Annotated in this window: 46 protein-coding genes, 1 pseudogene and 1 riboswitch (2 of these 48 running past the window's edge); of the genes and pseudogenes, 26 read left to right on the forward strand and 21 right to left on the reverse strand. The window is 61.0% G+C overall.

Going from position 1 to position 57,671, the window contains the following annotated elements; genetic code table 11:
* The 7 genes from KU884_RS03960 to KU884_RS03985 all read right to left on the reverse strand — a co-directional run.
* Positions 1-1,804 carry the 5' portion of a glycine betaine ABC transporter substrate-binding protein gene (locus KU884_RS03960; RefSeq protein ID WP_167781398.1) on the reverse strand. It extends 122 nt beyond the left edge of the window, so 1,804 of the gene's 1,926 nt are visible here — the first part of the coding sequence; it begins with the start codon at positions 1,802-1,804; the stop codon falls past the left edge of the window.
* 10 nt (positions 1,805-1,814) lie between these two features.
* Complete coding sequence (locus KU884_RS03965; RefSeq protein ID WP_167781399.1) at positions 1,815-3,365, reverse strand: BCCT family transporter; 1,551 nt, start codon at positions 3,363-3,365, stop codon at positions 1,815-1,817.
* Between the two features lie 99 nt (positions 3,366-3,464).
* On the reverse strand, positions 3,465-4,985 hold the full coding sequence (locus tag KU884_RS03970; protein WP_254432239.1) for a YbaY family lipoprotein: 1,521 nt from the start codon (positions 4,983-4,985) through the stop codon (positions 3,465-3,467).
* Positions 4,870-7,320 (reverse strand): mechanosensitive ion channel family protein, encoded by a 2,451-nt coding sequence (locus tag KU884_RS18865; protein WP_254432164.1) that lies wholly within the window; start codon positions 7,318-7,320, stop codon positions 4,870-4,872. The genes KU884_RS03970 and KU884_RS18865 overlap by 116 nt, the downstream gene beginning before the upstream one ends.
* A gap of 3 nt (positions 7,321-7,323) precedes the next feature.
* Positions 7,324-8,157: a transporter gene (locus KU884_RS03975; protein ID WP_167781401.1), complete on the reverse strand. Its 834-nt coding sequence runs from the start codon at positions 8,155-8,157 to the stop codon at positions 7,324-7,326.
* Between the two features lie 84 nt (positions 8,158-8,241).
* Positions 8,242-9,015, reverse strand: a complete 774-nt coding sequence (locus tag KU884_RS03980) for a hypothetical protein (RefSeq protein ID WP_167781402.1) — start codon at positions 9,013-9,015, stop codon at positions 8,242-8,244.
* 24 nt (positions 9,016-9,039) lie between these two features.
* Positions 9,040-10,224, reverse strand: coding sequence for a lipocalin family protein (locus KU884_RS03985; RefSeq protein ID WP_167781403.1), 1,185 nt, complete (start codon positions 10,222-10,224; stop codon positions 9,040-9,042).
* A 348-nt stretch (positions 10,225-10,572) separates the two neighbouring features.
* Between KU884_RS03985 and KU884_RS03990 the strand changes: the two genes are divergently transcribed.
* The 8 genes from KU884_RS03990 to KU884_RS04025 all read left to right on the forward strand — a co-directional run bounded on the left by KU884_RS03990 (position 10,573) and on the right by KU884_RS04025 (position 21,702).
* Positions 10,573-11,583, forward strand: coding sequence for a helix-turn-helix domain-containing protein (locus KU884_RS03990; RefSeq protein WP_167781404.1), 1,011 nt, complete (start codon positions 10,573-10,575; stop codon positions 11,581-11,583).
* Positions 11,584-11,617: 34 nt separating this feature from the next.
* On the forward strand, positions 11,618-12,766 hold the full coding sequence (locus KU884_RS03995; RefSeq protein ID WP_167781405.1) for an efflux RND transporter periplasmic adaptor subunit: 1,149 nt from the start codon (positions 11,618-11,620) through the stop codon (positions 12,764-12,766).
* Positions 12,763-15,918, forward strand: a complete 3,156-nt coding sequence (locus tag KU884_RS04000) for an efflux RND transporter permease subunit (protein ID WP_167781406.1) — start codon at positions 12,763-12,765, stop codon at positions 15,916-15,918. Before KU884_RS03995 ends, KU884_RS04000 begins: the two co-directional genes overlap by 4 nt.
* A complete protein-coding gene (locus KU884_RS04005) occupies positions 15,915-16,256 on the forward strand; it encodes a potassium channel family protein (protein WP_167781407.1) in 342 nt (113 codons plus the stop codon). Before KU884_RS04000 ends, KU884_RS04005 begins: the two co-directional genes overlap by 4 nt.
* 753 nt (positions 16,257-17,009) lie before the next feature.
* Positions 17,010-17,531 carry a DUF302 domain-containing protein gene (locus tag KU884_RS04010; protein ID WP_167781408.1) on the forward strand — a complete coding sequence of 174 codons (522 nt, stop codon included), beginning with the start codon at positions 17,010-17,012 and terminating at the stop codon, positions 17,529-17,531.
* A gap of 323 nt (positions 17,532-17,854) precedes the next feature.
* Positions 17,855-19,258, forward strand: a complete 1,404-nt coding sequence (locus tag KU884_RS04015; protein WP_174813712.1) for a hypothetical protein — start codon at positions 17,855-17,857, stop codon at positions 19,256-19,258.
* Between the two features lie 347 nt (positions 19,259-19,605).
* Positions 19,606-20,235, forward strand: a complete 630-nt coding sequence (locus KU884_RS04020) for a YceI family protein (protein WP_167781409.1) — start codon at positions 19,606-19,608, stop codon at positions 20,233-20,235.
* A gap of 93 nt (positions 20,236-20,328) precedes the next feature.
* A complete protein-coding gene (locus KU884_RS04025; RefSeq protein ID WP_167781410.1) occupies positions 20,329-21,702 on the forward strand; it encodes an MFS transporter in 1,374 nt (457 codons plus the stop codon).
* A 218-nt stretch (positions 21,703-21,920) separates the two neighbouring features.
* Here the strand turns inward: KU884_RS04025 and KU884_RS04030 are convergent, their stop codons facing one another.
* Positions 21,921-22,556: a tyrosine-type recombinase/integrase gene (locus tag KU884_RS04030; protein ID WP_167781411.1), complete on the reverse strand. Its 636-nt coding sequence runs from the start codon at positions 22,554-22,556 to the stop codon at positions 21,921-21,923.
* A 158-nt stretch (positions 22,557-22,714) separates the two neighbouring features.
* On the opposite strand from KU884_RS04030, the gene KU884_RS04035 reads away from it, so the two are divergent.
* The gene (locus tag KU884_RS04035; RefSeq protein WP_167781412.1) at positions 22,715-23,167 is read left to right on the forward strand and encodes a helix-turn-helix domain-containing protein; all 453 of its coding nucleotides are present in this window, start codon (positions 22,715-22,717) and stop codon (positions 23,165-23,167) included.
* Between the two features lie 49 nt (positions 23,168-23,216).
* The gene (locus KU884_RS04040; protein WP_167784109.1) at positions 23,217-23,732 is read left to right on the forward strand and encodes a PIN domain-containing protein; all 516 of its coding nucleotides are present in this window, start codon (positions 23,217-23,219) and stop codon (positions 23,730-23,732) included.
* Between the two features lie 201 nt (positions 23,733-23,933).
* Here KU884_RS04040 and KU884_RS04045 read toward each other — a convergent pair whose 3' ends face one another.
* From KU884_RS04045 to KU884_RS04080, 8 genes are all read right to left on the reverse strand, one after another.
* Positions 23,934-24,290: a hypothetical protein gene (locus KU884_RS04045; protein WP_167781413.1), complete on the reverse strand. Its 357-nt coding sequence runs from the start codon at positions 24,288-24,290 to the stop codon at positions 23,934-23,936.
* Between the two features lie 80 nt (positions 24,291-24,370).
* Positions 24,371-24,859, reverse strand: a complete 489-nt coding sequence (nuoI, locus tag KU884_RS04050; protein ID WP_167781414.1) for an NADH-quinone oxidoreductase subunit NuoI — start codon at positions 24,857-24,859, stop codon at positions 24,371-24,373.
* A 46-nt stretch (positions 24,860-24,905) separates the two neighbouring features.
* On the reverse strand, positions 24,906-25,382 hold the full coding sequence (locus KU884_RS04055; protein WP_167781220.1) for an NADH-quinone oxidoreductase subunit B family protein: 477 nt from the start codon (positions 25,380-25,382) through the stop codon (positions 24,906-24,908).
* A 45-nt stretch (positions 25,383-25,427) separates the two neighbouring features.
* The gene (acnA, locus tag KU884_RS04060; RefSeq protein WP_167781415.1) at positions 25,428-28,166 is read right to left on the reverse strand and encodes an aconitate hydratase AcnA; all 2,739 of its coding nucleotides are present in this window, start codon (positions 28,164-28,166) and stop codon (positions 25,428-25,430) included.
* A 56-nt stretch (positions 28,167-28,222) separates the two neighbouring features.
* Positions 28,223-28,561 carry a (2Fe-2S)-binding protein gene (locus KU884_RS04065; RefSeq protein ID WP_167781416.1) on the reverse strand — a complete coding sequence of 113 codons (339 nt, stop codon included), beginning with the start codon at positions 28,559-28,561 and terminating at the stop codon, positions 28,223-28,225.
* A 23-nt stretch (positions 28,562-28,584) separates the two neighbouring features.
* Positions 28,585-29,007 carry a hypothetical protein gene (locus KU884_RS04070; RefSeq protein ID WP_167781417.1) on the reverse strand — a complete coding sequence of 141 codons (423 nt, stop codon included), beginning with the start codon at positions 29,005-29,007 and terminating at the stop codon, positions 28,585-28,587.
* A gap of 95 nt (positions 29,008-29,102) precedes the next feature.
* The gene (gene dksA, locus KU884_RS04075) at positions 29,103-29,468 is read right to left on the reverse strand and encodes an RNA polymerase-binding protein DksA (RefSeq protein ID WP_254432166.1); all 366 of its coding nucleotides are present in this window, start codon (positions 29,466-29,468) and stop codon (positions 29,103-29,105) included.
* 98 nt (positions 29,469-29,566) lie between these two features.
* On the reverse strand, positions 29,567-31,078 hold the full coding sequence (locus KU884_RS04080; protein ID WP_167781419.1) for a YdiU family protein: 1,512 nt from the start codon (positions 31,076-31,078) through the stop codon (positions 29,567-29,569).
* A 90-nt stretch (positions 31,079-31,168) separates the two neighbouring features.
* Between KU884_RS04080 and KU884_RS04085 the strand changes: the two genes are divergently transcribed.
* From KU884_RS04085 to KU884_RS04110, 6 genes are all read left to right on the forward strand, one after another.
* Positions 31,169-31,750: a MarR family winged helix-turn-helix transcriptional regulator gene (locus tag KU884_RS04085; protein WP_217351410.1), complete on the forward strand. Its 582-nt coding sequence runs from the start codon at positions 31,169-31,171 to the stop codon at positions 31,748-31,750.
* A gap of 404 nt (positions 31,751-32,154) precedes the next feature.
* Positions 32,155-32,760: an FAD-dependent oxidoreductase gene (locus KU884_RS04090; RefSeq protein WP_167781421.1), complete on the forward strand. Its 606-nt coding sequence runs from the start codon at positions 32,155-32,157 to the stop codon at positions 32,758-32,760.
* Positions 32,761-33,020: 260 nt separating this feature from the next.
* Positions 33,021-34,436 (forward strand): cytochrome ubiquinol oxidase subunit I, encoded by a 1,416-nt coding sequence (locus tag KU884_RS04095; protein ID WP_167781422.1) that lies wholly within the window; start codon positions 33,021-33,023, stop codon positions 34,434-34,436.
* A gap of 5 nt (positions 34,437-34,441) precedes the next feature.
* Positions 34,442-35,446 (forward strand): cytochrome d ubiquinol oxidase subunit II, encoded by a 1,005-nt coding sequence (gene cydB, locus KU884_RS04100; RefSeq protein ID WP_167781423.1) that lies wholly within the window; start codon positions 34,442-34,444, stop codon positions 35,444-35,446.
* 945 nt (positions 35,447-36,391) lie between these two features.
* Positions 36,392-36,489, forward strand: a riboswitch (glycine riboswitch).
* 162 nt (positions 36,490-36,651) lie between these two features.
* Positions 36,652-37,893, forward strand: a complete 1,242-nt coding sequence (locus KU884_RS04105) for a D-amino acid dehydrogenase (protein ID WP_167781424.1) — start codon at positions 36,652-36,654, stop codon at positions 37,891-37,893.
* A 466-nt stretch (positions 37,894-38,359) separates the two neighbouring features.
* On the forward strand, positions 38,360-38,548 hold the full coding sequence (locus KU884_RS04110) for a DUF1289 domain-containing protein (RefSeq protein ID WP_167781425.1): 189 nt from the start codon (positions 38,360-38,362) through the stop codon (positions 38,546-38,548).
* 345 nt (positions 38,549-38,893) lie between these two features.
* Here the strand turns inward: KU884_RS04110 and KU884_RS04115 are convergent, their stop codons facing one another.
* Entirely contained in the window at positions 38,894-40,249 is a 1,356-nt protein-coding gene (locus tag KU884_RS04115; RefSeq protein ID WP_167781426.1) for an IS1182 family transposase, read from the reverse strand.
* A 236-nt stretch (positions 40,250-40,485) separates the two neighbouring features.
* On the opposite strand from KU884_RS04115, the pseudogene istA reads away from it, so the two are divergent.
* Both istA and istB read left to right on the forward strand, forming a co-directional pair.
* Positions 40,486-42,008, forward strand: a pseudogene (gene istA / locus KU884_RS04120) (IS21 family transposase).
* Positions 41,995-42,735: an IS21-like element helper ATPase IstB gene (gene istB, locus KU884_RS04125; protein ID WP_167781427.1), complete on the forward strand. Its 741-nt coding sequence runs from the start codon at positions 41,995-41,997 to the stop codon at positions 42,733-42,735. The pseudogene istA and the gene istB overlap by 14 nt, the downstream one beginning before the upstream one ends.
* A 195-nt stretch (positions 42,736-42,930) precedes the next feature.
* On the opposite strand, the gene KU884_RS04130 is transcribed toward istB, so the two are convergent.
* Both KU884_RS04130 and KU884_RS04135 read right to left on the reverse strand, forming a co-directional pair.
* Positions 42,931-43,206, reverse strand: coding sequence for a transposase (locus KU884_RS04130; protein ID WP_167781428.1), 276 nt, complete (start codon positions 43,204-43,206; stop codon positions 42,931-42,933).
* Positions 43,207-43,334: 128 nt separating this feature from the next.
* Positions 43,335-43,583, reverse strand: coding sequence for a hypothetical protein (locus KU884_RS04135; RefSeq protein WP_167781429.1), 249 nt, complete (start codon positions 43,581-43,583; stop codon positions 43,335-43,337).
* Between the two features lie 293 nt (positions 43,584-43,876).
* Between KU884_RS04135 and KU884_RS04140 the strand changes: the two genes are divergently transcribed.
* The 4 genes from KU884_RS04140 (at position 43,877) to djlA (ending at position 48,466) form a co-directional block, all read left to right on the forward strand.
* Positions 43,877-45,508, forward strand: coding sequence for a flavin monoamine oxidase family protein (locus KU884_RS04140; RefSeq protein WP_167781430.1), 1,632 nt, complete (start codon positions 43,877-43,879; stop codon positions 45,506-45,508).
* Positions 45,509-45,546: 38 nt separating this feature from the next.
* Positions 45,547-46,263 carry a Rid family hydrolase gene (locus KU884_RS04145; protein WP_167781431.1) on the forward strand — a complete coding sequence of 239 codons (717 nt, stop codon included), beginning with the start codon at positions 45,547-45,549 and terminating at the stop codon, positions 46,261-46,263.
* A 598-nt stretch (positions 46,264-46,861) separates the two neighbouring features.
* Positions 46,862-47,401, forward strand: coding sequence for an outer membrane beta-barrel protein (locus KU884_RS04150; RefSeq protein ID WP_167781432.1), 540 nt, complete (start codon positions 46,862-46,864; stop codon positions 47,399-47,401).
* A gap of 309 nt (positions 47,402-47,710) precedes the next feature.
* Positions 47,711-48,466 (forward strand): co-chaperone DjlA, encoded by a 756-nt coding sequence (djlA, locus tag KU884_RS04155; protein WP_167781433.1) that lies wholly within the window; start codon positions 47,711-47,713, stop codon positions 48,464-48,466.
* Between the two features lie 309 nt (positions 48,467-48,775).
* Here the strand turns inward: djlA and KU884_RS04160 are convergent, their stop codons facing one another.
* Entirely contained in the window at positions 48,776-49,102 is a 327-nt protein-coding gene (locus KU884_RS04160; protein WP_254432167.1) for a hypothetical protein, read from the reverse strand.
* Between the two features lie 298 nt (positions 49,103-49,400).
* Positions 49,401-49,757, reverse strand: coding sequence for a DUF1622 domain-containing protein (locus KU884_RS04165; RefSeq protein ID WP_167781435.1), 357 nt, complete (start codon positions 49,755-49,757; stop codon positions 49,401-49,403).
* A 371-nt stretch (positions 49,758-50,128) separates the two neighbouring features.
* Here KU884_RS04165 and KU884_RS04170 point away from each other — a divergent pair, with 371 nt between their 5' ends.
* The 4 genes from KU884_RS04170 to KU884_RS04185 form a co-directional block, all read left to right on the forward strand.
* Complete coding sequence (locus tag KU884_RS04170) at positions 50,129-51,508, forward strand: IS1380 family transposase (protein ID WP_167781436.1); 1,380 nt, start codon at positions 50,129-50,131, stop codon at positions 51,506-51,508.
* A gap of 716 nt (positions 51,509-52,224) precedes the next feature.
* Positions 52,225-53,529 (forward strand): MFS transporter, encoded by a 1,305-nt coding sequence (locus KU884_RS04175; RefSeq protein ID WP_167781437.1) that lies wholly within the window; start codon positions 52,225-52,227, stop codon positions 53,527-53,529.
* Between the two features lie 108 nt (positions 53,530-53,637).
* Positions 53,638-56,691, forward strand: a complete 3,054-nt coding sequence (locus KU884_RS04180; RefSeq protein WP_167781438.1) for an FAD-binding and (Fe-S)-binding domain-containing protein — start codon at positions 53,638-53,640, stop codon at positions 56,689-56,691.
* 64 nt (positions 56,692-56,755) lie between these two features.
* Positions 56,756-57,671 carry the 5' portion of a TRAP transporter substrate-binding protein gene (locus KU884_RS04185; protein ID WP_167781439.1) on the forward strand. 74 nt of this gene lie beyond the right edge of the window, so only the first 916 of its 990 coding nucleotides appear in the window; the start codon lies at positions 56,756-56,758; the stop codon falls past the right edge of the window.

The following is a 57,671-nucleotide window of genomic DNA, read 5'->3' on the forward strand; positions in this document are numbered from 1 at the left end:
GCGGTAATCGCGGGGTCAATGCACGCGCCTGCGGCAGAATCGGATAGATATCCTCAGCCTTTCCGGTGCCAGCATTGATGCGCTCGACCACCTGGTCGGTCAAAGGGAGGGCGCGGGGAATAAGGCTCGCTCCCGGGCCCTGGGTCGAGAGCCTCACATCCCCCGGCGGGGCGGGTCCTGCCACCAAGAGTTGCGTGGACAGGGTCTCGACTGGCTGGCTGAATCCGGACATCCGCGCGGCCCCCTCATGCTCCGCTGGGAAAAAACGTGCGTAGTCGGAGGGGGCGAGGCGCGCCGGCTGCAGGTAAGGAAAGACAATGCGGTTGTTACGCTGCACCCAGTTGTCGACGCCGATCAGCCGCAGATCCCGCTGCAGCAGGGCCAGAGCGGTCGAGTTGCCGACAGGCTCCATCAGGATCGCGACGTCGGCCCCGCTATCGACCAGGGCGTCGGCCAGGGCAACGGGTGTATCGCCGTCAACCGGGCTAAGTGTGGCGGTCAATTGTAGGCCGTCGATAATGGACTGCGCGACTCGAAAGCCACTGGAACCCGTGGGCCCAGTCGCGATCACGGTCGCGTCCTCGAGGCGACTGACTTCCGGTTTCAGTGCAAAGGCCTGCAGAAAACTCGTCCCAACCAGAGCCACGGCCTCGATGCCGGAGCGCATTGGAGGCTGCCCGGTGGCTGGATCGGCCGAGCCGGGCGCAAAAAATGCCGGCGCGCCGATCAGCGCAATCCGCGCGCGCGCATCGTCGATCGCGCCAAGCGGATCATCGGATCGGATCAGGTTCACGGTGCTGGTCGGGAATGATCGGCGCAGCTGACGTAGAACGGTTCCCACCTCCCCATCCGCGTTTGCCGAAAGGGAAACCGCCAGGTTCAGGGCCTGACGATCGCGCTCCCCGATCTCGCCATCGATCAGACCGAGACGGATCAATTCTGCCCGTACCACTTCACGCGGATCCTCACCCCGCACCATGACACTTCTACTCAGCGCCTGCATCTGCGATTTCCCGATTGCACCGGCCAGTTGCCCGAGGACGTCTTCCAGCGCCGGAAAGCGTTCCAGGACCGCCTGACGATAGACCAGGGCGCCGTCATAGCGAGGAAAGAAATCAAGATCGTCCTCAAGCACATGCAGGTCGAAGATCTGGATCTGGGGGGCGGCTGAGCGGGTCAGTGCGACATCGATATCACCGTCCAGCAGGCGATCATAGAGTTCGCTTCGGTCGCGCGGCTCAATCTCGAGGGTCCTTTGGAACTCCATGCCATAGCGCCGGCCAAGGGGCGCAAGACCGTCGACGGGGCGAGCCCGCATATCGCTGTCGATCCCGAGCGCGAGCTGATCCGCGTAGCGCGCCAGATCTGAATAGCTTCGAATGCCGAGTGAGAGCGCGCGGTCGCGCAGCATTACAAGCCTGGGCCCGTTTTCAAAGCCCAACGGCTCGCTCCACTCAAGTCCGAGCGAGGCGTAGCGATCGCGCAGCAGGGCGATGGACGCATCCGGGTCGGCGTCGGGGGCTTGCGCGAGTCCCAGTAGCGCCAGACCCGCCCCCGTTTGTTCGGGATAAAGATCGATCTCGCCACGTTTCAGGGCCTCAAGCGTAAGCCGGCTGCCGCCCAGACCGATGCGTCGCTTCACGGGTATGCCGGCAGCTTCGGCGAGCTCGGCCACCAGCTCGGCGACGATCTGGTCTTCCGGGGACTGCGTGCCACCGACCTGTAATGGCTCGCGGTCACTGCCACATCCGGTAAGGATGAATAACAGGGCGAGGCTTAGTAGGATGCTGCGGGTGCCGCTCACGATAGGCTCCTTACCCGTTGATCGACCGCGCCGATGCGCGTAGGGAGTGCACACGAGCACCTCCGCGTTCGGTTCGAATTGTTCTCAGAAAACCCACCACCTGCAGCAGCAGTACCACGGAAAACGGAATCGCGCCGGTGACCGCCATCGCCTTGGCGACTTCAACCGAGCCACTAAACAGGGTGGCAACGGTGAGCACGGCGACCAGGGTGCCCCATACCAGCTTGTAGGTCAGCGGCGGGTTCAGCTGGCCTTCGCTGGTCATCATCGACAGCACGAAGCTTCCCGAATCCGCGGAAGTCACCAGGAAGATGAAAATCAGGAACAGAGCAATAAAGCCCAGCAGCTGCCCGAACGGAAAGAAATCGAGAAAGATGAAGAACGCACGGCTGACGTCCTGGGACACGAGTTCGGCAATCCCTCCGCCCCCGAAGAGCTCGATGAATACGCCCGCCCCGCCCAGCACCGCGAACCAGAACAGCGAGAAAAGCGTGGGTACGATGATGACTCCGGCGCAGAACTCGCGAATCGTCCGGCCGCGGCTGATGCGGGCGATGAAGATGCCGACGAAGGGCCCCCATGCCAGCCACCAGATCATGTAGGTCAGGGTCCAGCTGGCGGTCCAGCCCTGCAGTCCCTCGAACGGCAACAGGTGAAAGGCGAGATTCGGAAGCTGGGTCAAATAGCTGCCGAAGGAATCCACCAGCGTCTCGAAAATGAAAGCGGTCGGACCGACAAAGGCAATGTAGATCACCATCAGAACAGCCACCGCCATGTTGATGTTGGACAGGAGCTTGATGCCCTTGTCGACACCGACAGCCGTGGAGGTCATGTAGGTGGCATACATGACCGCCATGATTGCCAGGGACATACCGAAGCTCAGGGGCGTGCCACTCAGTTCGCCAAGGCCCGCCCGGATCTGCAGGGTGCCCATGGTCAGCGAGCCAGCAAGACCGAAGACGACGGCGAAGACACCAAGGACATTGGCAACCTGACCCAGGCGCTGGCCCGCAACCCCCGGGAAAAGGGCCTCGATCGGAGTGGAAATCAGCGGTTTCTGCTTCTTCCGGAAGGTGAAATAGGCAATCACCATGGCGCAGATGCCATAAATCGACCAGGCGTGCAGCCCCCAGTGCAGGTTCGTCAGGGCGAATGCAGCCCTGGCGGCCTCGGCGGTCTCGCCCGGCATCCCGGGCGGCTCACGGAAGTGGTACAGCGGTTCCGCAACACCCCAGAAGATCAAGCCTGCGCCCATGCCCCCGGCGAAGAGCATCGCGATCCAGGAGACGGTCGAGAACTCGGGTTCCTCGTCATCGTCACCCAGCTTCACGCCGCCGTAGGGGCCGAAGGCGAGGAATCCTGCGAGGATCAGAAAGCCGGTGCTAATCAGCAACCAGTACCAGCCGATGCTGGTGAGCATAAAAGTTGTGAAACCAAGGGACGTGCTGCTCATGCCCTCGGGATCGATCAGCCCCCAGGTGCCGAAGGCGGCGACCAGGATGAGTGAGACCACGAAAACCCGGTTCAGGGTGAAGCGGCGTTGCTCGACGGGCCGGGACATGACCTCTCCTCATTGCGCGGGCTGTCAAAGGATGGGGCCGATTTTGTTGCTCTTCGGTGTGTCCAGTAGAAGAGCGCGCTTCGACCCTGCTTCGGCGTTTCAGTGAAGTGCGGTTGCCTCGAGGCGCAGCCGCAGCGTTCCGGATTCATCCAGCATTTCCATGTGCCGCCCGATGATGCTGTATCTGCTCACCTCCTCGAGCGCCTTCAGGAATCGACTTGCCTGCTCCATGCCCTCGGCACAGGCCATGCGAGTCGTCGCGACCCTGGAGAGCTGGATCGATGCGCCCTTTCGTTCGTAGGCACCGCTAATGCGATTACAGCCGTCGGAACCGGCGAGCCGATTTCCCTCGTGGAACACCAGATGGGGCTCACGCTGATCCGGTGCGCGCTGCACGTGATCATCATCGAGGAACACTGCTCTCCAATACGTATTCTTGAGGTCGGCAAGTTTGACCGGCGGCGGGCATGTGAGCTCTGGCGAAACGTCGATGAACCGCTCGGGCACGAGCGTCAATACTGGGCCTGGCCCCTCCATCGGCATGCGCGACACGATTTGACCATCGAGGCTCACCCGCAACGCTTCCCCGGGCTCGTCACGCGCCGCAAGGTAGGCCTCCTCGAGGGCGCGGTTGTCGGCTTCCGTGGCTACCGGCAGTTCGAGACCGGTCAGGCATTCCTGGAAGCGTCCGGCCCCGGCCACATACCGGTACATACCCATGAGCAGCAACCGCGGCTCGAGCGGCTGGAATGCTGGCTGGCGCTCAAGGTTGTAGTTGAGTTCAGACTCGATGTGCCCCCCATCGCGGTCCAGTAGGCGCAGGGTGTCCGGCGCCGAGACGGCAAGGCGCAGCGGCGCCTCCCGGCCACCGTAGAGCGTGAGCTGATCACCGTCTGACGACAGCAGGTAACGCCCGATGTCGTCAGACGGGCTACCTGCACGATCCTGGTACGCCTGCCGCAGGAAGTACACGCCATCGTCCAGCAGATTCAGGTGGTAATCGATACCCGGGCAACTGGCACAGGGCAGCGTTCCCGTGAAGGTCGCCGGGAGCTCCCCAAGCGGGTGCGCGCGAGCACTGCCGACCCGGCGCATCCGCAGGGTGGCCGTCGACGGGAAGCCCCGGGTGATAACCTGGTGGACTTGGTCGGTGACGAATATTAGCTTGTCACCATCGTAAAGGCGCGCTGCCACACTGTAGGTATGCCGCGGGTCGATCTGCGCCGGGTCGTACTGGATCCGGAATGCGTAAGGCGGTTGTCCGGCGCTCTCCACGACCATCTTGCCCAGACGCTCGGCACCCCGGCCCGGCTGGCTGATGTCCTGGAGAACCACTTCCAGCCTGGCATTTGGCGGCGCAGCAATGCGCTCGACATAAAACGCGTTGCCGCTGACCTCGGCCATATCGGTCTGGCTGACCTTGGCTGCGCAGCCGGTCATCATCAATAACGTTAACAGGAAGGACATTTTCAACGGTTGTCGCATGGTCTTCTCTCGATTGAATTCAGCCTTTCTTTTCGCCTCGCGATTCCAGATCGACTGAACCCTTTGGCGGATAGTCCAGTTGGTCTCGTAATTCCTTGCGCGCTTTAACGCCGAGGTTCGGAAAAGGCAGTGCATCACCATCACGCAGCTCGCGAACGATTTGCTCGGCACGCTCAGTGCTTTCCTCATCAATCCCGCCGTCACGGGCTAGATAATTGACAACCGACGGGAAGGCAACCCCGGTTCCCGATTCTTCGACAATGTCGATCAGGCGCAGAAAAACATCTTCCTGAACGGCAAGGAATTCGTTCCAGTCATTGGTTTTGACATAGGCAAAGATTTCTATGTCAACCGAGTGTTCACCAAAACCAAGGAATCGAGCCCTTGACGGTTCAGGTGTAATCATCGGGTGCTTCAGAAGTAGAATGCGAATCTCGGTCAGTACCCAGCGTAACTGGTCAGGTGTTGTTTCGTAGCGCAGCCCAATCGTTTTGCGCAGGAGTATTCTGTCGCGCCTGGTCAGATTCTCGATATTAAGGTTGATGAATTCAGCATTTGGAATTGTGATGATGGTTCTATCCAGGGAACGCAACTTCACCGATCGCAAGCCGATGCCCTCGATAACGCCCAGATGCTCCCCTACTTGGCAAAAGTCTCCCGCCTCCACGGGTTTGTCAGCAAACAGTGTGAGGCCGCCAATCAGGTTTTCCAGAGTGCTGCGTGCTGCCAGAGCCACGGCCAGGCCGCCGATACCCAGCCCGGCAATCACGCCTTGATAGGGTATGGAAAGAACCTCGGCGAGGAATAGAATAGCGCCAATGATAACAGCCAGTTTGGCGATAGAAGTGGCCAAAGAGCGAAGAATTTGATCTTGCGTGGCGCGTAATTCAAGAAACTCATTGATCTTGTCTACAAAGTTATACGCGAGCCAGCCTCCAATAATCGATAGAATCACACTGAAGAAAACGCGCAAGGGTATATCGACCGATTGGGGGAGGCCCAGACTCTGGACTGCGAATAGCCCGATAGCTGCAACGAAGACCAGGCGTAATGGCCAGATAAAGCGGACGGCAGCAGAGAGGGAATGCTCGTCCTCATGCGTTTGTAGCCGGAGGACTTTGGCGGCACCCCAGGTGAGCACCCAACCCAGGGGAAGAGCCATGAGGAGCCATAGCGTCAAGGCGAGCCATTGCCAAAGCTCCACGCCTGCGCGCGTCTCTTGAAGCAGGTCTCGGTGGAGGCCGCGAACCTGATTACGCAATTGGAAAAAGGTTGTGGGTTGGTGGGCGCGCTCCTTATCGCCGAGCAGCGGCATATCCTCCAACGCCATGAACAGCTGGCGCGCGCTGTCCATGGTGTCGGCACTGAACTGCCATTGGACGGACCCGTCTTCCCGCTCAGACGGCACGATCTCCACAAGCCCGGTCGGGTGAAGAAAATGAACGTACCGCCCGCGCCGTTCCGGGTTATCCGGTATTTCCTGGCGTAACGGGCGTCCGATACGGTAAAGCACTTCAATGAGATACTCCCCGAGCAGGGCGCCTTCTTCGTTGCGTATCGCAGCCGGTATCCGGGACAGATCCATGGTTTCCAGAAACAGCTCGGTATTCTTTTTTTCAGCCTGGTCCCAGTACTCGATGAAGGTCCGCATTGTGGCTCGGGGCGAGCCGAGTTCACGATGGGCGCGTGAATGCGGGACCACCCCTCCGTGGATCGCCGTCAGTTCCTCCAATGATTCACGCATCTCGCCTTCCGGCGGGATCACCAGGCGCCATGCAGGCCCACTTCGTTCGTCGCCGGCATCCACGGCTCTAAAAGTCACCGGATAACTCAGGTTGCTACCCGCCTGAGTCAGTTCAACCGTGTAATCTGTCTCGCCAGTGATGTCCCCGATTGGGCGCAGTTCCCAGATGCGAAACGTCAGGCGGTCAACGATCTGGAAAAACAAGCGTGTCAGATCGATGCGTTGATAGGGCGTCAGCTCCTCCCCGTTGGCCGAAAAGTCCAGCAGGGGAAGGACAATGCCCAGCCGATCGCTTCGGCCTTCCCCCGCCTTGTTCCCGGCCCGAACAAAGGACTCCAGCGTTCGCTCCGGGCTTGACATGTCGAGTTCGCCAAAAAAGGCACTCGCCATATCGATCTGCGTGCGCGCACCGGTCCACCACTCTCCCGTGCCGAAGCGCCCCATGAACGTTTGTTGGTCCGGCGACATGACGAAGGTGAAAACCCCTTCGCCAGCGGCATCCATCCAGGTCCCGTTGAGCTGAGTGCCGTCGATGCGACCCTCGATAACACCCTCGAATCCGGGATAGGTTCCGACAACATCCTTGCCGTCCTGGTGTAGTTCCACCACCGCGCCGCCACCGCGCCACTGCGTGTCCCATACCCCCGTCCAGTCCTGCATCTCGTCCGCTGTTGCCGGAGACACCAGAGTTAGCAGGGCCATGAATGCAATCAGAATGTTTTTCATGGGTTATCGCGATTTGTGCAGGAGTTGCAACATGAAATACTGGATATCGGAGGCGCCTCCGTCCTCCAGCACTTCGTTCTGGTAGGTAACAATCGCCGCGCCGCCCGACCATGTTGGAAATCCCCCGCCTACTGCCAGGCGCAGGCTCCGCCGGGAGTCCTCAACCCGCTCGCCATCAATCGACGTCCGGCCACCGGCACTCGCTATCAGCCCGCCGCTGAGCCAGGCTGAGCCGGCGACATTGCGACTGTAGTGGGCCTCCAGGCCCCACATTGGCTGCTGGCGCAGTGTCCCGCCGCCGGCGATATCACTGTTGCTGGTGAATAGCCTCACGCTTGGATAGAAGTCCCACCAGGAATAGCCATCATTACGCGTGATGCTGTAGTTGAGGGTCGACTTCAATGCCCACCGGTTGGCGCCGATGTTGACGGGTGAATCCGAGTCATAGGCCCCGGTTGGTGTGGTGAGGGCGAAGTGCAGGCCCGCGTAATCCCCGGGCGTATGCTGGCGAAACCGCTCGCGTGGCAACGCGGGTGCGCCGAACAGGTTATAATCGAAGGTCAGGACGATGTCACCGCGGTCCTGCTCATCCACCAGGACTTGATCCGTGTCGGTTTCGTAGGACAGCAGCGAGGTCCAGGGCAGAGACACGCCGAAGCCACCGGTCCGCCCGTTGATCGAGGTGATGTAGCTATAACTCAGGCTCACGGTCTGGTTCCGAGATTGGATGGTGTCATCCCCGATCGCCGGATCTGCCCACGTCGCCGAGCGGACTCCGTTGAAGGTCATGGTGAAAAGATGCGTATCGACGGGTGTATTGATGTAGTAGCGCCCCACCTGTCCAATCGCCTGCGAGTGGGGTAGCAGCAGGAGAGGCATCGCAACGATTGTCAGGCGAAGAGGAGCAGGCCAAAACGCCATCTAACTACCCGGAACCAACATGGAAAAACCCAGGCGGACGGTCCACTTCGGCAGCCCCTGCTGGTCGCGGAGGTTGTGCTCCGGGTTGATCGACCACTTCACCGACTGGCCACCCAGACTCGTCACCTTGCTGAGTAGCAGACCGACGGGCAGATTCACGAAGGCACTGCGCTGCCAGTCATACGTCCATTGGGCATCCCCGGTGGCAACCGCCCAGCCATTGCCCAACTGATAGGCGATAACGGGTTGCAAGCTGCTGATGCCGATGTCATCCCCGAACAGGTTCTGGTTGAACAGGCCATAGGTCCAGCGTTCGTGCGAGGCGACGAACCCCGCTGCCGGCCCCAGCGCGAAGGTGTCCGAGTTGCCATCCTTGCCCGGAAAGAGCTGCGCGACCGGCCCTACGCCCCAGCGGCCCCATGGCTGATCGAAGACCGTCAGATTGAAGACCGTGACATCGGCAAGCCCATTGGTTGCTGGCCCACTGTTGGTGTAGTTAACCGTCGTGCGCAGAATATTGCTGGTATTCCACGCGCGGAATGGCAGGACCGTCTGGAACTGGCTGAGGTCCGCGTTAGCATCGCGTCCGTGAAACTCCGGGATCCTCGTATAGCGGAGGTTGAGCGACATCAGCGATGCCGTCGGGTCGGCCGCCTTCCTGGCCAGTTCCTCGGTATCGTCAGCAAAGCCAGCGGGGGCTGCGACCGCAATTGCGATCGCCAGCCCCCCCCTAGCAAGGCCCTGTCGAGAAGCGCTTTCGACGGGTCTCTTCATCCAATGACTCCTCCAGGTTCAAGCTCAGTCCCTGGACTCGCGTTCCCAGGGCTTCCAAGGCCCGTCCGGGTCTTCCGGCAGACTCCGCGAGATCGGCGGGCCAAGGGAGCCGTCTGAGCCATCGGGATAGGGATCGGTGAGCATGATCATCTCGGTGAAGCCCGTGGCCACGATCGGCCCGTCGGGTCCACCCTCCCGCAACTGGATCACCCCTTCGATGTACGGCCCACCAAAGCCCATTCCCTCCTGCTCAGGGAAAGTCGGCTCGTACCAGTACGTGCCGTGTGGTGTCTCGATCCGGCCATACCAGGGGTACTCTTTGCCCGACTTTTCCGACGTCCACATCCGCTCGGGGATCAGCTTGAAGGCCGGGCCGAAGTGATAGCTTCGCTCGAAGGTCTCACCATCCATGAACAGGTAGCGGTTTACCTCGTAATGCGGGTTCCGGAAATTAAGGCCCTCGTAGTACTGGCGGAACGTCATCAGGTCGCCATTATCGAAACGGAACCACGCCCAGAAATAGCGGTATTGCAGCGTGTTGCGGAAGTTGCCCCACTGATGCTCAAACCACCCGGTGCCTTCGAAGCGAACCGTGCGACCGCCCACTTCTATCTCGCCCGAAGTGGCCATGTTGGGCGCAGTGTAATAGTAGGTCAGGCCGTACATGGTCTCCGGGTTTTGCCGCTGTTGCGGATCGAACCCGATGCTTTCCAGCCCCCAGTAGGCCATGGGCACGTACCCCGGCGCTTCAAGCTCGGCTGTCATGTCAAGTTTGAAGGGTGCGTTCCACTCGTCCTCCTTGGTGTTATAGCCCGAAAACTGCCATGTCTCCGTCGCGTGGGTGTAAGCGGTCGTGAATCCGTTCTTGCCGTCGTCGATCTCGTAGCGGAAGTGGAAGTCCTCGGCGTCCGGCGCCGACCCCTCCGTGGTCATCGGTCCTGTGACGTAGAGAAGCGCGGTGTGGAACTCGCCGGTGTCGAGGTTGTGGAAGGCGAACAGGACGTTGTGCAGCGGGTGGCCGTCCTCTTCCATCCAGCCCTGGCTCAGCGGCACCCAGAACACGGATACGCGTTCGTCGGTCTCCACGTCGCGGCCGAGGACGGTGATGTAATGCCACTCGTTGAAGTCGTTCTTCTGGTAGAAATCACCGCCGTGCCAGGCATGATCCCGGGGCAACTGATAGAGAGCCTGGCCGGTTTCTGTCTCCACGCCTGGGCCTTCGAATGGCGGCGGCATTTCAGCGCTTGCGGTATATAGAACCCCCCCGAGCAGGAAAGCTGCCGCGGCCATGATTGTTTTTTGACTCATCATGCGTCCTCTTCGTTCTGGAACATCACTCGTACGATCTTCATGAAACCCAGCGGGCAAACCGGAATGACTCTCGCGCAGGCGTAGAACAGAACCGACGCGTCGCAACTTTTTTCAGGCTAGCCGGGAATCGGCGCCTGGCGTAGTCTAAAAAGTGCAGGATTCAGGGAGGCACTGATTTTCTCGTTGCTTGCCGTTCCGACAGCGGGCACGAGTTGCGATACTACGTCCTGGCACTAAGTCACACTGATGGATCATCTGTTGAGCGGCGACGAGAGAGAAACAGTGAGCAGCATCCGACGAACTCACTTCCAGTCTGTTGAGGAGTTCGAGGCGGCCTTGCGGTCGGTTTGGGACGTTGAGATTACCCAGGCCGAGGCTGGGCCGGGCGCCGCCACCTTATGGTCGACGACGACGGCGGGCTGTCTTGTTTACGGTGGCGCCGGAAACCGCGCAATGGTCTATTCGGGGCGGCGCTCCGAGGGCTATTGGACCTTGACACCGATTACACGTCTCTCTGCGTGTGGGCGTTATCGCGGACAAGTTCTAGAGGACGGAGATCTCTTGTTTCTCGACCCCGGCGGCGAGGTCTTTCAACAAACCCGCGAGGGCCACCGTCAGCACGCAATCTCGATCCCGGTGACCATGGCGGAACGGATTGTTGCTTCGGAACACGGCCTGCCCCCGGAATCCATAGTCCGGCAATGGTCTCGGAAAAAAGCACCGCGAGCGTCGGCGCGGCTTGAGCGCCTGCTGGTGCAGTTATTATCGGGGAAAATGTCAGCTTGCACCGGAACGCATTTTGACGAGCCGGAGCTGGTCGGGCAGGTGATTGCTGAGACGCTATCCGGAAGCGCGCCTCAAACCCTTCGTTCTTCACTTGCCAATCGACGCCGTATTGTCTCCCAGGCAGAGGAGCTGATTCGCACTCGCCTCAACCATCCCCCTAATGTCACCGAGCTCTGCGAGGCGACCTATGCCAGCCGTCGTCTATTGTTTAACGCATTCAATGAATTGTTGGGACGATCTCCGATCGCTCACATCAGGATCCTGCGGCTCCATGCCGCACGCCGCAGGATACGATCCGGTGCAAATGAAACGGGCATCCAGGAAATCGCTACGGAACTAGGTTTTTCGCATCCGGGACAATTCGCGATTGATTATTCGCGATGTTTCGGTGAATCGCCGAGCCACACACGCCGTTTCTGGCAGGGCATTTACTTTGCCAAAGAGTCGGTGCTGGCGAAGAAAACGGGATAAACATACCGCATCATTATTCCCTGGATGACTCTTTATGAAAGCAAGGTTGATCGCCGTGCTCTGCATGAGTTCGCTTCTCGCGGGCTGCAGTCCCGAAGAAGACGTTCCGGAAGTGACGCCGGTGGGAATTGGCGTCTACGAACTCACGGAGTCCGAGATCAGGCAGCAGTGGCACGTGGTTGGCCGCACCCAGGCTGTTGAGTCGGTGGCGATCCGGGCGCGCATTGAAGGTGAAGTGAACGAGGTGCTGTTTCAGCGTGGTGGTCGGGTCGATGCCGGTGAGGTTCTGTTCCGTCTCAACGATGACATGGCTCGGGAGCAGGTGCGGCGTGCAGAGGCACAAGTCAACTCTCGGCGCAGCGCCAACACGCTGGCCCAAAGCAACTTTCAACGGGGGCTTGAACTGCGCGCAGAAGGATATCTGTCGACCGCAGATCTCGATCGCCTAAGGAACGAAGCCGAACAGGCGGAATCGGCACTAGAGGATGCCGAAGCGGCACTCCGGCAGAGCCGGCTCAATCTGGACTACACAGTAATCCGAGCCCCAATCAGCGGGCGCGCCGGAGACACAAGGGTGACGCTGGGTGACCTCGTGAGCCCCGCGTCAGGGGTGCTGCTCGAGATCATTGACCCTGATCCCATCCGCGTCCAGTTCCAGCTTACCGATCGCGAGTTCTCGGAGTTGTCGCATATGCGGGATCAGGCTCAGAGGGCGATCGGGTTGGATGCTTTTGCGCTGCTGGACGGGCATCGACGGCATCCGTTTCCCGGCATCATCGAGTTTGTCGACATTGTCGTACAGGAGACAACGGGAACGGTCGCAGCCACGGCGAGCTTCGCGAATCCGGAGGAGACGCTGCTTCCGGGACAGTTCGTAACCCTTCTGATTGAGCGTTCCGACCCCGTTCCCGGTCTGCTGGTGCCCGAGCAGGCCGTGCAGCGTAATCAGCTTGGTCCGTTCGTCATGCGGGTTGGACCAGACGGCACGGTCAGTCAAAGACAACTCACCCTCGGCTCGCGCTACGGCTCTGCCTGGCAGGTCGAGGACGGATTGCAGGTCGGGGATCTGGTCGTGGTGGAAGGCCTGCAGAAAATCCGACCTGACATGCCAGCCCAGTTAAGTTATTACGACCGGGATCCGGAAACCGGACTTTTGGCGCCTCGGGAGATGATCCAGCCGTGAGCGCTTTCTTCCTCAACCGGCCAAAGTTCGCCTTTGTCCTGTCGATTCTCATCACATTGGCCGGAGTGCTTGCGCTGCAGGTCCTGCCGGTCAATATGTACCCCGATCTCGCCCCACCGCAGGTGCAGGTGCGTGCGGTTTATCCCGGGGCCAGCGCGGAGGTTGTCGCCGACGCTGTGGTACGGCCTATTGAACAGCGTCTCAATGGCGTCGAGGGCATGATTTACATCGAGTCCTCTGCGACCAGTGACGGTGCAGCCAGCATTACGGTCACGTTCGCCACCGGGACCGATTCGGACATGGCCCAGGTCAATGTGCAAAATCGCGTCAAGCTAGCCGAAAGCCAGTTGCCCGAGCCCGTGCGCCGTGAGGGTGTGGTGGTGCGCAAACAGGCCGGCAACATGCTGATGGGGATTAATCTGGTTTCCGAGCGCCCCGGTCTGGACGCTCTGTTTCTGAGTAACTACGCCAACACCAGTCTTCTGGAGAATATCGCCCGAGTGCCAGGTGTGGCCGAGGCCAGTGTGCTTGGCACCAGTGAGTACGCCATGCGTCTCTGGTTGGATCCGGGGCGCATGAACCAGCTTGGCGTCACCGTCGCCGACATCAACGCTGCGGTGCGAGAGCAGAACCAGATTGTTGCGGCAGGGGCGCTTGGCCAGGAGCCCGCGCCCCCGGGACAGATGTTCACGTTCAATATCCGCAGTGAAGGCCGTCTGAGCGAAGCCGGTGAATTCGGGCAGACGGTGCTGCGCGTCAGCCCCGAGGGTCGAGTCGTCCGACTCGGCGATGTTGCCAGGATCGAACTGGGGGCGCGATCCTACGCCGCGACGTCGCAGCTCAATGACCGGGATACCGCCTTTCTTGTCATTTACCAGCTTCCCGATGCCAACGCACTGGATGTCGCTGAACGCGTCCGCGACGAAATGACGGCCCTCGCGACGAATTTCCCGGATGGCCTGAGTTACCGGATTCTGTTCGACAGTACGCGGTTCATTGATGAATCCATCAACGAGGTAGTCAACACACTATTCGTGGCGGTGGTCCTGGTCGTGCTCGTGGTCTTTCTGTTCCTGCAGAGCCTGCGCGCGACGCTGATTCCGGCTGTCGCCATTCCGGTTTCGCTGATCGGCACCTTTGCCTTCATGGTTCTCATGGGGTACTCGATCAACCTGATCACCCTGTTCGGGCTGGTTCTGGCCATCGGCATTGTCGTGGATGACGCCATTGTGGTGATCGAGAATGTCGACCGCCTGATCAAGGAAAAGGGCCTCGACGTACGAGAAGCAGTAAGTCAGGCCATGCGCGAGATCAGCGCGCCGATCATTTCCACCACCCTGGTGCTGTTGGCCGTGTTCGTGCCGGTGGCCTTTCTGCCTGGCATCACCGGCGAGCTTTTCCGCCAGTTTGCGGTGACGATCTGCTTTGCAGTGCTGATTTCATCGGTTTGCGCTCTGACTCTGTCGCCGGCGCTCAGCTCGGTTTTGCTGCGCAAGGAAGCTGAGCCGTTGCGCCTGCTGAGCCCGGTGGAGTGGTTGCTTCAACGGTTGACTGCGGGCTACAGCTGGCTGATCGGCCGATTGCTCAAGCGCATGCTTGTCGTCGCCGGACTTTTTCTGGCTCTGCTCGGACTCCTGGGATACCTGGCGGCCACAACCCCGACCGGCTTTGTGCCAGAAGAGGATCAGGGGTTCCTGTTTGTCGATGTGCAGTTGCCGGATGCGGCGTCGGGCAGCCGAACCGCTGCGGTGATGGAACAGGTTGTTGATGAGGTGTTGCAGGATCCTGCGGTTAGCGACTTCATCAGCGTTAGCGGTTTCTCGCTGCTCAGTGGCAGTGGCTCGAACATGGGCTTTGGTGTGGTAGTGCTGAAGGACTGGTCTGAGCGCGAATCGGCATCCCTACAACCCGCCGCGGTCGTTCCACGACTCAATGCCCGACTATGGGCCATTCCGGCAGCTCGCGTCATGGCTTTCAACGTGCCTGCCATTCCAGGTCTGGGGGTGACGGCCGGGTTTGATCTCAGGTTGCTGGATTCTGCTGGCGTGCCGCCGGAAGATTTGGCGGCGACGGCTGATAACCTCGTATTCCAGGCCAACCAGCGCGAAGAGATGGTCGGCGTGCGACACAACCTTCGCGCCAATGTCCCCATGTTCGATCTGGAGGTCGACCGCGACAAGGCGCAGTTGCTCGGCGTTGATTTCGGCGATGTCTTTCTGACCTTGCAGGCACAGCTCGGCGGCCTTTATGTCAATGATTTCAATCAGTTCGGCCGAACCTACAGGGTCATGCTCGGATCGGAAGGCGCCTACCGTTCCCGACCAGAGGATTTGCGCCATTTCGAGGTTCGCAATAACCGCGGCGAGATGGTGCCCATTGCCGGGATCGCCCGTCTTGAGCCCTCTCAGGGCGCAACGCGTATCGAAGGGTTCAATTTGAATCGCAGCGTCACGATCAATGGTGAGCCTGCTCCTGGCCTCTCAACCATGGAAAGCGTCGGGGTAATGGAAGAGCTGCTGACGGAACTGCCGGATGGCTACACGTTTGCCTGGGCTGGCCAGACCTTGCAGGAGCTGGAAGCCGGGAATCTGATCGTTGTCCTCTTTTTGCTGGCCATCGTTGCCGTTTACCTGTTCCTGGTGGCCCTGTATGAAAGCTGGACCTTGCCACTTGCGGTCCTACTATCGGTTCCGCTGACTTTCCTGGGCTCCTTCCTGGCTTTTCGCGCTACCGGACAGGCGCTGGACATTTATGCCCAGATCGGACTGGTGCTCCTGGTCGCGATGTCGGCCAAGACGGCCATCCTGATTGTGGAGTTCGCAGCCCAGTTGCGACGCGAGGGCAGGCCCATCCGTACGGCGGCTGCCGACGCCGCGGTGCAACGGTTTCGTGCGGTGCTGATGACCGGGCTCTCGTTCATGCTCGGCGTTGTGCCACTGGTTATGGCCAGCGGGGCCGGCGCCGCCAGTCGGATCAGTCTCGGTATCACCGTGCTTTCCGGGACCACGGCTACGGTCATTCTCGTAACGCTGATGACGCCGGCCTTCTACGTCATGATCCAGAGCATGCGTGAGCGTTTATCCGGCCCCGCGGAGGGGCTTCCGGCGGAGCCCGAGCAATCGGTAGACGGGCAATCCGGGCAGCCGGTATGAGTCACCCGTTGCGACTCCTGTTTCTTGGCTTGCGCTCGGCGTCCCGCGACCGATATGTTCGGGGGCTGCTGGCCCTTGCCTTCACGATCATTGGCCTTGCCGCGTTGTTCTACGCAATTGTCGAAGACTGGCCCTATCTGGATGCCCTCTATTTTTCAGTCATGACCATTGCAACGGTTGGTTATGGTGATCTGGCGCCAGTGACAACCATCGGGCGTCTTTTTACTATTGCGTACGTGCTTGTAGGGCTGGGGATTTTCATTGCCGCCGCCAGTGCTTTAGCAGCCGCGATTCTTTCGCAAAGTGATGTGGAGCCTCAGGATCAGGACCGCGAGTGACATGCCGCCATCACAGTGGCAGGGTCAGACCCGCTAGGTTCAAGGGGTTGCGGTAGGCAACCTGTTCCCCTTGACTGGAATACGCACCGGCATCGTCTCTCGCGCCGTACGGGATCGAGGCTGTTCACCCGGACACGTTTGTGGAGCAACAGATCGATCTTCACGAGGGCGCGGTATAACCACGCCCAAACGACGCCGCGCTGCGCTCCGCAACCCTCCGAAATCCGTTGACGAATACCTCGGGACGCTCGCCGCCCAGGGGTTTGTCGTCACAGCCGACAGACTGCGCCAGTTCGCAGACGTCCTCTCACCTAAACCCACTTTGCCGCCAAAGGACGCTGACCGACCCGAAGCGGCCGGTCAGCCAATGCACGGGAAAGTCAACTTTCGGCGCAAACGAAATTGCCTAACAGTCTGCCGGAGTTGACCCGCTTGAGCGGCGCAGAGTCGTGTGCGGGGCGCGTGTCCGAGCTATCTTAAAGATGAGGTCCTAGACCGAGCGACGTTGCCTCACTTTGTACCGTCAAGCTCGTATCATCCGCCAGGCTGAAACGCGTCTGAGCCGTATCCTGTTGATCTGGGTTAAGGCGCCCGGCGGCCGGCGCCCGGATAATGACAGTGCGACGTCTGGGAACTCTCCAGAGTCGCTTTATGGAGTTACTCCGATGCCTAAATCATGGCGTCGGAGTGCCGACGACACCGCGGGAAGTCCATCAGGCAGAGGACCATGCCCGTCCAAGCAGGAGAACTGCAATGACCAGTACGTACACAAAGGCTAAACCGCGCACACGGCGCCAATTGCTGCCGATGCTTGCCATGCTGTTCGCGGCTTTGCTGTTCGCGGGGGTTGCCCAGGCTGGCAGCCACGGTGACGAGCAGCCGGAGATGGCAAAGGTAACGCCCAGCCCGATGTCCTTCCCGGACACCGTCGAGGCCTTCGAGGCGCAGGCGAAAGAAGCGGGCTGGAGCGTACTGAACAAGAACTATATGTCGGGTGTCCTGTCCGAGCGGGGTTTCACACTAGACCCCGTGGTAATCATCGACGTCTGTAGCGGGGAATACAGCGCCCGCATCCTTGAGGAAGACGAGTTTCGTCCGGTCTCGGCGTTCATGCCCTGTCGTGTGAGCATATACCAGGATAGCCAGGGGGATGTCTTCATCTCGCGGATGAATGTCTCGGCCTTCCTGCCGATGATGCCGGATGAGGTTGCGGAGGTGATGGAGCTTTCCAGCAATGAGGTCGAGGCCATCATCGAGCAAACTGTAGCGGAGTAAACTGCTGAAAAGCAGTTGGCGCAGGCCTGCGCTAATGCGTGCAGTGCAGTAGAAAAACCGATCTGCAGGTTACTGCCCATAATGTAGGACCCTGAGTGGTCACTGGTAACGACGAGTTCCGTTAACCGCTCAGGGTCGCTGCTGGCCTTCGAAGGCGGGGAAAGGAGGATGAATCACAGCCGAGTACCTCCGGGGAACCCGGTACGGTTCAGTTCAGACTGCCCAGCCGACTCAACGGTCATGTATCGAACGGCGACGCATACTTTAAGGGCACATGAACCGCTGACAATCTCGCGTTTATCGAATTCGTGGAGTGGTAAAGCATGATAGCAAACGGTCTGCATGCACTTGCCTTTGGTATCGGTACTGGTCTGCTGATCACAGTAGGAGCGGTTACCGCGTCGGTAGCAGAGGCGCCGGGCTCGGAGGGGGGCAAGGGGGCGGCCGCGGACACCTTCGCAGCCCTGGGGGCACTCACCGTAAAAGGGCGGCTCATGCGCGAAAGTGAGCTTGGGCATGAGGCTTATCGTCCAGACCTCGCCGGCGATCCCATGGGCGCCGTGGGACGCGCCTGGCTTGACCTGTTGCAGTACGCGGATGACAACCATCTCGACGAAGGTGAACTCAGGAATATCGACCAACCGAACCAGCCTGCGAACATGCGCGTGCATGCCGAGGCGGCTTACCTGTATCACATGCATCACAGCGCCGGACGCTTCGAGCGCCATGGATTGTTCGAGGCGTTAACGCATGAACCGTCCCCTTTCCTGAGTCAACTCGGACAGCACCTCCTTGATGAGCGTTACAGCGACGGCGTGTTCCATCAACCCGGGCAGGCCAAGCAGGCGCCGGACGCCCCGACGATGGCTCAGGGGCTGGATGCCTTCCATGCGACAGCGTACGCCTGGGTGCGTTGGCATAAGCCGGGCGGTGAATCCGATATGGGTCAGCTTGACGAAGCCACTATGGAAGCCTGGATGGGTCATGAACGAGACGAATTGCTGTCGGTTGCACGCGTTGTCGCGGAAACGCTTGAAGAACACTGGGACGAGCACGTCGGCGTATATCGCTTTGGTGAGGATGGTGCGACTTGGGCGATTGATGATCTCGGTGCATTAATACGCGGCCACAAGGGGATCTACGAAATTCTCTATGTCTTCGGTCAGGCGGATGACAAGCAAACGGCTGCTGGTCTCTTTGATCGTGCTATGAGTATGAGTGAGGCGCTTCTGGGAGAAGAGGGACCTGCGACGCCATGGGGCTTGCCGGCAGAGGTTCGTTTCGAAGAGGAAGCTGCCGTGGCCGCCACCGACGTCATCGATGTGGCTGCGCAGTGGCGTCTTGTGCATCAGATAACTGGTGGCTTCTCCATTCTGCGAGAGCGCGAGGGGACGAGCAGTTTCCTCGATGAGCGTGCTCCGGATCTGACGGCAAATGTCGGCAAAGGCATCGACAAGTTGCTGGTTAGTGCACTAGACCACCAGATTGTCGATGGATTCGTAGTGGCAAAGTTAGACGCTGACGATGGCTCAGTGCTTGACGACCGAACAACGACACAGGCCGTTAGCGCCTTCATCAGGGGCGTTGGAAACGGTTATCGGATAGGGACTGCTTTCGATCGACCAGGTTCATGGGATGAAGACAAGGAGCTCGCCGAGCGCAGCGAGCGACTTTACGACAGGTTTTTGGAACATGGTCGACTGCTTACCAACGAATTGCTGAGATAGCGGAGTCTCTGCCTACTTGGGCGAGTACTGTTACCTCGTGCCAACGATAGTGGAGGCTTCGCAACGTAGGTTGAGGCGAGAATTGGCTGATCTACTGGCATTTGAGACGTCTCCATCCAATCTGGATAGAGAAGGTCTTTTGAGGCAATTTCTTTGATAACTGACGCTGCCGTTCATTCGCTAACAGGCCGTCGGGGGAACCCGGTACGGTTCAGTTTCGCTGCGAGGCGTGGCGACAGAGCAAGCGGGCGCAGGGGGGGCTGGACCAAGCTTGACGGACGCCCCGCATCCTGAAACCGTCAACCCAGGAGCGTCGCTGAAGACGCCAACGTCCTGCGGACAAGCCGATGTCCCGTTCAGCTCATTCAGCGCTCGCCCCAAAGTCCTGCTCGCTTCTGGTCGCCTGGGTACTCCTCATCGGTACGCCGGGTGTCTCCCTGGCGGATCCGGACCATTGGGTCATCGACGAGGATCATTTCAGCGTCACGTTCATGGTATCCCACGCCGGGTTCGCGCAGCAGTTCGGCATGTTTCTCGAAGCAGAAGGGGCGTTTTACTACGACGAACAGGCGGATGAGCTGCACTCCGGCGAGGTCACGATTCGCAGCGACAGCGTCTTCACCGATCACGAGGAGCGGGACGGCCACGTGCGAAACGAGGACTTCCTGCATGTGGACGCGTACCCGGAAATGCACTTCCGGGCCACGGAGTACGATGCCGCGGGGGGTGTGCTCCGGGGTGAGTTCACGCTGCTGGGTACAACCCGGGAGATTGAACTGGACGTGAGCATCAATCGCATTGATGAATCCCCGTTCGACAGCGGGGGGTTGTTTTCGGACCCGCCGCGGGTTCTGGGTGCCTCGTTGCGGGGCACGATTCACCGAAGCGAGTACGGCATGACCTATGCGCTGGAGGATGAGCTGGTTGGTGACGAGGTGCAGATCATGCTGGAGTTCGAAGCCCACCGGCAGGACTGAAGGCTGCAGCTGGCTCTCAGCGTTGGCGCAGGACCGTCACGTGCGAGACGGTTTCGACGGACGATAGCCATCGGAGTTGAGAGGACCTCTCGCGTGAGCAGCAACGTTCTGGAGCCGCTGGGCAACAGCACCTTTCGCCGGTTGTATGCGGCGCAAGTCCTCGCGCTGTTCGGTACGGGATTGACCACGGTAGCCCTCGCGCTGCTCGCCTATGATCTGGCGGGTGGAAAGGCGGGCACCGTCCTGGCGACCGCCCTGACCATCAAGATGCTGACCTATGTGGTCATCGGTCCTGTCGCCGGGGCCCTGACGAGCCATGTCCCGAGAAAACCACTGCTTGTGACGCTGACGCTGGTACGGGCCGGGATCATCATCCTCCTTCCTTTTGTCACCGCCGTCTGGCAGATCTATCTCCTGGTGTTCACCCTGCAGGCAGCATCGGCGCTCTTCACACCCACGTTCCAGGCGACCATTCCGGATATCGTTCGCGACGAGAAGGCCTATACCAAGGCCTTGTCCCTTTCGCGGCTCGCCTATGACCTAGAGAACCTGCTCAGTCCTGCGCTCGCCGCTGCTCTGCTGCTCGTGGCCACCTTTCACTGGCTCTTTCTCGGAACCGTGATCGGGTTCGTCACGGCAGCCCTGCTGATTGCGCTGACCCGCGTGCCCGACGCTGTCACCGAGCAAGCGGACACGGGCATTCGGCGCCGCTCCATGCTGGGCCTGAGAATCTTCGCCCGTACGCCGAGGTTGCGTGGGTTGCTGGCGCTGAACATGGCCGTTGCCGCAGGTGGTGCGATGGCGCTCGTAAATACGGTGGTCTACGTGCGTGACCGCCTGGGCCTCGGCGAGACCGAGGTGGCGCTGGCCATGACGGCGCTCGGGGCAGGCAGCATGATCGTCGCTCTTACGCTTCCGGGGTTACTGCAGCACGTCCGCGAGCGGCCGACCATGATTGCCGGTGCCATCCTCATCAGCGGGGCCCTCGTTGCCGGTCTGGTTAGCCCCGGATTCCATCTCCTGTTGGGCCTATGGTTTCTGCTCGGGGTGGGCTCGTCACTGATCCTGACACCGACTGGCCGGCTGTTGCGGCGCTCTGCCAGAGACGATGACCGCCCGACGGTATTCGCGGCACAGTTCTCGCTGTCGCACGCGTGCTGGCTCGTCACCTACCCGCTCGCCGGTTGGCTGGGGTTTTACCTGGGTCTGAACGCCGTCTTCGCCGTGTTGTCGGTGTTCGCTGCTGTAGCCGCGATGGTTGCATGGCGTCTTTGGCCCCGCGAGGACCCGGTGGAGATCGAGCATTTTCATGATGATCTCCGGGCCGACCACCCGCACGTTGCTGACGCCGTGGCGGACGGGCACGGATTCCGCCACACGCATCCGTTCGCCATCGACGAATTGCACTGTCGTTGGCCTCTCGGCTGGAGTGGCCGCGTGGGAGAAACCAACGGGAACAACCATTGACGCGCCTGAGGGGTTAAAGAAGGATGGCATGACCGCAAAGCGCAGGTCGTGGATACAAGCTCGGGCGCTACTCCGTTCTGATGTCTGGCGGGTTCAGTGCTGGCCCTACCCTTGGTGGGGCGCAAGTTAATGAAAGCAGACCCTCGCAGAAATTCGGCGGCTGGCGGCTCAGGGTCGGACAGCGCCCCTCCGTGGACGCGGTCCGATGAGTCATCCCGCTAGACTTCAGTTTGCTCCGACATCTCGAGGGCGTCGTCCACCTCGATCCCGAGGTACCGGACGGTGCTTTCGAGTTTGGTATGGCCAAGAAGGAGCTGCACGGCGCGTAGATTCCGAGTGCGCCGGTACACCAGGGTCGCCTTGGTTCGGCGAAGTGAATGGGTGCCGTACTCGGCGGGATCGAGCCCGAGTTGGGTGACCCAGGATTTTACGATTCTTGCGTACTGCCGAGTGGAGATGTGCGGGGAACCGTGGATGCGGCTCGGGAACAGGTAATCGCTGGATTGCAATCCGGCCGCGTCGATCCATTCCTCGACAGCTCGTCGGGTATTGGGCGTGAGTTCGAACTGGACAGGTCGCCCCGTCTTTTGCTGGATGACAGCGGCTCGCTTAACTGCTTTCGCGCCATGCATGACATCTCGGACCTGGAGGCTGACGAGATCACAGCCTCGGAGCTTGCTGTCTATCGCGAGGTTAAACAGAGCAAGCTGCCGTGTGTTCTTGTCGAGCTGGAGTCGGATGCGGATTCCCCAGACTTCAGGGAGTTTCAGCGGTGGCTTCGGCCCGATCAGGTGGCCTTTGTTCCAAGGGGCGCGTTCGGTTGCCTGCTGGCGGGACGGGTTGGCGGTGGTCATGGCTCTGTATCTCCGCAGAGGGTGGGATGTTAAGCATCGACCATGACGGGCTCGCCCGCTCTCTTGACTTCTGGCGCTGCAGGCGGTGTTTCGTTTGTTGCGTGTGTCGATTATTGCGATTAGTATCGGATGAGCACACACGCACTCCGGAGTACCCAATGCAGACACCCAGTGGCGACAACCAGCTCCCCGATCATGAGGCTGCTGCCCTGGCCCGCGCCAGCGCGACGGAGCTGAGCAGACTGCTGGCTCAGCAGCCGGACTCCGACCGGGCCCGGGTTCAGCTCGACGGCACCGATCTGGTGCTACCGCGCCAGGCGCTCGCGCTGCTGCGTGACCTGCTTGGCGAGATGGCCCAGGGCAATGCGGTGACGATCGTGCCGACACATGCAGAACTCACGACGCAAGAAGCGGCAGACATCCTCAATGTCTCCCGGCCGCATCTCGTCAAACTTCTCGAGCGGGGCGAGCTTCCTTTCTCGAAGGTAGGTACCCATCGCCGGATTCGATACCAAGATCTGCTGGCGTACAAGGCTGAACGTGACCGCACCAGCCAGGAGGCTCTGGATGCACTGACCGAGCAGGCGCAGGACCTGGACATGGGGTACTGACGTGCGCTTCGTGGTGGTGTTTGATGCATGCGTGCTGTACCCGGCACCCATGAGGGATTTCCTGATCCGGCTGGCAACCGCCGGGCTGTTCGCAGCCAAATGGACCGACCGGATTCATGACGAGTGGACACGAAGCCTGTTAGCAACGCGTCCTGATTTGGCTGACGCGCTCAAGAGAACACGCTCGCTGATGGATCAAGCGGTCCCCGACTGCCTTGTGGAAGGCTATGAGCCGTTGATCGAGGGACTATCGTTGCCGGACCCCGATGACCGACACGTTCTTGCTGCCGCAATCCGTGCCGGTGCGCAGACAATCGTGACCATCAACCTGAGAGACTTTCCGGCACCGTCGCTCGCGCCCTACGGCATTGAGGCCGTTCACCCGGATAGTTTCGTGGAACAGCAGCTCGATCTGCATGAGGGGGCGGTTGTGACGACCGCGAAACGCCACCGGGCTGCGCTCCGCAACCCTCCGAAATCTGTCGATGCCTACCTCGAGACGCTCGCAGCTCAGGGGCTTGTTGTCACCGCAGACAGGCTACGGGAATTCGCAGACGTGCTCTGACCAAACGCGATCCCGTGACCAAGGGACGCTGTCCGACCCTGAGCTGACGGTGGCTCGTCACAAACGGAAGTCCGCTTTCGGTAAGGCGCGACACACACACACACACCAACGAGCCTCTGGGAAAGCCGGTACGGTTCACTGTCATCGATCGATGTATGCTTGAAAAGCATGAAATCAGAGAGCAAAAGAAGAGGGCACCAACTATATGCCGCGCTCAAGGAAGTCGGCCCATCGGCGCAACGTCACCGAAAGCCGCAAGTATCCCATGAACGCCATGTCCGGGTTGGAGGCCCGTGCCTCACTGAAGAGTCTCGGTACCCGCCCACGAAGTTCTGCTACCTGCGTATAGAGATCACGCACGTATCCCTGACCGTTCGGCGCGCAGCGGGCCCCCAGAACAAGATCATCTTCTCTGGCGAACTGACGCTCGACGATACGCTCGAGCTGATTCAATCCGTCATTCCACTCAGATGTTCCCGGCCGCGAGCCAAGCTGCAGATCAAGCAACCTGATAATACGACACCGCTCCAAGCGCATCTTGTCCGTTAGATCCGCCATAGACGCCTCGTCGTCGGTTGTCGGAGCGGCCCAGACGGTTGCAAGACGAATGTGGGCGTGCCTTTGGCCTGCGGCTCCTGTCAACGGAACTGTGCATCCATGGTTCGATCCTGCGCAATCTGTTTCTCGTACTTGTCACCGATGGCGAGGAGCTCGTCCTTCGTGACGATGTTCTCGCCCCGGTTCTCCATGTGGTACTCATAAATCCGCGTCTCGACGATGGAGTCCACCGGGCAGGACTCTTCGCAGAACCCGCAGTAGATACACTTGAACAGGTCGATGTCGTACCGGGTGGTGCGGCGCGTACCATCCTCGCGCTGTTCGGAATCGATGGTGATTGCCAGTGCCGGGCAGACGGCCTCGCAGAGCTTGCAGGCGATGCAGCGCTCTTCGCCATTCGGGTAGCGGCGCAGCGCGTGCAGCCCGCGGAAACGGGGCGAAACGGGCGCCTTCTCTTCCGGGTACTGAATGGTGAGTTTGCGCGCAAACAAGTTGCGCCCGGTGAGTTTCAGCCCCAGGAGCAGTTCCCAGAGCAAGAATGTACGGAAGAAGTCGCGTACTGCAGTCATGGGTACACCCATTCGTTTCCAAAGTGAGCACTGAGGCGCGCCCGCCCTATCGAGCGATGGTATTGGTGCGGTGGATCTTGTTCTGCAACTGCACAATGCCGTAGAGCAGCGCCTCCGCCGTGGGCGGACAGCCCGGCACATAGATATCCACCGGCACGATGCGATCGCATCCCCGGGTCACCGCATAGGAATAGTGGTAGTAGCCGCCGCCGTTGGCGCAGGAGCCCATGGAGATCACCCATTTCGGATCCGCCATCTGGTCGTAGACCTTGCGCAGCGCCGGCGCCATCTTGTTGCACAGGGTGCCGGCGACAATCATCACGTCTGACTGGCGGGGACTGGGGCGGAAGATCACGCCCAGCCGGTCCATGTCATAACGGGCGGCACCGCAGTGCATCATCTCCACGGCGCAGCAGGCCAGGCCGAAGGTCATGGGCCACATGGAGCCGGTGCGGGCCCAGTTGATGAGCTTGTCCGCCGAGGTGGTGACGTAGCCCTTCTCGAGAACGCCTTCTACTCCCATGTTCGAATACCGTCCGCAGATTGATGAATCTTTACTCACTCCACTTCAGACCACCTGATCACGTGCCAGATTCCGCAGAACATAGTGCAGGATGCCGCCGTTGCGGAAGTAATCCCACTCCTTCGGCGTATCCACGCGGACGTGGGCATCGAAGGTGGTTTCCTTGCCGTCCGGGCTGGTGGCGGTCACCGTCACCATCTTCGGCTCGCCTTCCAGCGATGAGATGGAGAAGGACTCGTCACCGGTCAGGCCCAGAGACTCCGCGCCGTCACCATCCTGGAACTGCAGCGGCACGACGCCGAAGCCCACCAGGTTGGAGCGGTGGATGCGCTCGTAGCTCTGGGCGATGACGGCGCGCACGCCGAGCAGATTGGTCCCCTTGGCGGCCCAGTCACGGCTGGAGCCGGTGCCGTACTCCTTGCCGGCGAGGACCACCAGCGGCGTACCGGCGTCGCGGTACTTCATGGCGGCGTCGAAGATGCTGGTGACTTCACCCGACGGGACGTGGGTGGTCCAGCCGCCCTCGGTGCCCGGGGCCATTTTGTTGCGCAGGCGCACGTTGGCGAAGGTGCCACGCATCATCACCTCGTGGTTGCCGCGCCGGGAGCCGTAGGAGTTGAACTCCTTGGGTTCCACGCCCTGCTCCTGCAGGTACTTGCCCGCCGGGCTGTCCGGCTTGATGGCACCCGCAGGCGAAATGTGGTCGGTGGTGATGGAGTCACCCACGTAGACCAGGCACTTGGCACCCTGGATCTCCGGTACGCCCGGTTCATCCATGGACATGCCTTCGAAGTAGGGCGGGTTGGCGATGTAGGTCGAGGGCGCCCAGTCGTAGCGCTCGCCCTCCGGTACCTCGATGCCCTGCCAGTTGCGGTCCCCGGCGAAGACGTCGGCGTAACGCTGTTGGAACATCTCCCGGTCGAGGCTGCCGCCGACCACGTCCGCGACCTCCTGCTGCGAGGGCCAGATGTCCTTGAGGTAGACGTCCTGGCCATTCATGTCCTTGCCCAGCGGTTCGCGCACCAGATCCACCGTCATGGTGCCGGCCAGGGCGTAGGCCACCACCAGGGGCGGCGAGGCCAGCCAGTTGGTCTGCACCTCGGGGTGCACGCGGCCTTCAAAGTTGCGGTTTCCGGAGAGCACCGAGGCCACCATCAGGTTGCCCTCGCGGATGCCTTCGCTGACCTCGTCGGGGAGTGGGCCGGAGTTGCCGATGCAGGTGGTGCAGCCGAACCCGGCCACCTGGAAGCCGAGCTCGTCCAGGTGGTGCTGCAGGCCAGCCCGCTGCAGGTACGCCGGCACTACCTGGGAGCCCGGGGCGAAGGACGTCTTCACCCAGGGCTGACTGCCCAGACCCCGCTCGCGGGCCTTCTTGGCCACGAGACCAGCGGCGACCAGAACATCCGGGTTGGAGGTGTTGGTGCAACTGGTGATGGCGGCAATCACCACGGAGCCGTGCTTGAGCAGCGTCTTCTGGCCGTTGATCTCGATCTGCACCGCGCCCTTGTCGTGATCCACCTGACCGCCCACCGCGGTATCGCCACCCTCGTTGAGGAAGCGTTCCTCGTCGGCTCCGTGATGCTGATCCAGGTGCGCCTCCAGGGTATCCAGGAAGGTGTTCTTGGCATCGGTCAGGGCAACCCGGTCCTGCGGCCGTTTGGGCCCGGCCAGGCTGGGCACCACGGTGGAGAGGTCCAGCTCCAGCACGTCGGTGTATTCGGCCTCGCGGGCACCGTTCTCGCGCCACATGCCCTGTTCCCGGGCGTAGGCTTCGACCAGCTTGATCTGCTCCTGGGAGCGGCCGGTGAGTTCCAGGTAGCGCAGTGTCTGCTCGTCGATGGGGAAAATGCCACAGGTGGCGCCGTACTCCGGGGCCATGTTGGCAATGGTGGCGCGATCAGCCAGGGGCATGTTGGCGAGACCATCGCCGAAGAATTCCACGAACTTGCCCACCACACCCTTTTTGCGCAGCTGCTGCGTGACCGTGAGCACCAGGTCGGTGGCGGTGGCGCCTTCGGGCAGCTTGCCGGTCATCTTGAAGCCCACCACCTGCGGAATCAGCATGCTGATGGGCTGACCCAGCATGGCGGCCTCTGCCTCGATGCCTCCCACACCCCAGCCAAGCACGCCCAGGCCATTGATCATGGTGGTGTGGGAGTCCGTGCCCACCAGGGTGTCGGGGTAGGCGCGGCGCACGCCGTCGACTTCCTTGGTGAACACCACTTCCGCCAGGTATTCCAGGTTCACCTGGTGCACAATGCCCGTGCCCGGAGGCACGACACGGAAGTTGGAGAAGGCGTTCTGGCCCCAGCGCAGGAACTTGTAGCGCTCATAGTTGCGGTGATACTCAATCTCGATATTGCGCTCAAGAGCGTCCCTGCTGCCGAAGACATCGACCATCACCGAGTGATCGATGACCAGATCCGCCTGCTCCAGCGGGTTGATGCGACTGGGATGTCCGCCCAGACGCTGCATGGCGTCGCGCATGGCAGCCAGATCCACCACGGCCGGCACGCCGGTGAAGTCCTGCATCAGAACGCGGGCCGGCGTGAAGCCGATCTCGGTGCTGGGCTTGGCGTTCGGATCCCACTGGGCCAGCGCTTCAATGTTCTCGCGGGTGATGTTGACCCCGTCTTCCTTGCGCAGGAGGTTCTCCAGCAGCACTTTCAGGGAAAAGGGAAGGCGACCCAGGTCGAACTTGTCTTCCAGGGCCTTGAGTCGGAAGATCTCGTAGGCGTTGCCCTCGACGTCCAGCGTCGCGCGCGCATTGAAACTGTCTGTCATGTTGCCTCCCAGTGTCTCACCATCTGTGCCTCCTTGAGCCCCTCGCCCAAAGCCGATCAGTTCTGTGGGTCAATCGCAGTCACTACGTTCACCTGGCTCGCGCAAGCATCCCCGGCTGGCTTCTCTGTCAGCCGGACTCGCTCCGCCGCATGCGCGCAACCGGGAGGACCACCCTGATGAGCGCCTGGAGCCGACGGCAGTTCGATCCGAACCTCCATTGCCCGAAGCGCATTACGCGCCCGCTTCAACGTCGCCAGCGCCTCTTCGCCGCAGCGGCCACAACAGGCACAAAGACCCAGAGACAGCCGCAGATCCCGCATGGTCCGTGCTCCGTTTCGGGCAACCGCTGTGCGGATGTCCTGATCCGTGATCGAATGGCAGAGACACACGTACATGGAGTGATCCTATGCGCGCCGCATTACGCCCGGCCCTCCATGCAACCGGCCCAGCGACGCAGGGTCGCGGCCAGCCTTAGATAGGCCATGAACGCGGTGTCCGGATTCGCTTCCCGTGCGTCGTGGAACAACTGGGGCAGAAGTCCGCGCAACTTCGGGATGTCAGCGCAAAGCCCCCTAACGCCCCCATCCGTCTCTCGGTACCCATTGAGTTGCTCTTCACGAAGAAGATCGTCCTCCAGTCGGAGCTGATGAGTCACCGCGAGTTCGAGGCGCTCCAACGCCTGTCGCCAGGACCGGGTTGACGGCTTTCGGGTGAGCTGCTCATCCAGCAGATGAATGATCCGAGCCCTGGCAGCCTGTAACTCACAAAGTGCATTTCTCTCCGCTTCGATGTGGTTGCAACCAAGGCGCATGTCGGCGGAACGCGCTTTCACCTTTTCCATGGATAACCTCCAGTCTTCGCCAGTTCATTTACCTGCGTGATCGTTGACGCGATGGCACTCGATCATCCTGCGCTATCACCCGAGTCAGGAACGTGTCACCGCGACCTTACGTACGCCTTCTCGATTTGTTCGCGGATCTCCTTGCCTTCGACACTGAGCGTCGCGGTGGGCCTGGCCTTCAATCGCTCCAGACCAATGGGTTCGCCAGTTTCCTCACACCACCCGTACTCGTCACGATCGATCCGCAGCAACGCGGCGCGAATCTTCTCCAGTTGACGCCGATCGCGATCACGTAATCGAAGCTCCAGGGCGCGCTGCTCGTTGATCTGAGCTTGATCCACTTCTTCCGGGAGACTTTCCTGTTCCCGCAGCGCCTGCACACTCCTGTCAATTCTTGCCATGATTTCGCGACGCTCGTGCTCCAGGATTGCCCGGAAGAACGCCTTGTGTTCCGGCCCCATGTACCCCGCGTCCGCGCTGGGCGGATCAGGCAGGCCAGTCTCGCTGTCACTCTGCTCTGAAGGACGCATGCTGTTCCCCCGTTAAACCTGGCTCGCGTTCAAGTGCCGCAGAAGGTGCGCAACACGCGCTCGCTCGCTCGCGGTGGGCGCGCACCGGGAGCGTTCTCCGGATGATCCGTGAACGGCTGAGTCACATTCGAGAGAAGCTCACGGAACGGCGCCAGGTCGCCGTGGCGCTCAGCCGCCCGGATGGCAGCATGCACCGCATGGTTTCGCGGAATGACAGCGGGATTGACCCGGTGCATGGCACGCATGCGCTCGGTGCTGCGCCCACGATCCTGCTGCAGGCGTTCCAGCCAGCGTGTGTACCACTGCTGCCAGCCATCCGGGTCACTGAACAGGGCCCGAACCGGCGAATCCAGGTTCGGCTCGACAGCAGTGTCACTCAGACGTCGGAAGAAACACGTGTAATCCACCTGCTGGCGCTCCAGAAGCGCGAGCAGTTCATCCACCAGTACAGCGTCGTCAGGATGCTCGCTGAAAAGGCCAAGCTTGCGGCGCATGCCCTGCAGGCGATCACGTTCATAGAGCGCTGGGAAAGAGCCGACGACGTCCTGCGCCTGTTCGATGGCTGCGTCCTGATCGTCATCGAGTAGCGGCAGCAGGGTCTCGGCAAGACGCATCAAATTCCATTGCGCCACGGCCGGCTGATTCTCGTAGCGATAGCGACCACCCTGATCGATGAAGCTGAAACAGGCGCCGGCCTCGTAGTGATCAAGAAACGCACAGGGGCCGTAGTCCAGCGTCTCGCCGATCAGCGTGGTGTTGTCGGTGTTCATCACGCCATGGATGAACCCGATATTCATCCACAGAGAGACCAACGCCGCCTGCCGGCGCACCACTTCACGCAGAAGCGCGACATACCTGTTTTCGCCGTCGTCTCCGACCAGCCCGTGCCGGTCAATCACGTAATCCGCCAGAATCCGTATGGCCTCGACATCCCCACGCACCGCGAAGTACTCGAAGGTGCCAACACGGACGTGGCTCTGTGCCACCCGGGTGATGACCGCACCGGGGAGGTGCGTCTCGCGCTGCACGCTCTCACCCGTGCTGACCAGCGCCAGGGCACGGCTGGTGGGCACGCCCATGGCATGCATGGCTTCGCTGACCAGGTACTCCCGCATCGCAGGCCCGATCGGACAGCGACCGTCGCCACCGCGGGAGAAAGGCGTGGTGCCCGAGCCCTTGAGCTGAATGTCCCGGCGAACACCGTTGCGATCGACGACTTCGCCGAGCAACAGGGCGCGCCCATCCCCTAGCTGAGGAACAAGGTTACAGAATTGGTGGCCGGCGTAGGCCAGCGCGATAGGCTCTGCACCCTGCGGGAGCTGCCAACCGCTGAAGATCCCGGTGATCCGGGCACGCTCCAGATCAGGCAGCCCCAGTTCCGTGGCCAGCCCACGATTGAACCGCACCGTTGCCGGCGCCGCCGGCGATGCCGGCTGACAGCGGGCGTAGAAGCGCTCGGGCAGCCGCGCATAGGTATTGTCGAACCGCAGCCGCACCGGCTCTTGCTCGGGAGCGGCGATCGAGGGTTCGTGTGCGCTCATGATGCATGGATCCTGTCTTTTGATTTCGTTTCGACATTACCAAAGGCATAGACTGGTTTCAATTCGGTAGTGTTTCGCTATCATATGGACATGAGCGACAACACGTCTGAACTCACAGCAGATCTGATCATCCACGCGGCCAATCTTGCCTCGGGCAGCCACCGCGCCCCGTCGCTTTCCGCTGCCCAATGGGCGGCGCTGCGCTTCTTCGCCCGCGCCAATGATTTCTCGCGTACGCCGTCCGCGTTCGCGAGCTACCACGGCACCACCCGCGGCACTGCGTCACAGACCGTGAAATCCCTGGTGCAGAAAGGCTATCTGCGACGCGAACACAGCACCGCAGACGGACGAAGGAAGGAGCTGCACTTGACCACCGAGGGAGAGCAGGCGCTCATGGGAGACCCTGCCGACGCTCTGGTTCGCGCCATCGACATGCTTCCCCCGGCAAAGCGGCGAGCCCTAGAAGACGTGATGCGACGTATCACCGCGCATGTGGACACCCAGTGCGGCGAGCCGACGTTCGGTGTCTGCGCCGACTGTGGGTATCGTGATGACAGGGGAAGCCAAGGTGCTGTCTGCCGGGTGACGGGGGAACCCGTAGGCCGATCGGACGCGCAACAGTTGTGCTACGCCTTCACCCCAGACAGTGCCCTGCCAGACACGCAGGTCTAGCGCCGCTAGACGGGCTATCGATTAGTCTGGACCGTGGATTCGAACTTGCAGCGGCTCTTCGACAGGGGGCACCACGACGTGTTGATGGCGCGTTGCACCCGCCACCTGTCAGCGTAGATCACTCCTGGAAGGCATTCCGGGTTTCCTACCTCTTTCCTGCCTGCTCCCGGGCTGTATGCGAGTGTCGCGACAGGCCGACGTCCCGGATGGCGACGGACGCGCTCCGGGGGCGTCACGTATTGGCCGGAACAGCCGGCATTCGAGTACGTGACCCGGGGACGGCTGCGGTGCGGCGTCACGTCGAGGCCTTAGAACGTCTGCAGGACAACCTGAGTTCTCGGTATCCTCTGGCCCGAAAGCGGCAAGATAGCCCCTATACACCTTGGACGGGACACCGCGGAGCGATGTCGAGCAGAAAACGGATCATTGTCGTCGGGGCGGGGATCGCTGGCCTTGCCGCGGCCAAGGAGTTGCAGGCTCACGGTCATGAGGTCCTTGTGCTGGAAGCGCGTGATCGCATCGGCGGTCGAATATGGACGAGTCATTATTGGCCGGACATGCCCGTGGATCTGGGCGCGACATGGATCCATGGCATCGAAGGGAATGCCATCACTGCGCTCGCGGACGACCTCCAGGCAGAACGCTTGCGGACGAGTGCGGACAGAACAACGACGTTCAATGCGGCTGGCGCCGTGATCACCGACGCCGAGGAAGTACTGCTCGAGGAAATCACGATCGAGGTGGACCGTCTGGTGGAGCGCGCTCAGGACCGGGACCCGGACGTGTCAGTACGGGACGCGATTCGGCCGCTTGAGGAAAGGCTCGCGCCCTCGAGGGCATCGAGTCAGTTACTTGGTCTTTTGTTAAACAGTTCCATCGAGCACGAATATTGCCCGAGTCTGAACCAGCTGTCGGCACACTGGTTCGACACCGGCGGAGAGTTCGCCGGCGAAGACGCTTTTTTTGTCCATGGCCTTGAGGTGATTACGGAGTTCCTTCGCGTAACGTAGGAGGTTCTCTCCGCAATTCACCCGTAACATTACACTTCAAGGCATTAAGACGGTCGAGGTCCCGGGAAGAGCCTATCTCCCTGCGCAGCCATGAGCGCGACGCCCCAGCTCCGAGAATATCAACCAGCTGGGGCACGGCCCTTCGCACGGTGATGACTTTGACCCAAGTCAATATCGTCTGGTGATTCCACTGGTACTATAACTTAGGATATAGTAGACAGTCCTGTCTTGGCGTCCGTTTCATACCATAGGTGGCCATTATGGAACTTGATCCGCTGCTGCTCTCCCGTGTGCAGTTCGCGTTTGTAGTGTCCTTCCACGCAATCTTCCCGGTTTTTACTATTGGCTTGGCAGCCTACATCGCCACGCTTGAAGGGTTGTTCTACCGAACCTCGAATCCTGTCTACGCAACTCTGTCACGCTTCTGGACCAAGGTCTTCGCCGTAGTCTTCGGCATGGGCGTGGTGTCGGGCATCGTCATGGCCTTTCAGTTCGGCTCGAACTGGAGCGCGTTCTCTTATATTTCGGCCAACTTCCTCGGCCCGGTGCTCAGTTATGAGGTGGTGACCGCGTTCTTCCTGGAGGCCACCTTCCTCGGGGTGCTACTGTTCGGCCGCGATAAGGTGCCGAAGGGCGTTCACCTCTTCGCCGCCTGCATGGTGGCGGTGGGCACGTTCATCTCATCGTTCTGGATTCTATCGGCCAACAGCTGGATGCAGACGCCGGCCGGAGTTGAAATGCGCGACGGCTTGTTGCACGTCACGTCGTGGGCAGAGGCCATCTTCAACCCGTCACTCTGGCCGCGGTTCTTCCATATGGCACTGGCCTCATTCCTCACCGCGGGATTCGTTGTCGCCGGTGTCAGTGCCTGGTATCTGCTCCGGCGCCGCGCTCCTGAGCTGAATCGGAAGGCGCTTGGGATGACGGTTGTGCTCCTCGCCATCATTGCTCCGGCGCAGCTTCTGGTTGGGGACTGGCACGGACTCAACTCCTTCGAGCACCAGCCTGCCAAGGTCGCAGCCATGGAGGGAGCCTGGGAGACGAAGGAGGGCGCCCCGCTGATCCTGTTCGCGATCCCGGATGCGGCCAACGAGACCAACCACTGGGAAGTGGCTATTCCTAACATGGCCAGTCTTATCCTCACTCACGATCTCCAGGGAGAAGTCCCCGGGCTGAAGGAGTGGCCTGCCGAGGATCGACCGCCGGTAGGGATCGTGTTCTGGAGCTTCCGGGTGATGGTCGCCATCGGACTGTTGATGATCGCCGTCGCCGCCGTGGCGCTGGTGCAGAGGCTGCGCGGACGCCTGTTCGAGTCCACACGGCTGCTGCGCGTGTTCACCTGGATGATTCCGCTGCCGTTCGTTGCGGTGCTGGCGGGCTGGTTCGTCACTGATATTGGCCGTCAGCCATACATCGTCTATGGGGTCATGCGCACTGCCGAGGGTGTGACTCCCTCGCTCACCGGCGGCATGGCCCTGTTCACCTTGGTGGGGTTCATCCTGGTCTATGCGGTGATCTTCGCGGCGGGGCTTTACTACCTGGTGCGTCTTATCCAGGCCGGACCGGAGTCCCTGGAGGCCGCGCCAGTTCAGAGCGAGGGCCGGCCGAAGCGTCCGTTCTCGGCGGTGGGAACACCCCTCAATGACAACCCGGTCACCGGTGGCGAGCGAGGTTAATCGACATGGAACTGCTTGATCTGACGCTGATCTGGATTCTGATCATCGGCTTCGGCGTGTTCATGTACGTGCTCATGGACGGCTTCGATCTGGGCGTGGGGATTCTCTTCCCTTTCGCCCCCGATGAAGCCTCACGCGACGCGATGATGAACTCCGTGGCGCCGGTCTGGGACGGCAATGAAACCTGGCTGATCCTCGGTGGAGCGGGGCTTCTCGCAGCCTTTCCGCTGGTCTACGCCGTGTTCCTGCCTGCGCTCTACATCGGTGTATTCCTGCTTCTGGCGGGCCTGATCTTCCGCGGTGTCGCCTTCGAGTTTCGGTTCAAGGCCAACCGGTCACGCTACCTATGGAACTGGTCCTTCTTTGGTGGCTCGCTGGTAGCGACATTCGCCCAAGGTGCCGTGGTGGGCGCTTACATCCAGGGCTTCGAGACCTATGGCTTCACCTACGTCGGTGGGCCGCTAGACTGGCTGACCCCGTTCACCGTGATGACGGGCTTGGCCTTGGTGTGTGGGTATACGCTCCTCGGCGCCACCTGGCTGGTGCTCAAGACCGAAGGTCCGCTGCAGGACTGGGCCTATGCGGTGGCCAGGCGCATGTTGCTCGCTGTGATGGTGTTCTTCGTCATCATCAGTATCTGGACACCCTTGGCCGAGGTCCGAGTCATGGAGCGCTGGTTCGGGAATCTGGAGTGGCTCTGGGTATTCCCTCTCGTGACAGTGGGCGCGGCCTACTGGCTCTGGCAGGCCATCGAGCAACGTCGTGAAGGTGTGCCGTTCGTGGCCACGATGGTGTTGTTCATCATGTTCTACATCGGTCTGCTGATCAGCATGTGGCCTTTGGCTGTGCCGCCGGATCACACCTTCTGGGATGCGGCCTCTGCGCCTGCGAGCCAGCTATTCCTCCTGCTGGGCGTGCTATTCCTCACCCCTGTCGTGTTGGGCTACACGGCCTGGACCTACTGGGTGTTCCGCGGCAAGGTGTCCGCGCATTCCGGCGGGTACCATTAGTGGTCTGTATCAAGAAGAAAGCACTGCCCCATGTTACGAACGTTTGTAACGTCGGGGCAGTAGCCTCGCAGACTGGATGGCAACCCCGGCAAATGGGTGCGATCGCCGTCCCTGAACTAGTCTAAGCCAACCTCCGCTCTTCAGCGGGTTGGGACTACGGGAGTCTCAAATACACCCCTATAGGGTGACCGGGGTATACCGACCTGCCCGCTGCATTTATTACCATGAGGACAGGGTATTGCGCCGCAGCATCAATAATCCTTGCCAAACAGTTCACTGAAACTACAATACGAACCAGATCCTCGCCCCGAGAGGCCAAAAAAAACCCCCTCGGGCGAGGGGGCATAAAGGGCGACTTGGGAGTCGCCTGGAGGAGAAACAGACCGGTCATAAGAACCGGCGAATCCATGAGAGGTCAGCTACAGCATCTCGTTGAGGTGCTGCCACCCACTCCCAAGCAGAGCAGACAATGGCGACAGCATGGGAGGCTTAGGCTCTCCAGCTTGCTCATGTCTCAACCCTGTACAATTATTGTACACCCGCACATCCTTTCCGTCAATCCATTGCTTTAAGCTCCCTTCGCTAGCCGATCACTGGCCATAGGCTCAAGCACAGATTTGCTGCCAGCGCAGCAGATGGAAGATGACTCACTTGGCCTCCCTGAGTCACAGACCACTTTATGCTCCCCTGTCCACCCATGGCCTAAATGCTGTCAACACGCCCGGATGAATGAGCTTGTGATCTGAATGGCCCTCTCAGTCACTGAAGATGGGCTACTCGGGAGGGCATCTGACCTTGTGAGGGCGGTCCGCGTCCGCCGAAGACCGCGCACAAACGGTCCGCAGGGCAGGCGTTCCCATACTCGGGGTGGGTGTACAAAACGTGTAAAAGAATGGTATAAAGATAGCGAATCGCCAATACTTATTCGGCGGTGCCAAGCGAAGGTAAACCACAGCGGGAGAGATCGGTGCGTGCGACGCTGCACCGGCGCCGAAGGAGCAACGACCCCGGAAACTCTCAGGCTACCGGACCGCTGTGGTGTTGATGATTCCGTAGAGTGGCCGGCGAAAGCGTCCGCTGGCCCACCGAAGGAGCAAGCGGCCTCGTCATTGCGATCGCCCGTGAATCTCTCAGGTCCCATGACGGAAGGGGTGCTCGCGACCGCGTGGTGGCGAGGTCAACCCGACGCGTCTGGAGACAGAGCGATGCAGCGTGTTGCCATCATCGGCGGAGGGATCACGGGGGTCACCACGGCTTACTCTCTGCTCAAGCGTGGTTTCGACGTCACACTCTATGAGCGCAACCGGTACACGGCGATGGAGACCTCCTACGCGAATGGGGGCCAACTCTCGGCGTCTAACGCGGAGGTTTGGAATCACTGGCCCACGGTGTTCAAGGGGCTGCGCTGGATGCTTCGTGCGGACGCCCCCTTGTTGGTCAACCCGAAGCCCTCCTGGCACAAGTTGAGCTGGTTCGCCGAGTTCATGGCAGCCATCCCTCGTTACGCCCATAACACCTCGGAGACGGCGCGGCTCGCGATCGCGGCGCGTGATCACCTGTTCCAGTGGGCCGCAGACGAGGGAATCGAGTTTGATCTGCAGCGCCGCGGTATTCTCCATATCTACCGCACCAGGCAGGGGTTCGCCCATGCGCAACGCGTCTCCGCGCTGCTGGCCAAAGGCGGGTTGGAGCGTCGGCCCGTCACGCCAGAGGAGATGCGCACCCTTGAGCCGAACCTCGCTGGCGAGTATCACGGCGGTTTTTTCACGGAAACCGATGCCACCGGTGATATTCACAAGTTTACGCAAGGCCTTGCCTCCGCCATTCAACGGCGCGGTGCCACCATCCGCTACGGGGTCGAAGTGCATGATGTCGGAGCGAGCGCCAACAGCGCCTGGGTACGTCATGGGCAGGGCCGAGATGAATACGATGCACTCGTGGTCTGTGCCGGTGTCGGGAGTCGCAGTTTGGGAGCCAAGCTCGGAGATAGGGTCAACGTCTATCCTGTCAAGGGCTATTCGATTACCGTGCACCTGGACGATCCCGCCTCCCAGCAGGCGGCCCCATGGGTGAGTCTGCTCGACGATGAGGCCAAGCTGGTGACGAGTCGGCTGGGAGCAGACCGGTTCCGGGTCGCCGGGACGGCGGAGTTCAACGGTTTCAATCGCGATATCCGTCACGACCGCATTCGTCCGTTGATCCGTTGGGTCGAGCAGTGCTTCCCCGGAGTGGATACCCGCAGGGTCGTTCATTGGGCAGGCTTGCGCCCGATGCTCCCGGACATGATGCCGCGCATTGGCAGGGGCACGCAGCCAACCGTGTTCTACAACACGGGCCATGGCCACCTTGGCTGGACGCTGTCTGCCGTGACTGCCGAACTGGTCGCGGATGCTGTCATGACAACAGGTTCGGCTCAGTCGAACCTGAATCTTGTCTCCTATGGCTGACATGTCGGCGAGCCTATGGTCGATCTTGCCTTCTGCCGGAGGCGTTCTGCTCTCCGGGGGTGCGAAAGCCGCCTTAGTAATGTATGAGCGCTCGGTCGAGAGCGCCGAGGCTGCGCTGGTCGATCATTGGTTCAAGAGCCTTCCTTCGGAAGGTACGCAGCCAGTTCCAACTTCGCTAGTAACGTGGTGTTTTGGGGCAAAAGGGCGATGTCGAAAACTCTAACCCGTGACAGAAGACGGCCACCCCAACTTGATCCTCATTGGCACAGAGGTAGAAAACCTCCGTGAGCGTCTCATCGAAACAGAAAGTTGATTGACAAGCTGCCGGCCTGAGGTCAAAGAGACGGCAGCGCGAGAGGTCTGTGCTGTTGGCGTTACGCTAGCGATCGGGTCTACAGCTTTTAATTTCAGCAGCCTTTTAGAACAAGGTACCTCATACACTCAACTCTCACGATCAGGAGCAAACGTGGCAGAAAGTCCCTGCGTCAAGGTGTGCAAGATCGAAAACGGCGCGTGTGTCGGCTGCGGCCGCACGCTCGAGGAAATCGCGCAGTGGTCCAAAATGAGTAACGCAGAGCGTCAGCGAGTTCTGGACAGGCTCGCCGCGGCGAGTGCCGTTTCAGCCGCAGCAAAGCCGGTTTCACTTGACATCTGACGCCGGAATCAGGCCGCTGTGGCCACCCTCGAGGGCTAGCAGCGACCCGAAGCCGCCAGTCACTCAGTCTCTGCGACAGTCCGCTTTCAGAAGCTGTCGACCGCATCCGATGGAATCCACGGTTTAGCAGACTCGCTCGTAGCGGCGGGATAGAGCCCCGATTTCTCCTCCACCAGCCCAGGAGGGTGCCCTAGCAGCCTGTCGGATTTGAACTCGCTTGAGCGGCGCAGAGTCGTTTGCGGGGCGTGAGACGATCGGCCTTCCGGTCGATGGCTTTCACGTCCTCAACTCTGCTGTGCCGGCGCCCGAGAGGCGCATCTCGTCGGTCTTTGGGACTGCTGCCCCTCATGCCGCCATCAGGCGGTGCATCCGCTTGATGTTCCAGGCCATGGTCACCAGGCGCCACTCACCACGGGCTTGATCGAGCCCGCGCATGGATAACTGCCGAAAGCCCATCACCTGCTTGATGATGCCGAACACTGGCTCAACCGTGTGTTTGCGAAGCGCGTACAGCCTACGCCCGGCCTGGGTGGCGAGGCGATGGGCCATGATCGCAACCGGATCATCGGTGTCCGGTGTCGACGGGTCGGCGGCGAAGCGCTCGAACACCGGCCGGTGGTGCGCGTCACGTTTGATGGCCACCAGCGGCTCGATCCCGTGGGAGTGGCACTGGTGGACGTTCGCGGCACTGTAGTAGCCGGTGTCGCCAAGCAGGTGGCGCGGTGTCCCCAACCCCGGCGGCAAGGCCGCCAGCCCAGTGAGCAGCGGCGCGAGCTGCTGTTTGTCATTGGCCGCCTGGGTGACATGCACATAGGTGACCAGCACGGTGTCGGTATCAACCGCCGCCTGTGCGTTATAACACTGATCGAAGCCCTTGCCAGTTACCGGCATGATGCGCGATTGCTCATCGGTGAGGTTGACCTGGTCACTGCCCCGCGGGCCAGTCTCCGGGGGCTTGGGCTCGCGCCCCCGCGGCGGTGTCCCGGCCTGACGCTGCGCCTCGCGCTCGGCCTGCTTCGTCTCATAGGCCTGTTGCTCGGCGTCATCGCGCTCCTGGGCCCGCGCCTCGATCGTCGCCTTGGCCTCGGCGATGGCGGCCAGGCGCTGCTCACGCCGGGCGATCTCCTCGGGGATGTCCATACCATCACCCGCCTCATCGCGGTCGGCGGCCTCGGCACGTTCGGTCAGCGCTTTGACTTCGGCCTTGAGTTGCTCCTCCACCCGCGAAGCATGGCCATACGACAGCGCCTTGTGCTTGCTGGCGTTGGCCTTGACCTTGGTTCCGTCCAGGGCAATGGTGCCGAGCTTGAGCAGCTTCATCTCCCGTGCGAGCACCAGCACCTGCGTGAACAACCCCTCCAGCTCCGGGAGAAAGCGCCGGCGGAACGTCGCCAGCGTGTCATGATCCGGGTGGGTATTGGCCGCCAGATACCGGAAGGCCACCGAGTCGTAGGTCGCACGCTCGATCTTGCGGCTGGAGAACACGCCCGTGGCATACCCATAGACCAGCAGGCTCAGCAGCACCGAGGGGTGGTGCGCCTTGCGCCCACGGCCGGCGTACTGGCGCGTGAGCTCCGAGAGATCGAGCTGCTCGACCACATCGACCACAAACCGCGCCAGATGGTCCTCTGGCAACCAGTCATCCACCGACGGCGGCAGCAAGTAATCGGTCTGGCGGTCGACCGGGATGAAACGGTTCATGGCAACTTCCCCGTAGCACTGGCAGACCACACAATTATCCCATGGCGCGGTCGGAAATCCGACAGACTGCTAGCGATATGTTGTAACGTTTGGCGCAAAGTGTCAACGGCCAAGTAAATTGACCCCCTGCTGGCCAACAGTTTTGACCCACCTTCGGGTGGCCGTTGGGCCACAGACATGCGTAGCGTCCCGGCCTCGACTGAGGCGGCAGGGGCGCGGCAGTGAAGAGGTGGGTTGTGATACACAAGATCAAGGGGCTCTACGACGACGGCCGCGGGCTGTCCATCCGGGCGATCAGCCAGGAGCTGGGCATGTCGCGGAACACGGTGCGCAAGTACCTGCGCATGGACGAACAGACGGTGTGCGCGCTGCAGTCGGATCGCTCGCGCACCAAGCGGCTGGATCTCCAGCGCGACTACATCGCCTATCTGCTGGATCGCTATCCGCGGCTCACGGCGGTGAAGATCGCCCGCAAGCTGCGGGAGAAGCTCGGTGACCTGGACGTCTCCGAGCGCAGTCTGCGCCGGTATGTCCAGCAGATGAAGCGCACGGTGGCCACGGCGCAGCAGCGCTACTATGAGCCGGTTTTGGATCTGGTGCCGGGCGTGCAGTGCCAGGTCGACCCCGGCGAGCTGCGCGGGTGGTCATCGGCGGCGAGGGGCGCACGGTCTACTTCGTGGTCTTCGTGCTCGCCTATTCACGGCTGATGCACGTGGGGGTGTCGCTGCGACCCATCGACACGACGACGTTCATGCACATGCACGACGAGGCCTTCCGCGCCTTCGGCGGTGTGCCCGAGGAGTGCGTGTACGACCAGACGAAGATGGTGGTCATCAGCGAGCAGTTCCGGGAGCTCACCCTCAACGAGCGCTTCCATACCTACGCCACCGCCGCCGGTGTGCGCATCCACGCCTGCGAGGGCTATGACCCGGAGAGCAAGGGTAAGGTCGAGGCGGGGGTGAAATACGTTAAGGGCGACGGGCTCTACGGCGAGACCTTTGCCGATGAGCAGGCACTGCGCGGCCACCTGCAACACTGGCTCGACACGGTGGCCAACGAGCGCTGCCACGGCACCACCGGTCGGGCGCCACGGGAGCTGTTCGAGGCCGAGGAGCGGGCCCATCTGCGTGCCTATCTCACGCCCCGGTGTCTCACCGCCGTCGACCCGGCGGCCACGGTCCGCAAGGTCGACAAGACGGGGCTGATCGCCTGGCGGGCGAACAAGTACTCCGTGCCCATGCGCTACCAGCAGGGCCGCGTCGGGGTCGTTGATGACGGCAGCACGCTGCACGTCATGGATCTGGAGACCGGCGAAGTGGTCGCCACCCATGGACTGTGCGCCGGCAAGGGCGAGACGGTGCGCAACACCCACCACTACCGCGACCACGCGCAGCGCGTGGCGGATCTGGAGGCGAGCATCCAGACCCGTCTGGGCAGCGCCCTGGGGGAGCAACTCTGTGGCCAGCTCAAGGCCACCGACCCGCGGATCTACAAGGACCAACTGCGTGGCGTCCGGGAGCTGCTGCGCCGCTATCCGCAGGCCGACGCCGGGCTACTCGCGGAACTCGCCGACCGCCCCGGCACCAGCGCCAGCACCGTCAAGCACTACCTCGAGGCCAGCGAGCGCGCCGATGCCCGCGGACGGGACGATACCGCCGGGACCGCAGCCGCCTCGCGGCTGCCCGACACGGGGCTGGAGGCGTACGCCCGCCTTGGCCGCCCCAGCGGCCACCAGGAGGTGACCCATGAGCCGGCTTGAGGACACCGCAGGGCGCTACCGTAGCCTGCGCTGCAGTGCCGTGGCCACGGAGCTGCCGGATCTGCTCGCCCGGGCCGAGGACAACGCGCTGTCGTATCTCGCCTTCGCTGATCTGCTCGCTGAGCGCGAGCAGCACGCCCGCGAGGCCAAACGCCTGCAGGCCAACCAGCGCAAGGCACGGCTGCCTGGCGACAAACGTCTGGAGGCGTTCGACTACCGCCACCAGACCACGATCACCAAGCGCCAGGTCAACGCCTTGCTCGACTTCGGCTTCGTGGATAACCGCGAGAACCTGGTGTTCATCGGCCCGCCCGGGGTGGGCAAGACCCACCTGGCCATCGGCATCGCCCGGAAGGCCCTGGAGGCCGGTTACAAGGTGGCGTTCCGCAACGCCCTAGCCCTGGTCGAAGAACTCGAACTCGCCGAGATGAAAGGCGAGCTGAAGAAGAAGATCAGCCACCTGGCACGCTTCGATGTACTCATCATCGATGAGCTCGGCTACCTGCCCATGAGCCGCCAGGCACGCTACAACCTCTTCCAGCTCATCCACAGCCTCTACGAGTATCGCTCGGTGATCCTGACCACCAACAAGGACTTCACCGACTGGGGCGAGTTCTTCCACAACGACAACGTCGCGGTGCCGATCATCGACCGCGTCATCCACCACTCACACATCTTCATGCTGGGAGGCGAGAGCTACCGACTCAAACAGAAAACCGCCGGCTAGTCACCGGCACCCGGGTCAAAGTTGTTGGCCACGAACGGGTCAAAATAAATGGCCATTGACACGCAAAGGAAGCGCTGAATCTCATGGCTTCTCAGCGCTCAAATCGTGTCGCCGAAAGCGGATCTCGGTCGCAGCAGAACCGATCTCGGCTTGATTGTGCTTGTCGGGGCGGCTTTGCCGCCCTCATTTCCGCCCTCAGAACGGACTTCTCCCCTGGAGGGCTGGCACTCGTCGCTGCGCAAGCACCAGGTTCTTCAGCCCGAACAGCGCGTAGAGCTGCGCTTCGTTCTTGGCAATGCCGCGGTAGCGCACCTTGCGATGGCCGAAGAGGTTCTTGACCACATGGAAGGCATGCTCGCCACCCGCCCGCACTTTCGCCTTCGCCGTCTCAGTGGCTTCACGCATCCGATCCAGACTGCTTTTCGTGAGCGCCCGGCGCTGGCCCCGATTCATGGCAACGTGCCAGTCCACGTTAGTGCCAACCGTCTCGGCGGGCTTGTCCGCGCCCTGCTAACCCGAGTCGCCAAAGGCGTCTTCTTCGGCACCGTGGATCAGGTGATGCGCCTGGGTGACGTCGGCCACGTTGGCCGCCGTGCCCTTCAACGAGTGAACGAACCCTTGTGGGCATCGCGGCCCACATGCGTCTTCAAGCCGAAGTAATATTGATTCTCTTTTTTCGTCTGGTGCATCTCTGGCTCGCGGGCGTTGCCGTCCCGGTTCTTCGTCGACGGCGGCGCAGCAATCAGCGTGGCATCTACGATGACCTTGCGCAGCATCAGGCCCTGCTCAGCCAGGTGCGCGTTGATCACCTCGAAGATGTTGCGCGTCAGACCGTAGCGCTCCGACAACCGACGGAACTTCAAAAGCGTCTTGGCGTCCGGCGCGTCGCAAACTGATTCCCTCTACCCAGTAACTCGCCACGTCGTGGTGCAGACAACCCTCCGATCGCGCTAACCGGGTGCATCAACCTTTAAATCCCGACCCATTTTCCTCCTTTTTTCAAGATTTTAGCCTTCTGGCACGTTGTTTGCTTGATCCGTTCAACAGGTGCCTTGTCGGGGTGCCTGACTTTCTTCAGGAGGGCTTGATCCTCTCGTTGGGATCTAGCAGCCGGGCAGAAAATACAGTGAGAGGAGCCATCATGTCTGCAAATGACAGCTACGAATCAAACGTTTCTCGCCGCCAGTTCTTGACAGCGCTGGGTGCCGCCGGCGGCACAGGAGTAATGTACAAGGCAATGGCGAGTCTGGGGTTATTCGCGCCACCTCTCGGCGCTCAAACACCCAATTGGGTTCCACCTGCGAGCGGCCATGGCCGTGGATCGGAAGTCGTCGTTTTGGGGGCAGGAATTGCCGGCCTCACCGCCGCCTATGAACTCAATAAAGCCGGGTACAGTGTCACCCTTCTCGAGGGCCGTGAGCGGTCTGGCGGAAGAAACTGGACGGTACGCGGTGGCGATCGCTTTACTGAAACGGACGGCACCACACAGACATGCCAGTTCTCCGGCAATCAGTACATGAACATGGGTCCGGCGCGCATTCCGCAGCATCATACAACGATCGAATACTGTCGTGAGCTCGGTGTCCCCTTGGAGCCGTTCGTTAATCAGAATGCTGATGCTTATTACTTCAACGACAGTGGCGCGCTCTCCGGTCAACCCGTGCGACACCGGACTGCTAAATCTGACCTGTACGGATATATTTCGCAAATGCTTGCCAAGGCCACCGACCAGGCCGCCTTGGATCTGCCACTGACTGCCAATGAGAAAGAATTATTAGTTGACTTTCTCAGAAACTTCGGCGACCTCACGGAGGATAAGCTCTACACAGGAAGCACGCGTCGCGGTTACAGTAAGGAACCGTCTGCCGGGCTGCAGCCCGGCGAGATCGACCTGCCGCCGTTTAACTTCGGGGACTTGCTACGCTCAGAGTTCGGGTTGAATTTTTCGTTTGAATTCGGTTGGAATCAAGCCATGATGATGTTCCAGCCTGTAGGCGGAATGGACGCAATCCCCAATGCACTTGAAGAGGCCATACGGCCAAGAACACGGACGATATATGGCGCGAAGGTAAGTGGCATTTACAATACCGAGGATGGGGTCCAAGTGGTTTACAGTCGCTCCCTTGGCAGGGGCAGGGGGCGAGGTCAGCAGGGTCAAGAACGTGAAATCGATGCAAAATACTGCATTTGCACCATACCACCTCAAATACTCAAAAAAATTGATTCCAACTTTTCGAATGCGGTGAAGCAAGCGCTTGAAGTGCCCACTCCTCTCTCAACGGGCAAGATTGGCCTGGAATACAACAAACGTTTTTGGGAAGAAGATGAAAGGATTCTTGGAGGAATAACCAACACGAACATGGACGTAAATACGATCTGGTATCCGAGTAATGATTATCTATCTGACAGAGGTGTAGTTATAGGTTACTATAATTTCGGAGGCGCGCATGATGAATATTCTGCGCTGTCGCCGTTAGAAAGACAGGAAAGAGCCTTGAGCCGTGGAGAAAAAATCCATGGGCCAGCCTACCGGCGGTATTTGGCGAGTTCTGTGTCTGTCGCCTGGAACAAAACACCATTTAGTGAAGGTGGGTGGGTATTCTGGCCCACAACTGGAGGGGAGCGCGTTCCTGCTTATGAACTTTTGAATCAGCCCGCCGGGAATGTCCATTTCGCGGGAGACCACCTCAGTTACTACATTGCCTGGCAAGCCGGGGCGTTTGACTCGGCTAGAAAGGTAGTTATGGAAGTAGCAGAGAGGGATCGGGCATAACTCAATCAAGTAAATGATAAATGAACGGAGTAAACGCTATGATGAATAACCTCAATTCGGCCATCATTTTCTCTTCGATCTTCACTGTAATTATGGTGAGCACAGCTCCGGCAACCTCGCTCGCCGAGCAACCTCGGCCCAACGAGATCGAATTCTTCATTCCGCCACTTGATGATGGATCTCAGAACCCAGATCCATTTCTCGCGAGCGGCGTTTCTATAGGGAAAAACGTCGCGACGTACTACACGGCAGGTACTGGGCCAGCAGGAGGCAACAATCCCGGCACGGAGTTTCCGGATCCGGAATTTTTCGTAGATCCCGAAGTGATTGAGGGCTTCGCGGGCGGTGAGGAACTGCCGGCCGATATCACAGTCACAGAAGCACAAGGACTTAATGTGGTAAACAGAATCAAGGCGGACTTGGAGGAAAATGGGCTATCTCTTGAAGATGTCATTTTCCTCAGGATTTATCTCGAGGCTCCCGAGGGAGCAGATCGTGCGGATTACGCCGGCTGGAATCGTGCATATCGGAGGTACTTCGCAAACGTGGATCGCGATACTGGGCAGCCGATTGATGACTATGACCCGATCGTTGTGAACGAGACTCGGCCTGCCCGCTCCAACATTGAGGTGGCAACGCTGCCCGTTGAAGGTTGGCTTGTGGAGATCGAAGCCGTGGCGGCTTACGCACAGGAGGGTGATACAAGGCCCCGGGGACAGGGGAATCCCCAAGGGCATGGCGGCGGTGGCCGCTGATTCTCGCGAATGTGGCCGGGAAACCGCCGCCAGCAAGTGACTGGCGGCGGTTCTTGCTGGAGTTATACGAGTAATTCTTCATAAATCGAGCTCGGATCGGCCACAACAAAGACAAAGGATCAGGTCATAAGTTCCGGGCTTTTTTTACATCCGCTAAAACTGAGGAACAGGAACCGCCAGAACAGACTCCCCTCACTCGCCTTGGGATGTTTCACTCGCCGCCAAAAACTGAACCATACCGGTTTCGTCCGCGTCGACTAAGTGGTGTGAGTCGCGCCATACCGAAAGCGGACCTCCGTTTGTGGAGAGTCACCGGCGGCTTAGGGTCGGACAGTGACCCTTACGCCGCGGCTCAAGCCGCCGGGAGCATGGCTATCGATAGTCGACCCAGAGCTGACATCGGTTGACGCATCCCGAAGGTCTGCTCTCGGATGGGTTAAATTTGTCCAATTCGGCCGGGCAAGGTCAGCAGCAGGCCCACCAACGTGGCACTAAAAACCCAGAACATATAGGAAAACGAATACTTCCTTGCTCACTCGGTCTTGTGGTGTCACCCTGAAACCAGAACAAACATTTAGGGGCGGGAGGTAGGGGTGCCATGCGCGTTATTGTGCTCGGGGTTTTTCTGTATGCCTTTTCTCTACCAGTCGCTGCCGACCAGAACCGTGACTATTCCGGAGGGTACATAGGGGTAGGCGGGCTATTGTGGTCCTACGTAGACGAAACTGTGCGAGGAAGTGCGGAAGGATTTGGTGGCCAACTTCGCGGAGGGTACCGGTTCAATGACTTCGTCGGCTTTGAGGGGCGATTTAGTTCCGGTGGCTCGGGCACCCTTGGTGGCGTCGAAGTCCAGTTAAACAGCGCGGCGCAGTTCTTGGCGACCTTTTCTGTTCCGGTAACCCAAAAATTTCGTTTAGGCGCTTACGCCGGTTTTTCGATGGGTGAGATCGAGTTCAGCGCTTTCGGGTCCACTCGAACAGAATCAGATACAGGCGTCTCATTCGGTTCATTCCTAGAGTTAGGTGACCCGGACGGGTGGGCTTTCTATGGAGACTTGGGAATCCTCCAATGGGGCAGTGTGCAAGGGAACACCTACATGAGTGCCGGCCTGTCTGCTGGTGCACTATACCGATTCTAAAAGAGAAATGATGTGGTGACTGGCACCATGTGACACGCACGGATAAATGGCGAATGCCAACCAATCATTTGACGGCCTTCTTTGCACAATTTCACGACGAGCAGGCACTGCTGGCTCTGGAGCGAAGGTCCGCAAGGGGTCGGGGAATGCCAGTAATGCTGATCCGAGCGGCGCGGCTTCCTATCTTGCGCAAACCGCGCAACTGGAAGCGGCGGCGTACTCTCATATGGCTGACTGGCGAGCCTGGGCTCAGCCTTTGGCGCCGCTCGCAGGGGGCTGCGGAATAGACGGGTCTGTTACCCTTCCCGCATGTTACTGATCTTCATTGGTGGTGTAATCGGGCTCTTGGTTGGGGGCTTCCCGGGGCTTATTGTCGGTGTCGGAGTGGGATACCTGGCCCGGTGGATCCTCCGGCGCGCCCTGCGACGCGGCCTGGCCAAGGTGCAGTCCCAGTTCCTAGACTCCACCTTTGCCGTCATGGGGGCGCTGTGCAAGGCCGACGGGGCTGTCAGCCGCGACGAGATCAAGGCTGCCGAGGCGCTGTTCGAGCGCCTTCATCTTTCCCCCGAGCAGCGGGAGTCGGCGAAGGAAGCGTTCGAGCGCGGCAAGGCGCCAGACTTTGCCCTCGACGCAGAAGTGAGGAAGCTGGCCCGGCTCTGTCGTGGCCGCGGCCCGATGCTGCAGACCTTTCTCCAGCTCCAGTTGACGGCTATTGCCGCCAATGGCGACGTGGATCCGGCCGAGCATGAGATGCTCGTGCGCGTAGCCCGCGGTCTCGGGCTCTCCGAGAACGACGTGGCGCGGCTCGAATCGCTGCTCCGGGCATCCACCAGCGGCTCGTCCGGCAAGGAGCAGCTCGATGATGCGTATGCGGCGCTGGGTGTTTCCCCGTCGGCAAGCGATGCCCAGGTCAAGCGGGCCTATCGGCGTCTGATGAGTGAGAACCATCCGGACAAGCTGGCGAGCAAGGGCCTCCCGGAGACCATGCGGGAGGTGGCCGAGGAGAAGACACGCGAGATCGCCGCCGCCTATGAGCGCATCAAGGTAGCCCGCCAATTGGCGTAGGCCATAGGCAACCCAGCCGGGTTTGCCGGAGAACGCCTACGTGCTTGCTCCTGGCGAGCCCGGGTCGCTGGTCGACCCTGAGCTGCCGGTGGCTCGTCACAAACGGAAGTCCGCTTTCGGTATTGATGCGACTCACACCAACGAGCCTCTGGGAAAGCGGGTACGGTTCAGTGGTCCTGTGGGTTTGACGGTCGGAGTGGTGTCCCACCGAAATCTAACCCATCGGGCTACCGCCCCCTACTCAGCCGCGTTCACGCTAATCCGCGAAGAAGCAAGTATTTGTCGTTGGACCTGATTGCGACGTTACGGCTATTCGTCAGGATGCTGACGAGAGGCGTACTTCTTGAGTGCCTCGGCCGGTGTAGACGCCTCGGTTGTCGAGGCGGGTAACGCCTCCAAGACATCGAGCCAAGGGAGACGGCCCTCGCAACCCACTTGCTCCTCCGGCACGATGAGGTTTGGCCGATAAAGACAAGCCAGCGCGATGTCGATTCTGTCGCCTCCCACGTAGCGAAAATGAAGCGAGGTGCCGCAAGCCGAGCAAAAGCCGCGCTCAACCGCTTCTGAGGAGCGAAACCATGACGGCTGCAGGCGCGTCCATACAATATCGGTCAAAGGCAGTTCAGCGAAAGCCATGAACGGAGCGCCGGATGCCTTTTGGCACATTCGGCAATGGCAGACATGGGGCTTAGTTGGCCAACTGTGCAACTCGAATTTCACCGCCCCACATTGGCAACCACCCCGTAAAGGGAGGATCGATGTTGAACTCGTTGTCATACTAATGTTCCCGTAAAGGCGTTGTTTCACAAGAGATGTTCGAGGCCGCCCTCCTGACATTGCCCGGCTCAATCGGACGTTCTCGTGTGGTCTGGTAGCGAAAGCGGACCTTGAAAACAGCCAGGAGTGATAGCTCAGGCTTGGAATCTGCTACTTCTTATCGCTCGTCTTCCGTGCCTTGCCATGGCCAACGACCTTCGAGTTCGAGGTGCAACGTCAGACTTAGAAAAGTGCGTATGAGCACGATGGCGGCAAGCACCATGATATCGGACAGTTCGGAGCCTGAGATCACCACTGTCTTGATGATGTCACCAGCAATCAGCAGGTCCAGGCCAAGCAGGATGGAGCGCCCGATCGAGTGACGCAGGCGGACGTAGGCTTTATGGTCGCTGAATCGATTCGGCGTAGCGAAATAGTGCCCTCCCGCCACAAGAAAGCCCAATAGCATCACAGCGACGCCAAGGGCTTCAATCGCAAATGCGATAGTCTCGACAACCACGAAAAACGTCTGCATAAGAGTGATTCTCGACAGCGCCAGTGCCCCACCGACAGATGGACAGATTCTACAGCAGGACCTGTGGCGCGCCGACTAATTGTCCTGTAAAGCGCACTCGTCGGATTTTACCTTGCCTTAACCGCGACCTCTGAAATTGCGAGCTAAGTCAGCCAGACGCCTTTCCCTTTTCGCTGAATCAGCTCTTCACGTTCCAAGCGTGCCAGCGCCGGGTAGACAGCCTCATGGGACAGCGCGAGTTCTGTGGCAACGGCCTTCCAGCTGGAATCCCGCATAATTCATCGGCAGGGTAGAAAGAGGATGACGCAGCGCCGTAATCCCTTCAAAATCAGTGTTGTGACGACATTGATCAAGAGAGGGGACGCTGCGCCATGGGTGAAACGCTATCGCTGTTCGAGCCGTCGTTCAATGGCTCCGTGCGGGTGGAGACGCGCTCGGAGCGTCTCAGCGGCGATGCCGGTTTCCTGCTGTTGCGCGAAGTCCTCGATGAGACCGGCCTCATCGACCACCTCGTCGGGCGACTGCACGACCCGCGCTGCCCGGAGCGTGTCGTGCATTCACTCCCGGAGCTGCTGCGCGAGGCCGTTGCCATGATCGCCCAGGGCTGGGGTGATCAGAGTGACGCGCAACGGTTGCGCGACGACCCCTTGCTCGCCCTCGCCGGCAGTGACCGGCGTGGTATGGCTGCCGCCGGCAAGACGCTGGCTTCGCAGTCCACGTTCTCGCGGTTGCTGGACCTCCTCGCCCAGCCCGCCAACCAGGCGGTGATCGACACCGCGGCGCTGGAGCTTGCCTCGCGGCGGCGGGCCGCAGCCGGCGCACCGCCGGCGGCTGTGATGACCGTCGATGTCGACGGCCTCCCGCTCACTGCCCACGGTGAACAGCCAGGCAGTGAGCACAACGGCCATGTCGGTGACCGGATCCACTACCCGCTGATCGCCTCGTGCGCCGAGACGGGCGACATGCTGGGCGGTCTGCTGCGCCCCGGCAACGCCGCCCCTGGCGCGCAGGCCGCAGCGTGGATCCCGCAGCTTGTCGCCACTCTGCGCGAGCGCGGCCTGGCCCGGCAGGTGTGCTGCCGGCTCGATGCCGGGTTCACCGATGGCGCCACCCTCGAGGCGCTGGACCAGGCCGGGATCGGCTACCTGGGGCGGCTGCGCGATAATGCCGCGCTGGACCGCCACTTCGACCCGCACCGCCGGCGCGGACCGGGGCGCCCGGCCGAGCGGCCCCGGGAGTGGACCGAGGAGACCGTCTACGGGGCCGAGAGCTGGCAGCGCAAGCGCCGGGTGGTCATGGTCATCCAGGAGCACCCGGCGGAGCTCTTTCGCAGGTGTTTCTACATCGTCACCAACCTGCCCGCCTCGACCCACAGCGGCGAGCAGGTCCTGGCGCTGTACCGCCGCCGTGGCAAGGCCGAGGGGCACATGGGCGAGCTCAAGGACACCATCGGCACCTCGCTGCCGTGCACCTCGCGGGGACGGGCCAGTGAGGCCGAGGTCTTCGCCCGGGCGCAGGCGCTGCTGTCGCTGCGGCTGCTCGCCTATGAGCTGCTGCACGTGCTGCGCGCCCAGATGGAGGCGGCCACGGGACAGGGCTGGAGCCTGCGACGGCTGCGCGAGCGCGTGCTCAAGGCCGCAGCCCATGTGCAGTGTCATGCACGCCGGCTGCACATGATCCTGGAGCGTCGCGCCGCGACGCTGTGGCGCAAGCTCCTGGGGAGGCGTCACCGATGGCGACTGGCCGCATGACGACGCACCGAAGCTGCCGACGACAACCACAACACCCCACTGGGAATCCCCGGTGACGGGCAGGCTCGTCTGCATCTCGGGAAACGGGCTCTCATAACGGCTCATGTGGCCAATGAGCGGGGTCGGTCAGGCCACTTCGGCACTACCCTGACCGCTGCCTCCCCCATCAACCTGCCCAGCGGCACCATCTGGCACCGTGTGAGCATGACCTCACGCAGCCTCATGAATTACGCGGGGTCATGTCCGTGATGACGCAGATCAGGAACGGCAAACAAACTTGAGCGACGTCATCAGGCGGAATCGTGCGGTCACGCGGCTTGCAAGGAAGCCCTCCTCAAATTAGCTTTCCTGAGGCCGACCTTCACCGCCCCTGGGAGGGAATGAAGAGCCCCGGTGCACACACATCAAATGGGCTCGCGCTCACTATCCTCGGCGAGGTCGTCGCGCAGTTCCTCAATGGACGGGAAATCCTCTATGCAAGGTAGATCATCCCAGCCACCCCAAAGCGGTCGCGAAGAACCATGCCAGCCCTCCCCTAGCCTCTCGCGGATAACAGTAGCGATCCGTTCGCCTTCCGATAGGTTCTCGATTCGTGCCTTGGCACGGAGCTGTGAATCCAGCCCCTTCCCGCGCAAGGTGCCAGCTGCCGCATAACCGCTGTATGCTTGCCGACTTTGCATGGCTTCGTACGGACACCCCTGACGAGTAGTCGATCCATGACCCGAAATGACTTCAGCCAGCCACCCCCATTGCGGCTCGCATGGTTTATCTGGGCGCTTGGCGCAGCGCTCTATTTCGCTGGCTTTTTCCACCGGGTCGCTCCTGGGGTCATTACCGACGAACTGATGCGCGATTTCGGCCTGGGCGCAGCGGGATTGGGAGGCCTGTCGGCCTTCTACTTCTACACGTACGTTGCCATGCAGGTACCAACCGGCATCCTGGCAGATCGTCTAGGGCCGCGACCGCTACTGGGCTGGGGTGCCCTCATTGCTTCCGTTGGCGCGATTATGTTCGCTCTCGCGCCCGGTTTCGCGATGGCGGCTGCCGGCCGCGCTCTGATCGGTGCCTCCGTGGCGGTGGCGTTTGTATGCATGCTCAAGCTAGCGGCTCACTGGCTCGATGCGCGCCGCTTCGCTCTGGCCAGCGGCATGGCCCTTTGCGTAGGGATGATTGGGGCGGTATCCGCTGGTGTGCCCCTGCGCCTGGGGGTGGATGCATTCGGCTGGCGGCCAGTGATGATCGCCATTGCCGGGGCGACGCTGGTGATCGCCGTGCTCATCGCATGGTTCGTCCGTGAGGATCCGAATGCCTACGGCTATCAAAGCCACGCCCCCACCGATGCCCAGCCACCCAAGAGCGAAGGAATCCTGCGGGGGATTCTGAACGTCTTCCGTTACCGGAACTCCTGGCTCCTGGTCGTCATTCCCGGCGGCGTGGTCGGCCCCCTTCTCACATTCGCCGGCCTGTGGGGCGTTCCTTTCCTCACCAAGCACTACGGAATGTCGGCCAACGAGGCAGCCGTTTACACATCGGTATTGCTGCTGGCCTGGGCTGCAGGGGGGCCCGCATTCGGCGCCCTTGCCGACCACCTGCAACGACGCAAAAGCGTCTATCTGGCTGGCGTCATCACGCTACTGGCCGGTTGGCTGCTGGTCATCCATATCCCCGATCTGCCGCGTGCGCTGCTACTCGGCCTGTTGATCGTGATCGGGCTGGCGTCCGGGGCAATGATCGTCTCCTTCGCCTTCGGCAAGGAGTCGGTGCCTCCACACCTCGCCGGCACGAGCGCCGGGCTCATCAACATGGGCGTCATGGTCGGACCCATGATCCTGCAACCGTTGGTTGGCCGGATGCTGGAACGCGCCTGGGACGGCAGCAGGATCGACGGCACACCCGTCTACGCACTTGCCACCTACCAGTGGGCTTTCACCGCGATGCTGGTCTGGACGGCCGCTTCCGTCGTCCTGCTCGCATTCACCCGGGAAACCTACGGTCACCAGCAGCGCGCCGACGCGGTGTGAGCGGCGCCGGACTCACCCTGACTGCGATGACACTGTTGCTTGCGGACGAAGGTCTGCTATGTTGTCTGACAAATAACAGTGACTGGCACGACCTGAACCGGTGGCTCCGTGATCCTACCCCCGACAACACCGAAGAGCGAAAACCGCAGCGCTGCGCGGGTGTTTGCCGATGCGCTCCGGGAGGAGGCATTCACCGGTGAGATCTCAACCGAGGTCTCGTCACGCCTTCTTGCGGCCACCGACAACAGCATCTACCAGATCATGCCTGCGCTCGTGGTCTTCCCTCGGGACGGCGACGATCTTGACCGCATCGCTGCGGTGGCAGCGAGACCTGAACACCACACCATACGGTTTTCACCCCGCGGCGGCGGCACCGGCACCAATGGCCAATCACTGACCGAGCACGTCGTCATTGACACAAGTCGTCATACAAATCGGATTCTTTCGATCGAGCTAGAGCGTCTCAGAGCCACCGTTGAGCCCGGGGTGGTCCTCGCACAGCTCAACAGTGCACTGGAAGACGCTGACCTGTTCTTTCCTCCCTCTACTTCAACCGCCACCCGCGTCACCATCGGCGGCATGGTCGGCACTGACGCCTGTGGAAAAGGGTCTCGCGTCTACGGGCGCACTGGCGACTACATCGAATCCCTGGAATTGCTGCTACCCGATGGCCGCCAGATCACCTGTCGTCGCTACAGCGCCGAGGAACTCGATACCAGCCCAGACAACGCGAGCCTCGCCCTTGCTCGCGAGGTAAGGAACATTCTGCAAGGCGCAGAGACCGGCATTCGCACCCAGTTCCCGAAACTCAGCCGGTCTCTGACGGGTTACAACCTACGGGAAGCCCTCGGGCACGATGGCTCTATTGACCTCGCCCGTCTTGTTACCGGAGCAGAAGGAACGTTGGGGCTCGTGCGCTCGATCACGGTTCGCCTCGAGCACAGGCCACAGCACAAGGCGGTCGTTGTAATTCGGTACCACAATTTCGATGAGGCATTGCGCGATGCCCAGTGGCTTCTTGAATCGGATCCCACAGCGATCGAGACACTCGATCATCGGCTTTATGGGCTGGCAAAGCGAGACGAGGGCTGGCATCTGGTGGCCGATGCCATGCAGGCCGACGATGCCGACAACCACGCTGTGACAACGAACTTTGTCGAGATCAGTGCCAGCACCAGCGGCGAGCTGGAAACCCGCCTACAGGAACTCGCGGAGAGATTGCGCGAGCGCGGAAGCAGTCACTCCATTACACGTGACCCGGTGCAGATGGCAGAGCTGTGGAATATTCGCTCGCGCAGTGTGGGCATGCTTGGTCGCACCAGCGACACTCGCAAACCGATCCCTTTCGTCGAGGACACGGTTGTCCCGCCGGAGCATCTCGCAGACTACATCCGCGAATTTTGTGCGTTGCTGGATGATCATGGCGTCGACTACGCGATGTTCGGACACGTGGACGTGGGTTGCCTGCACGTCCGTCCCGCCCTGGACATGGCTTCCCCGGACGATGCCCGGCTGGTCCGCAGCATCAGTGACGAGGTTGTCGCCCTGGTAAAGCGTTACCGCGGGCTGCTGTGGGGCGAACACGGCAAGGGGTTCCGGGGCGAGTACACTCGGGAATTCTTCGGGGAATCCCTCTATCCCGTGCTCGGTCGGATCAAAGCCGCGTTTGACCCCAACAACAGAATGAACCCGGGCAAAATCGTCGACCCCATCGCCGGAGCCCAAGGGGTCATTGAGATCGACCAGGCACCGCTTCGCGGGGAACGTGATGCCCGCATCGGCGGAACCACGCGATTGGCGTGGAACGACGCCATCGCCTGCAACGGGAACGGGGTGTGTTTCGATTGGTCCTTTGCGAACACGATCTGCCCCAGCTACAAGGTGACACGCGACCGGGTCCACTCCCCGAAAGGCCGTGCGACGCTCCTGCGCGAGTGGCTCAAGCAACTCGCCGACAACGACCTGACCCCGTCGGCAATCCCCTCTCGCCGCCCGCGCCGTCGACGCGCATCGCACCAGGAAGATTTCTCGCATGAAGTGTTCGATGCCATGTCGGGTTGCCTGGGGTGCAAGGCCTGCGCAACCCAGTGTCCGGTCCATGTCGATATCCCGGAGATGCGATCGCGTTTCCTGGAGGCCTATCATCGCGTCTACCGGCGGCCGTTGCGCGACTATGCTCTCGCAGGGACGGAGCTCGCTGCCCCTTGGCTTGGTCGTGCGCCGGCGCTCGGTCGGGTCATGCTGCGCAACAGAGGTGTACAGCGCTGTCTGAAGGCCTTCGGAATCAGCGATGCTCCTGCGCCGGCTTCGCCCGGGGGACTTGTCGTCGCGAAGCAGCACGGCTATCAGGTAGCCAGGTCCTGGCAACAGGCCAAAGCACGACTCGCATCCTCCGGGAGTTGCGTTGCGCTGCTACCGGATGCCTTCACTGCCTACTACGAAAACGAGACACTGCCTGCGGTGTGCCGCCTCGTGGAGGCCAACGGGTATGAGCCTGTGGTGCTCCCCTATCGGCCGTCGGGGAAGGCCCTGCACGTCCACGGTTTCATGGACGGATTCCGAGGGACTGCCGGGAAACTGGTCAGCGCGCTGGAATCGGTGCTGGAGACTCACCGCCCCGTGGTGGCCATCGAAGCCAGTGTCGGGTTATTCCTGCGGGACGAGTGCCGCGGGGTAACCACCGGCAAACGCCCTCTGCCCATCTGGCTCTTACCGGAGTGGCTCGCCCGGCACAGTGCAGCGTCGGCGCCGACCACCACCGCCCTCAGCGACAGCCCTTATCACCTGTTCCTCCACTGCACGGAGAAAACGGCAGTGCCCGCCGTGGGCAACCTTTGGGCGGAGGCCTTCCAGCAGGCAGGGCTTCCGATGCAAACCGTGAACAGCGGCTGCTGCGGCATGGCCGGCGCGTACGGTCACCAGAGCGAACACTACGAGCGCTCACACGCGCTCTACAACGCCAGTTGGGCGCCAACCGTCAACCAGCAACACCCAGACCGGATTCTGGCCACAGGCTTTTCCTGCCGATCTCAAACCGAACGATTCGGGGGCATACGACCACGCCACCCGGCGGTTGCCCTCGCCGATGCTTTCAAGGAGAACGCGGGGCGCGCTCCCGCCGCGAATAAGCGAAATGCCAGGGACCATGCGGCCAGCGGCTGAAGTAGCCGCCGGACCGTGGCCGTTCAAAATACGATGACATAATCGAAAGTGAGGAGGCTCAATCATGCGGTTCACAACATCAATTCTTGCCAGCGCCACTGCAGCCGCTCTGCTTGCAGCAACGGCCGCGAATGCGCAGACCACGCTGCGGCTGGGATGGACGACGTCTGACAGCGAAACGGATCCCTACGCCATTGCCGCACGCTATTTTGCCGAAGAACTGGAGAACGAAGCCCCGGGCGCATTCGATGTGCGCTACTTCCCGAGCAATGAACTCGGAGACGAATCCGAAATGCTGCAAGGCATGCAACTCGGAACACTCGATGCTGGGGTCATTACCGGCACCCAGATTGCAACCGTCTCCTCTGCCTTTCAGTTGAACGATCTGCCGTTCCTCTATGAGGACAACGCCCAGGCACAGCGTGTTCTGGACGGTGAAGTCGGCGAGACGATGCTTGCCAGCCTCGAGCCCGAAGGCATCGTGGGCCTGGGGTTTGCCGAGGCCGGCTTCCGGCACACGATTAACAATCGTGGCCCGATATATAGCCCGGACGACATCAGCGGGCTGCGCATGCGGGTACAACCCAGCGATCTCTTCATCGACAGCTTCCGGGCCATCGGCGCAAACCCGGTGCCCATGGCGTGGAGCGATGTCTTTACCGCGGTACAGCAGGGAACCGTTGATGGGCTCGAGATCCCGCTTGCTGTGATCTATGCCAACAACTACCCGGACGTGACGGACTATCTCTCACTCACCAGCCACAGCTACAACGCGCTCGGGCTGCTCGTCTCCAAACAGACCTATGACGGGTTGAGCGAAGAGCATCAGGAAGCGATGCAGACCGCCGCACGAAGCGCCATTGAACGCCAGCGCCAGACAGTGGCGGAAAATAACGATCAAATCGCCCAGAACATCGAAGATGCGGGCATGGAAATCAACGAAATCGATGACGTCGAAGCCTTCCGCGCTCTGGTCGAGG

Source organism: Aquisalimonas sp. 2447, assembly GCF_012044895.1.
Classification (GTDB): Bacteria; Pseudomonadota; Gammaproteobacteria; order Nitrococcales; family Aquisalimonadaceae; genus Aquisalimonas.

Bases quoted from the DNA above. Each gene is read 5' to 3' on its own strand.
- KU884_RS03995 (WP_167781405.1), top strand. From the start codon at position 11,618: ATGAAAGCAAGGTTGATCGCCGTGCTCTGCATGAGTTCGCTTCTCGCG.
- KU884_RS04035 (WP_167781412.1), top strand. From the start codon at position 22,715: ATGCAGACACCCAGTGGCGACAACCAGCTCCCCGATCATGAGGCTGCT.
- nuoI (WP_167781414.1), bottom strand. From the start codon at position 24,859: ATGACTGCAGTACGCGACTTCTTCCGTACATTCTTGCTCTGGGAACTG.
- KU884_RS04150 (WP_167781432.1), top strand. From the start codon at position 46,862: ATGCGCGTTATTGTGCTCGGGGTTTTTCTGTATGCCTTTTCTCTACCA.
- KU884_RS04085 (WP_217351410.1), top strand. From the start codon at position 31,169: ATGAGCGACAACACGTCTGAACTCACAGCAGATCTGATCATCCACGCG.
- KU884_RS04020 (WP_167781409.1), top strand. From the start codon at position 19,606: ATGTCCCGTTCAGCTCATTCAGCGCTCGCCCCAAAGTCCTGCTCGCTT.
- KU884_RS04095 (WP_167781422.1), top strand. From the start codon at position 33,021: ATGGAACTTGATCCGCTGCTGCTCTCCCGTGTGCAGTTCGCGTTTGTA.
- KU884_RS04145 (WP_167781431.1), top strand. From the start codon at position 45,547: ATGATGAATAACCTCAATTCGGCCATCATTTTCTCTTCGATCTTCACT.
- KU884_RS03980 (WP_167781402.1), bottom strand. From the start codon at position 9,015: ATGAAGAGACCCGTCGAAAGCGCTTCTCGACAGGGCCTTGCTAGGGGG.
- KU884_RS04115 (WP_167781426.1), bottom strand. From the start codon at position 40,249: ATGAACCGTTTCATCCCGGTCGACCGCCAGACCGATTACTTGCTGCCG.
- KU884_RS04065 (WP_167781416.1), bottom strand. From the start codon at position 28,561: ATGTACGTGTGTCTCTGCCATTCGATCACGGATCAGGACATCCGCACA.
- KU884_RS04005 (WP_167781407.1), top strand. From the start codon at position 15,915: ATGAGTCACCCGTTGCGACTCCTGTTTCTTGGCTTGCGCTCGGCGTCC.
- KU884_RS03990 (WP_167781404.1), top strand. From the start codon at position 10,573: ATGGATCATCTGTTGAGCGGCGACGAGAGAGAAACAGTGAGCAGCATC.
- djlA (WP_167781433.1), top strand. From the start codon at position 47,711: ATGTTACTGATCTTCATTGGTGGTGTAATCGGGCTCTTGGTTGGGGGC.
- cydB (WP_167781423.1), top strand. From the start codon at position 34,442: ATGGAACTGCTTGATCTGACGCTGATCTGGATTCTGATCATCGGCTTC.
- KU884_RS04165 (WP_167781435.1), bottom strand. From the start codon at position 49,757: ATGCAGACGTTTTTCGTGGTTGTCGAGACTATCGCATTTGCGATTGAA.
- KU884_RS04160 (WP_254432167.1), bottom strand. From the start codon at position 49,102: ATGGCTTTCGCTGAACTGCCTTTGACCGATATTGTATGGACGCGCCTG.
- KU884_RS04105 (WP_167781424.1), top strand. From the start codon at position 36,652: ATGCAGCGTGTTGCCATCATCGGCGGAGGGATCACGGGGGTCACCACG.
- KU884_RS04175 (WP_167781437.1), top strand. From the start codon at position 52,225: ATGACCCGAAATGACTTCAGCCAGCCACCCCCATTGCGGCTCGCATGG.
- KU884_RS04040 (WP_167784109.1), top strand. From the start codon at position 23,217: ATGAGGGATTTCCTGATCCGGCTGGCAACCGCCGGGCTGTTCGCAGCC.
- KU884_RS04010 (WP_167781408.1), top strand. From the start codon at position 17,010: ATGACCAGTACGTACACAAAGGCTAAACCGCGCACACGGCGCCAATTG.
- KU884_RS04055 (WP_167781220.1), bottom strand. From the start codon at position 25,382: ATGGGAGTAGAAGGCGTTCTCGAGAAGGGCTACGTCACCACCTCGGCG.
- KU884_RS18865 (WP_254432164.1), bottom strand. From the start codon at position 7,320: ATGAAAAACATTCTGATTGCATTCATGGCCCTGCTAACTCTGGTGTCT.
- KU884_RS04045 (WP_167781413.1), bottom strand. From the start codon at position 24,290: ATGGCGGATCTAACGGACAAGATGCGCTTGGAGCGGTGTCGTATTATC.
- KU884_RS04015 (WP_174813712.1), top strand. From the start codon at position 17,855: ATGATAGCAAACGGTCTGCATGCACTTGCCTTTGGTATCGGTACTGGT.
- dksA (WP_254432166.1), bottom strand. From the start codon at position 29,468: ATGGGGCCGGAACACAAGGCGTTCTTCCGGGCAATCCTGGAGCACGAG.
- KU884_RS04170 (WP_167781436.1), top strand. From the start codon at position 50,129: ATGGGTGAAACGCTATCGCTGTTCGAGCCGTCGTTCAATGGCTCCGTG.
- KU884_RS04080 (WP_167781419.1), bottom strand. From the start codon at position 31,078: ATGAGCGCACACGAACCCTCGATCGCCGCTCCCGAGCAAGAGCCGGTG.
- KU884_RS04030 (WP_167781411.1), bottom strand. From the start codon at position 22,556: ATGACCACCGCCAACCCGTCCCGCCAGCAGGCAACCGAACGCGCCCCT.
- KU884_RS03965 (WP_167781399.1), bottom strand. From the start codon at position 3,365: ATGTCCCGGCCCGTCGAGCAACGCCGCTTCACCCTGAACCGGGTTTTC.
- KU884_RS04140 (WP_167781430.1), top strand. From the start codon at position 43,877: ATGTCTGCAAATGACAGCTACGAATCAAACGTTTCTCGCCGCCAGTTC.
- KU884_RS04070 (WP_167781417.1), bottom strand. From the start codon at position 29,007: ATGGAAAAGGTGAAAGCGCGTTCCGCCGACATGCGCCTTGGTTGCAAC.
- acnA (WP_167781415.1), bottom strand. From the start codon at position 28,166: ATGACAGACAGTTTCAATGCGCGCGCGACGCTGGACGTCGAGGGCAAC.
- KU884_RS03970 (WP_254432239.1), bottom strand. From the start codon at position 4,985: ATGCACTGCCTTTTCCGAACCTCGGCGTTAAAGCGCGCAAGGAATTAC.
- KU884_RS04090 (WP_167781421.1), top strand. From the start codon at position 32,155: ATGTCGAGCAGAAAACGGATCATTGTCGTCGGGGCGGGGATCGCTGGC.
- istB (WP_167781427.1), top strand. From the start codon at position 41,995: ATGAGCCGGCTTGAGGACACCGCAGGGCGCTACCGTAGCCTGCGCTGC.